General features: G+C 69.6%; 49 protein-coding genes (2 of these 49 only partly in view). 16 read left to right on the forward strand and 33 right to left on the reverse strand.

Translation table 11 applies throughout. The annotated features are described in order from the left end of the window. Window positions 1-2,362, reverse strand: partial view of a DNA polymerase I gene (gene polA / locus CEK68_RS15425; RefSeq protein WP_152239899.1) — the 5' portion only. Its footprint begins 410 nt before the window's first position; the window shows 2,362 of its 2,772 coding nt (coding positions 1-2,362); it begins with the start codon at window positions 2,360-2,362; its stop codon lies off the left edge, out of view. Between the two features lie 418 nt (window positions 2,363-2,780). Between polA and CEK68_RS15430 the strand changes: the two genes are divergently transcribed. After that, complete coding sequence (locus tag CEK68_RS15430) at window positions 2,781-3,074, forward strand: DUF2782 domain-containing protein (protein ID WP_017910345.1); 294 nt, start codon at window positions 2,781-2,783, stop codon at window positions 3,072-3,074. A gap of 239 nt (window positions 3,075-3,313) precedes the next feature. On the opposite strand, the gene CEK68_RS15435 is transcribed toward CEK68_RS15430, so the two are convergent. Further along, window positions 3,314-3,760: a universal stress protein gene (locus tag CEK68_RS15435; protein ID WP_152239900.1), complete on the reverse strand. Its 447-nt coding sequence runs from the start codon at window positions 3,758-3,760 to the stop codon at window positions 3,314-3,316. A gap of 85 nt (window positions 3,761-3,845) precedes the next feature. Beyond that, a complete protein-coding gene (locus CEK68_RS15440; RefSeq protein ID WP_152239901.1) occupies window positions 3,846-4,406 on the reverse strand; it encodes a sugar O-acetyltransferase in 561 nt (186 codons plus the stop codon). A 220-nt stretch (window positions 4,407-4,626) separates the two neighbouring features. Between CEK68_RS15440 and CEK68_RS15445 the strand changes: the two genes are divergently transcribed. The 5 genes from CEK68_RS15445 (at window position 4,627) to CEK68_RS15465 (ending at window position 10,178) form a co-directional block, all read left to right on the forward strand. After that, on the forward strand, window positions 4,627-4,923 hold the full coding sequence (locus tag CEK68_RS15445; protein ID WP_226977903.1) for a hypothetical protein: 297 nt from the start codon (window positions 4,627-4,629) through the stop codon (window positions 4,921-4,923). 293 nt (window positions 4,924-5,216) lie between these two features. Beyond that, the gene (locus CEK68_RS15450; protein ID WP_152239902.1) at window positions 5,217-7,154 is read left to right on the forward strand and encodes a M61 family metallopeptidase; all 1,938 of its coding nucleotides are present in this window, start codon (window positions 5,217-5,219) and stop codon (window positions 7,152-7,154) included. 119 nt (window positions 7,155-7,273) lie between these two features. Beyond that, the gene (locus tag CEK68_RS15455) at window positions 7,274-8,014 is read left to right on the forward strand and encodes an endonuclease/exonuclease/phosphatase family protein (RefSeq protein ID WP_152239903.1); all 741 of its coding nucleotides are present in this window, start codon (window positions 7,274-7,276) and stop codon (window positions 8,012-8,014) included. Further along, window positions 8,011-9,216 (forward strand): cardiolipin synthase ClsB, encoded by a 1,206-nt coding sequence (gene clsB, locus CEK68_RS15460; RefSeq protein WP_152239904.1) that lies wholly within the window; start codon window positions 8,011-8,013, stop codon window positions 9,214-9,216. Before CEK68_RS15455 ends, clsB begins: the two co-directional genes overlap by 4 nt. Next, window positions 9,213-10,178 carry a UPF0104 family protein gene (locus tag CEK68_RS15465; protein WP_226977905.1) on the forward strand — a complete coding sequence of 322 codons (966 nt, stop codon included), beginning with the start codon at window positions 9,213-9,215 and terminating at the stop codon, window positions 10,176-10,178. Before clsB ends, CEK68_RS15465 begins: the two co-directional genes overlap by 4 nt. 87 nt (window positions 10,179-10,265) lie before the next feature. Here the strand turns inward: CEK68_RS15465 and uvrD are convergent, their stop codons facing one another. Beyond that, window positions 10,266-12,467: a DNA helicase II gene (gene uvrD / locus CEK68_RS15470; protein WP_152239906.1), complete on the reverse strand. Its 2,202-nt coding sequence runs from the start codon at window positions 12,465-12,467 to the stop codon at window positions 10,266-10,268. Between the two features lie 70 nt (window positions 12,468-12,537). Then, window positions 12,538-13,419, reverse strand: a complete 882-nt coding sequence (locus CEK68_RS15475; protein WP_152239907.1) for a LysR substrate-binding domain-containing protein — start codon at window positions 13,417-13,419, stop codon at window positions 12,538-12,540. Window positions 13,420-13,534: 115 nt separating this feature from the next. On the opposite strand from CEK68_RS15475, the gene CEK68_RS15480 reads away from it, so the two are divergent. Beyond that, on the forward strand, window positions 13,535-15,052 hold the full coding sequence (locus tag CEK68_RS15480; protein ID WP_152239908.1) for an MFS transporter: 1,518 nt from the start codon (window positions 13,535-13,537) through the stop codon (window positions 15,050-15,052). Window positions 15,053-15,240: 188 nt separating this feature from the next. Here the strand turns inward: CEK68_RS15480 and CEK68_RS15485 are convergent, their stop codons facing one another. The 4 genes from CEK68_RS15485 to rpmB form a co-directional block, all read right to left on the reverse strand. Then, on the reverse strand, window positions 15,241-16,668 hold the full coding sequence (locus tag CEK68_RS15485; RefSeq protein WP_152239909.1) for an FAD/NAD(P)-binding protein: 1,428 nt from the start codon (window positions 16,666-16,668) through the stop codon (window positions 15,241-15,243). A gap of 111 nt (window positions 16,669-16,779) precedes the next feature. After that, window positions 16,780-18,198, reverse strand: coding sequence for a cardiolipin synthase (gene cls, locus CEK68_RS15490; protein WP_152239910.1), 1,419 nt, complete (start codon window positions 18,196-18,198; stop codon window positions 16,780-16,782). Between the two features lie 160 nt (window positions 18,199-18,358). Beyond that, window positions 18,359-18,526 (reverse strand): 50S ribosomal protein L33, encoded by a 168-nt coding sequence (rpmG, locus tag CEK68_RS15495; RefSeq protein ID WP_169411268.1) that lies wholly within the window; start codon window positions 18,524-18,526, stop codon window positions 18,359-18,361. A gap of 10 nt (window positions 18,527-18,536) precedes the next feature. Then, a complete protein-coding gene (gene rpmB, locus CEK68_RS15500) occupies window positions 18,537-18,773 on the reverse strand; it encodes a 50S ribosomal protein L28 (protein ID WP_010342733.1) in 237 nt (78 codons plus the stop codon). A gap of 300 nt (window positions 18,774-19,073) precedes the next feature. Between rpmB and CEK68_RS15505 the strand changes: the two genes are divergently transcribed. The 4 genes from CEK68_RS15505 to CEK68_RS15520 are packed head-to-tail and all read left to right on the forward strand — an operon-like array spanning window position 19,074 to window position 25,129. Further along, the gene (locus CEK68_RS15505; protein ID WP_152239911.1) at window positions 19,074-19,412 is read left to right on the forward strand and encodes a hypothetical protein; all 339 of its coding nucleotides are present in this window, start codon (window positions 19,074-19,076) and stop codon (window positions 19,410-19,412) included. A gap of 56 nt (window positions 19,413-19,468) precedes the next feature. Continuing rightward, window positions 19,469-20,722: a TolC family protein gene (locus CEK68_RS15510; RefSeq protein WP_152239912.1), complete on the forward strand. Its 1,254-nt coding sequence runs from the start codon at window positions 19,469-19,471 to the stop codon at window positions 20,720-20,722. Then, on the forward strand, window positions 20,719-21,909 hold the full coding sequence (locus CEK68_RS15515) for an efflux RND transporter periplasmic adaptor subunit (protein ID WP_152239913.1): 1,191 nt from the start codon (window positions 20,719-20,721) through the stop codon (window positions 21,907-21,909). The genes CEK68_RS15510 and CEK68_RS15515 overlap by 4 nt, the downstream gene beginning before the upstream one ends. A 10-nt stretch (window positions 21,910-21,919) precedes the next feature. Beyond that, a complete protein-coding gene (locus tag CEK68_RS15520; protein ID WP_152239914.1) occupies window positions 21,920-25,129 on the forward strand; it encodes a CusA/CzcA family heavy metal efflux RND transporter in 3,210 nt (1,069 codons plus the stop codon). Window positions 25,130-25,186: 57 nt separating this feature from the next. On the opposite strand, the gene CEK68_RS15525 is transcribed toward CEK68_RS15520, so the two are convergent. The 12 genes from CEK68_RS15525 to CEK68_RS15580 all read right to left on the reverse strand — a co-directional run bounded on the left by CEK68_RS15525 (window position 25,187) and on the right by CEK68_RS15580 (window position 36,143). After that, window positions 25,187-27,001 carry a DUF885 family protein gene (locus CEK68_RS15525; protein ID WP_193314222.1) on the reverse strand — a complete coding sequence of 605 codons (1,815 nt, stop codon included), beginning with the start codon at window positions 26,999-27,001 and terminating at the stop codon, window positions 25,187-25,189. Window positions 27,002-27,381: 380 nt separating this feature from the next. Then, the gene (locus CEK68_RS15530) at window positions 27,382-27,906 is read right to left on the reverse strand and encodes a transposase (RefSeq protein WP_226977907.1); all 525 of its coding nucleotides are present in this window, start codon (window positions 27,904-27,906) and stop codon (window positions 27,382-27,384) included. Between the two features lie 340 nt (window positions 27,907-28,246). After that, the gene (locus tag CEK68_RS15535; protein ID WP_152181456.1) at window positions 28,247-28,588 is read right to left on the reverse strand and encodes a lipid-A-disaccharide synthase N-terminal domain-containing protein; all 342 of its coding nucleotides are present in this window, start codon (window positions 28,586-28,588) and stop codon (window positions 28,247-28,249) included. A gap of 1 nt (window position 28,589) precedes the next feature. Beyond that, a complete protein-coding gene (locus CEK68_RS15540) occupies window positions 28,590-29,312 on the reverse strand; it encodes a glycosyltransferase family 2 protein (RefSeq protein WP_043093826.1) in 723 nt (240 codons plus the stop codon). Window positions 29,313-29,398: 86 nt separating this feature from the next. Beyond that, window positions 29,399-30,364: an NAD-dependent epimerase/dehydratase family protein gene (locus CEK68_RS15545; protein WP_017908745.1), complete on the reverse strand. Its 966-nt coding sequence runs from the start codon at window positions 30,362-30,364 to the stop codon at window positions 29,399-29,401. A gap of 58 nt (window positions 30,365-30,422) precedes the next feature. Beyond that, entirely contained in the window at window positions 30,423-31,148 is a 726-nt protein-coding gene (locus CEK68_RS15550; RefSeq protein WP_150410184.1) for a suppressor of fused domain protein, read from the reverse strand. 40 nt (window positions 31,149-31,188) lie between these two features. Continuing rightward, window positions 31,189-31,497 carry a helix-hairpin-helix domain-containing protein gene (locus CEK68_RS15555; protein ID WP_017908743.1) on the reverse strand — a complete coding sequence of 103 codons (309 nt, stop codon included), beginning with the start codon at window positions 31,495-31,497 and terminating at the stop codon, window positions 31,189-31,191. Window positions 31,498-31,533: 36 nt separating this feature from the next. After that, complete coding sequence (locus CEK68_RS15560; protein WP_010342746.1) at window positions 31,534-32,454, reverse strand: ParB/RepB/Spo0J family partition protein; 921 nt, start codon at window positions 32,452-32,454, stop codon at window positions 31,534-31,536. Further along, on the reverse strand, window positions 32,454-33,251 hold the full coding sequence (locus CEK68_RS15565) for an AAA family ATPase (RefSeq protein ID WP_017913880.1): 798 nt from the start codon (window positions 33,249-33,251) through the stop codon (window positions 32,454-32,456). Before CEK68_RS15565 ends, CEK68_RS15560 begins: the two co-directional genes overlap by 1 nt. An 89-nt stretch (window positions 33,252-33,340) precedes the next feature. Next, window positions 33,341-33,982, reverse strand: a complete 642-nt coding sequence (rsmG, locus tag CEK68_RS15570) for a 16S rRNA (guanine(527)-N(7))-methyltransferase RsmG (protein WP_043093832.1) — start codon at window positions 33,980-33,982, stop codon at window positions 33,341-33,343. Window positions 33,983-34,070: 88 nt separating this feature from the next. Then, the gene (locus tag CEK68_RS15575; protein WP_226977909.1) at window positions 34,071-35,336 is read right to left on the reverse strand and encodes a Fic family protein; all 1,266 of its coding nucleotides are present in this window, start codon (window positions 35,334-35,336) and stop codon (window positions 34,071-34,073) included. Between the two features lie 183 nt (window positions 35,337-35,519). Beyond that, entirely contained in the window at window positions 35,520-36,143 is a 624-nt protein-coding gene (locus CEK68_RS15580; protein WP_152239915.1) for a 4'-phosphopantetheinyl transferase superfamily protein, read from the reverse strand. 129 nt (window positions 36,144-36,272) lie between these two features. Between CEK68_RS15580 and CEK68_RS15585 the strand changes: the two genes are divergently transcribed. Continuing rightward, window positions 36,273-36,524, forward strand: coding sequence for a GlsB/YeaQ/YmgE family stress response membrane protein (locus CEK68_RS15585; protein ID WP_017908994.1), 252 nt, complete (start codon window positions 36,273-36,275; stop codon window positions 36,522-36,524). 64 nt (window positions 36,525-36,588) lie between these two features. Here the strand turns inward: CEK68_RS15585 and CEK68_RS15590 are convergent, their stop codons facing one another. Both CEK68_RS15590 and xth read right to left on the reverse strand, forming a co-directional pair. Beyond that, window positions 36,589-37,020, reverse strand: a complete 432-nt coding sequence (locus CEK68_RS15590) for a GFA family protein (protein ID WP_017911661.1) — start codon at window positions 37,018-37,020, stop codon at window positions 36,589-36,591. Beyond that, on the reverse strand, window positions 37,017-37,793 hold the full coding sequence (gene xth / locus CEK68_RS15595; protein ID WP_152239916.1) for an exodeoxyribonuclease III: 777 nt from the start codon (window positions 37,791-37,793) through the stop codon (window positions 37,017-37,019). Before xth ends, CEK68_RS15590 begins: the two co-directional genes overlap by 4 nt. Window positions 37,794-38,227: 434 nt before the next feature. Here xth and CEK68_RS15600 point away from each other — a divergent pair, with 434 nt between their 5' ends. Continuing rightward, window positions 38,228-39,436, forward strand: a complete 1,209-nt coding sequence (locus tag CEK68_RS15600; RefSeq protein ID WP_152239917.1) for an FkbM family methyltransferase — start codon at window positions 38,228-38,230, stop codon at window positions 39,434-39,436. 18 nt (window positions 39,437-39,454) lie between these two features. Here CEK68_RS15600 and CEK68_RS15605 read toward each other — a convergent pair whose 3' ends face one another. The 5 genes from CEK68_RS15605 to CEK68_RS15625 all read right to left on the reverse strand — a co-directional run bounded on the left by CEK68_RS15605 (window position 39,455) and on the right by CEK68_RS15625 (window position 45,493). Then, window positions 39,455-40,891: a coniferyl aldehyde dehydrogenase gene (locus tag CEK68_RS15605; RefSeq protein WP_152239918.1), complete on the reverse strand. Its 1,437-nt coding sequence runs from the start codon at window positions 40,889-40,891 to the stop codon at window positions 39,455-39,457. Between the two features lie 304 nt (window positions 40,892-41,195). Next, window positions 41,196-41,885: a pyrimidine 5'-nucleotidase gene (gene yjjG, locus CEK68_RS15610; RefSeq protein WP_152239919.1), complete on the reverse strand. Its 690-nt coding sequence runs from the start codon at window positions 41,883-41,885 to the stop codon at window positions 41,196-41,198. 118 nt (window positions 41,886-42,003) lie between these two features. Beyond that, complete coding sequence (locus tag CEK68_RS15615) at window positions 42,004-43,734, reverse strand: cation acetate symporter (RefSeq protein ID WP_152239920.1); 1,731 nt, start codon at window positions 43,732-43,734, stop codon at window positions 42,004-42,006. Then, window positions 43,731-44,048, reverse strand: coding sequence for a DUF485 domain-containing protein (locus tag CEK68_RS15620; RefSeq protein ID WP_017908353.1), 318 nt, complete (start codon window positions 44,046-44,048; stop codon window positions 43,731-43,733). Before CEK68_RS15620 ends, CEK68_RS15615 begins: the two co-directional genes overlap by 4 nt. Window positions 44,049-44,080: 32 nt before the next feature. Beyond that, complete coding sequence (locus CEK68_RS15625) at window positions 44,081-45,493, reverse strand: DcaP family trimeric outer membrane transporter (RefSeq protein WP_152239921.1); 1,413 nt, start codon at window positions 45,491-45,493, stop codon at window positions 44,081-44,083. Window positions 45,494-45,708: 215 nt separating this feature from the next. On the opposite strand from CEK68_RS15625, the gene acs reads away from it, so the two are divergent. From acs to mntP, 3 genes are all read left to right on the forward strand, one after another. Further along, window positions 45,709-47,652: an acetate--CoA ligase gene (gene acs, locus CEK68_RS15630; RefSeq protein ID WP_152239922.1), complete on the forward strand. Its 1,944-nt coding sequence runs from the start codon at window positions 45,709-45,711 to the stop codon at window positions 47,650-47,652. A gap of 158 nt (window positions 47,653-47,810) precedes the next feature. After that, window positions 47,811-48,476 carry a response regulator transcription factor gene (locus tag CEK68_RS15635; protein WP_010342764.1) on the forward strand — a complete coding sequence of 222 codons (666 nt, stop codon included), beginning with the start codon at window positions 47,811-47,813 and terminating at the stop codon, window positions 48,474-48,476. Between the two features lie 622 nt (window positions 48,477-49,098). Then, a complete protein-coding gene (mntP, locus tag CEK68_RS15640) occupies window positions 49,099-49,674 on the forward strand; it encodes a manganese efflux pump MntP (RefSeq protein WP_017908356.1) in 576 nt (191 codons plus the stop codon). Window positions 49,675-49,767: 93 nt separating this feature from the next. Here mntP and CEK68_RS21060 read toward each other — a convergent pair whose 3' ends face one another. The 5 genes from CEK68_RS21060 to CEK68_RS15660 all read right to left on the reverse strand — a co-directional run. Beyond that, window positions 49,768-49,908, reverse strand: a complete 141-nt coding sequence (locus CEK68_RS21060) for a hypothetical protein (RefSeq protein WP_193314223.1) — start codon at window positions 49,906-49,908, stop codon at window positions 49,768-49,770. Continuing rightward, complete coding sequence (locus CEK68_RS15645; protein ID WP_152239923.1) at window positions 49,908-50,387, reverse strand: hypothetical protein; 480 nt, start codon at window positions 50,385-50,387, stop codon at window positions 49,908-49,910. Before CEK68_RS15645 ends, CEK68_RS21060 begins: the two co-directional genes overlap by 1 nt. Window positions 50,388-50,530: 143 nt before the next feature. Then, window positions 50,531-53,242 carry a TonB-dependent receptor gene (locus tag CEK68_RS15650; RefSeq protein WP_152239924.1) on the reverse strand — a complete coding sequence of 904 codons (2,712 nt, stop codon included), beginning with the start codon at window positions 53,240-53,242 and terminating at the stop codon, window positions 50,531-50,533. 322 nt (window positions 53,243-53,564) lie between these two features. Beyond that, entirely contained in the window at window positions 53,565-55,421 is a 1,857-nt protein-coding gene (locus tag CEK68_RS15655) for a sulfotransferase (RefSeq protein ID WP_152239925.1), read from the reverse strand. Window positions 55,422-55,543: 122 nt separating this feature from the next. Continuing rightward, window positions 55,544-57,119, reverse strand: partial view of a PAS domain-containing hybrid sensor histidine kinase/response regulator gene (locus tag CEK68_RS15660; RefSeq protein ID WP_152239926.1) — the end only. It continues 1,856 nt past the right edge of the window; only the last 1,576 of its 3,432 coding nucleotides appear in the window; the start codon falls outside the window, past its right edge; it ends in the stop codon at window positions 55,544-55,546.

A 57,119-nucleotide genomic window follows, 5' to 3' on the forward strand; every position in this document is an offset into this window, starting at 1 on the left:
TGAAGTACAGCGCCACGTAGTCCTGCGCCTCGCCGCGGCCGATGCCCAGGTTGCGGGCCAGGCCGAACGCGCTCATGCCGTACATCAGGCCGAAGTTGATCGCCTTGGCGGCGCGGCGCTCGTTGCCGGTGACCTCTTCGAGCTTGCGCCCGAACACCTCGGCGGCGGTGGCGCGGTGCACGTCCACGCCGCTGCCGAAGGCGCGCAACAGGCCCGGATCCTCGGACAGGTGGGCCATGATCCGCAACTCGATCTGCGAGTAGTCGCAGGCGATCAGCTTGCGCCCGGGCGGGGCGACGAAGGCGCGGCGGATGCGGCGGCCGTCGTCGGTACGGATGGGGATGTTCTGCAGGTTGGGATCGGAGGAGGACAGCCGCCCGGTGGCGGCGCCGGCCTGGTGGTAGCTGGTGTGCACGCGACCGGTGTCGGGGTTGACCATCTCCGGCAGCTTGTCGGTGTAGGTGCTGCGCAGCTTGGCCAGGCCGCGGTACTCCAGGATCACCCGCGGCAGCTCGTGCTGGTCGGCGATCGCCTCCAGCGCTTCTTCGTTGGTGCTGGGCTGGCCCTTGGGGGTCTTCAGCACCGCCGGCAGCTTCAGCTCGTCGAACAGCACCGCCTGCAGTTGCTTGGGCGAGTCCATGTTGAAGCTGCGCCCAGCCAGCGCGGTGGCCTTCTGCTGCGCGGCCAGCATGCGCTGGCTCAGGTCCTGGCTCTGCTTGCGCAGCTCGGCGATGTCCACGCACACGCCGTTGGCCTCGACCCGCGCCAGCACCGGCACCAGCGGCATCTCGATCTCGCGGTAGACCCGCGCCAGCGCCGGCTCGGCGTCCAGTTGCGCCGACAGCGTGCGGTGCAGGCGCAGGGTGATGTCGGCGTCCTCGGCGGCGTAGCCGGTGGCGTCGTCGATGGCCACCTGCGAGAACGCGATCTGCTTGGCGCCCTTGCCGGCCACGTCCTCGTACTTGACCGTGTCATAGCCCAGGTAGCGCCGGGCCAGCGAGTCCATGTCGTGGCGGCTGGCGGTGGAATTGAGCACGAAGCTCTCCAGCATGGTGTCGTCGGCGTAGCCGCGCACCTCCACGCCGTGGCGGCGCAGCACGTGCAGGTCGTACTTGCCGTGCTGGCCGACCTTGGCCTTGGCCGGGTCCTCCAGCAGCGGCTTGAGCATCTCCAGCACCAGCGCGCGGTCCAGTTGCACCGGCGCGCCGGGGTAGTCGTGGCCCAGCGGCAGATAGTCGGCGCGGCCCGGCTCGGTGGCGAAGCTGAGCCCGACCAGGTTGGCGCGCATCGCGTCCAGCGCATCGGTCTCGGTGTCGAAGGCGAAGCCGTCGGCGGCGCGCAGGCGCACCAGCAGAGCTTCGAACGCCTCGGGTGTGGTCACCGCGGTGTAGTCGCCCTTGGCGGCCAGTGCCGGGTCCAGCGCCGTATCGGCGGCCGGCGCCGCGGCCCGTGCATAGCCGGCGGCGGTGCCGCGCAGGCTGGGCGTCGCCTCGCTGGCGGTCTCCGGTGCGGCCACGCCGCCGTCCAGGTCGCGCAGCGCCTGGGTGAAGCCGTAGCGCTGGTACAGGCCGCGCAACTGCTCCGGCTCCTGTTCGCGCAGGCCCAGGGTGCGCGGGCCGCCGGGCAGCGCCACGTCGGTCTTGATGGTGACCAGTTCGCGGTTCAGCGGCAGGCGCTGCAGCGCCGCGCGCAGGTTGTCGCCGATCTTGCCCTTGATGCTGTCGGCGTGGGCGATCACCCCGTCCAGCGAGCCGTACTCGGCCAGCCACTTGGCCGCGGTCTTGGGTCCGCATTTCTCCACGCCCGGCACGTTGTCGATGGCGTCGCCCATCAGCGCCAGCAGGTCGACGATCTGGTGCGGCCAGACCCCGAACTTCTCCATCACCGCCGCATCCGAATCCATGCGGCTGCCGCTCATGGTGTTGACCAGTTGCACGCCGGGGCGCACCAGCTGGGCGAAATCCTTGTCGCCGGTGGAGATGGTGACGTCCAGGCCGTCGCCGGCGCCCTGCAGGGCCAGGGTGCCGATCACGTCGTCGGCCTCGACCCCGTCCTCGCGCAGGATGGTGATGCCCAGCGCATGCACGATCTGGCACATCGGCTCGACCTGCGCGCGCAGCTCGTCGGGCATCGGCGGCCGGTTGGCCTTGTACAGCGGATACAGGTCGTCGCGGAAGGTCTTGCCCGGCGCATCGACCACGAAGGCCACGTACTCGGGGCGCTCCTTGAGGGTGGCGCGCAACATGTTGACCACGCCAAATAGCGCGCCGGTGGGCTCGCCGGCGGCATTGGTCAGCGGCGGAAGCGCGTGGAACGCGCGATACAGGTAACTGGACCCGTCGATCAGGACTAATCGGCTCATCGGCCAATTCTACGCTGCGGCGTGTGGCCCCTCTCCCGTCGGGAGAGGGGTTGGGGTGAGGGTGCGGCGCGAAGCGACCCGCTGACCTGGGTTCACGCCGCTGCGCACGTACCCTCATCCGCCCCCACGGGGCACCTTCTCCCGGGGGAGAAGGAAAGGCGCGAGCCCCTCTCCCCCTGGGAGAGGGGTTGGGGTGAGGGTCGGCGCGAAGCGACCCGCTGACCTGGGTTCACGAGGCTGCGCGCGTACACTCATCCGCCCCTACGGCGCACCTTCTCCCGGCGGGAGAAGGGAACAGCCAGGAGCCCCTCTCCCACCGGGAGAGGGGTTGAGGTGAGGGTACGGCGCGCCATTCCCACACCGCATGCAGACACTCGGCGCATACTCTGCGCATGTCCTGCCCGTGGAGAACACCGCAATGAAAGCCCTGATCCTGGTCCCGCTGTTGCTGCTGGCGGGCTGCGCCTCCACCGGCCTCGGCCCGGACGGCGCGCCGATGGACGTGCGCGGCGCGGAAACGACCCAGCGCAAGATGGACAACGGCGACACCGTCGACGAGTACCGCGTGGGCGGCCAGCTGCGCATGGTCAAAGTGACGCCGGCGCGCGGCCCGGCCTACTACCTGTACGACCGCAATGGCGACGGCCACATGGAAGTGGACGGCAGCAAGGACAATGTGTCGCCGGTGTACTGGAAGCTGTACAGCTGGTAATGGCGCGCCCGGCGCGCCACCCAACGGCGGCGGCGCGCGTGCGCGTCCCCGATCTGCCCAGACGGACGGATGCAGGCGTGTGCCGGATGCCAGCCCCTGTCGCGGCGTCGCCTCCCGGCGCAGCCGCGTGACAGGCCGAAGCGTATCGGCAAAGCGATAGGTCGCTGCGGCCAGCGGCCGGATGCCGGCCTCGAACGTGTTCCGCACCGCGCCGACCCCGGCGCGGGCCGGTCAGCGCCTCAGCGGATCACCAGCACCGGCACCTGGCTGTTGGCCAGCACTTCCGCGGTCTGGCTGCCGAGCAGGACCCGGCTCATGCCGCGGCGGCCGTGCGAGGTCATCACGATCAGATCGCTGTTGCAGGCCACGGCCATGTCGATGATGCCCTCGGCGGCGTAGCGGTCGAGCACGTGGCGACCGTGCGCGGTCACTCCGGTGGCCGCGGCGGCGGCCAGTGCTGGCGCCAGGATCTTCTGCGCGCCGGCTTCGCGGTCCTGGCGGTATTCGGGGCTGGCCTCGTAGCCCACGCTCCAGCCCATCGCGTCGTACATGCCCATCGCCCAGGGCTCGGACACGGTGACGATATCCACCTCCGCGCCGAGCTTGGCGGCCAGCGCCAACCCCTGCTGCAACCCCTTGGCGGACAACTCGGAACCATCGATGGCGATCAGGATGCGCTGGTACATGGCGGTGCTCCGGTAACGCCGCGCGTGGCGGCCAGGAAAGCATTGCACACCCATTGCGCGGCGCCTGCCTTGACCCGGATCAAATTCAGTCGCTGTGCGGCTTCAGCAGGCGTGCCGGATTGCCGGCCACGCGCGCGCCGGCCGGCACGTCGCGGGTGACCACGCTGCCGGCGCCGATCACCGCGTCGTCGCCGATGGTCACCCCCGGCAGCACGATCGCGCCGCCGCCGATCCAGACGTTGCGCCCGATCGTCACCGGCCGCCCCAGCTCCAGCCCTTCGGCGCGCTGCGCGGCATCGCGCGGATGATCGGCGGCGTACAGTTGCACCGCCGGCCCGATCTGGGTGCCGGCGCCGATGTGCACCGGTGCCACGTCCAGGATCACGCAGTTGAAGTTGAGGAACACGTCCTCGCCGAGGTGGATGTTGTAGCCGTAGTCGCAATGGAACGGTGGCCGCACCAACGCGCCGCGTCCGACCGAGCCCAATCCTTCGACCAGCAGCGCGTGCCGCCGCGCCGGTGGCTCGGCCAGCGCCGCGTTGTAGCGCTGCATCCAGGCACTGGCCGCGTCCTGCTCGGCCTGCAGCTGTGCGTCGTTGGGACGATACGGTTCGCCGGCCAGCATCTTCTCTTTTTCGCTTCGCATCCTTGCCCTCCCAGGCAGTGGTCGAACGGGAATGATCGCATCGCGCTGCGTCACGGCGCGTGTCCCTGGCGGTGACGCGCAAGCCGCAGCCACGGCGACGTCGTGACCAACAGACCACGTCGCATTCACCTTCCAGCAACGCCTACGCGTCCGATCATCGAACGCCCTTGCCGGCGCATTCCAGCCCGCGTGGGCTCTTCCCAGACAAAGGCGGTGCGCGATGTCCGAACATGTGGAAACAGGTCAGATGGTGTTCGTGGCCGATGGCGAGGTCGGTGTGGGGGCGGTGCGCGAGGTGCGCAACGGCGGCGCCACGTTCGTCGTCAATATCGAGAACGGAGGCGATTTTGTGGTGCCGGCGAGCGCGGTGCGCGACGTGCATTTCGGCAAGGTGATCCTGGCGGTCGAGCACCTGCCGGCGCCGCTGCGCGAGACGTTGCGGCATCCGCATGCTGCGGAGTTGCCGACGTCCACCTATGCCGCCAGCGATCCGAGCGACGGCGCATTGAAGGACTGAGGCGGCACATTTTCCGGCTGCAACGCCGCAGCTGCGATGCAGCCGGAGTCCAAGCGCTTGCGCGCCTGGCGGCCGTCCACAGCGGGCCAGCGCTGGACGACCGCCGCTGCCGCCAGGCGCCAGAGGGACACCGCTGTCGCGCGGCCGTCCCGGGATCACAGCCCGGGCCCCGTGGCCCCCGGATGAACGGCATTGCCTGGCACCTGCGTGACCGGGCCGGGCAAGTGCGACGGCGACGGCGGCAGGTGCTAACGTTCCGCGCTTCGCATCCCATCCCGCTCCCGGAGCCGCGCATGTCCGCCACCGCTTTTCCCGTCTCCCGTCGCGCCCGTCGGGCGCTGGTCCTCGGCATCGGCCTGGCGCTCGCCGGCGCCGCGCAGGCACAGGTGGTGCGCACACCGGACGTGCCGGTGCCGCAGGACACGCCCTACCCCGGCACCCTGACCCTGCAGGTGGACGCCGGCGATGTGCGCCAGGGTATCTACCGGGTGCACGAGACCATCCCGGTCAGCGCCGGGCGGCTGACCCTGCAGTACCCACAATGGATCCCCGGCGACCATTCGCCGAGCGGGCCGGTGGCGATGCTGGCCGGTCTCACCCTCACCGCCAACGGCAAGCCGCTGCCGTGGCGCCGCGACACCTTCGACGTGTACAGCTTCCACGTCGACGTGCCGCAGGGCGTGAGCGCGATCGACGCCAGCTTCCAGTACCTGTCGCCGCGCGACGACGGCTTCGAGATGACCGACAAGATGCTGCAGCTGGAGTGGAACAAGGTGGCGCTGTACCCGGCCGGCCACGACACCCGCGGCATCACCGTGGCGCCCAGCGTGACCCTGCCGGCCGGCTGGGAGTTCGGCACCGCGCTGGAGACCGCCAGCCGCAACGGCGCCACCACCACCTTCAAGCCGGTGGACTTCACCACCCTGGTCGACTCGCCGATCTACGCCGGGCGCTACTTCAAGCGCGTGGACCTGACCCCGGCCGGCGGCGCGCCGGTGCACCTGGACGTGGTCGCCGACGCGCCGCGGTTCCTGGACATCAGCGCCGAGCAGCTACAGGCGCACCGCAACCTGCCGGTGCAGGCGATCAAGCTGTTCGGCTCGCACCACTACGCGCATTACGACTTCCTGTTCTCGCTGTCGGACGTGCTGGGCGGCAACGGCCTGGAACACCACCAGTCCAGCGAGAACGGACTGGCTGCCGACTACTTCAGCGCCTGGGACGAGAACGCGCCGGACCGCGACCTGCTGGCGCACGAGTACACGCACTCCTGGAATGGCAAGTTCCGGCGCCCGGCCGACCTGTGGACGCCGACCTTCAACGTGCCGATGGGCGACTCGCTGCTGTGGGTCTACGAGGGCCAGACCCAGTACTGGGGCTATGTGTTGACCGCGCGCGCCGGGATGTGGACGCCGCAGCAGTTCCGCGACGCGCTGGCGATGACCGCCGCCAACTACGACCGCAACCGCGCCGGCTTCCGCTGGCGCTCGCTGGAGGACACCACCAACGACCCCACCGCCGCGCACCGGTCCCCGCTGCCCTACCGCAGCTGGCAGATGAGCGAGGACTACTACAGCGGCGGGCAGATGGTGTGGCTGGCGGTGGACGCCAAGCTGCGCGCGATGAGCGGCGGGCGCAAGTCGCTGGACGACGTGGCCAAGGCGTTCTTCGGCATCGACGACGGCAGTTTCGCGGTCAAGACCTACACCTTCGACGACGTCGTCGCCGCGCTCGACGGCGTGGTCCGCTACGACTGGGCCGACTACATCAACCGCCGCGTGTATCAGGTGGACCCGCCGCTGCTGGAAGGCCTGCAGGCCAGCGGCTGGAAGCTGGTGTATACCGACCAGCCCAGCGCATTCGAAAAGCAGTACGACGGCCGCCACCAGTCGGCGCGGCACCGCTACAACTTCGCCTGGTCGATCGGCCTGGTGATGAACGACGACGCCAGCATCAACGACGTGCTGTGGGACGGCCCGGCGTTCAAGGCCGGGGTCAGCAGCGGCGCCACGGTGCTGGCGGTCAACGGCCAGGACTACTCGCGCGACACGCTCAAGCAGGCCATCGCCGACGCCAAGGGCGGCAGCGCGCCGATCGTGCTGACGCTCAAATATCAGGGCGGCGTGCGCGACGTGCCGGTGAACTACCACGACGGCCTGCAGTATCCGCACCTGGTGCGGGTCGAGGGCACGCCGGACTACCTGAGCAAGATCATCACCGCACGGCGCTGAGCCGACGCCTGCCGCCGCTGCCGTCGACGCAGCGGCGGCACGTGCGCGACGCGGCACCGTCACGCGCCACACGCGGACGCGGACGACAATGGCAGGCGGAGTTTCCGTCCCGTCCCGGCATGCCTGCGATCGAGTTGCTGACCATCAATGCGCACATGGGCTTCAGCGTGCTGAAGCAGCGCTTCATGCTGCCGGAGTTGCGTGCGGCGATCCGCGCCCTGCCCGCGGACCTGGTGTTCCTGCAGGAAGTGCTGGGCGAACATCAGCTGCATGCCGGCCGCCACGCCGACTGGCCGGCGCAGAGCCAGTACGCATTCCTCGCCGATACGCTGTGGCCGCAGTTCGCCTATGGCCGCAATGCGGTGTATCCGTATGGGCATCACGGCAACGCGCTGCTGTCGCGCTTCCCGATCGCCTCCTTCGTCAACCGCGACGTCTCCATCGCCGGCCACGAGCACCGCGGGCTGTTGCATGCAGTACTGGAGATCCCCGGGCATGCCGAGGCGGTGCATGCGATCTGCGTGCATCTGGGCCTGCGCGAGGCGCACCGGCGCCGGCAGATCGGCCTACTCGGTGCGCTGATCGCCGAACTGCCGTCACAGGCGCCGCTGATCGTCGCCGGCGACTTCAACGACTGGCGCCAGCGCGGGCATCCGCTGCTGCAGCGGCATGGCCTGACCGAGGCCTTTGCGCACCTGCACGGACGCGTGGCGCGCAGCTTCCCGGCGCGCTGGCCGCTGTTGCCGCTGGACCGCATCTATGTGCGCAACGTGCGCATCGAGGCCGCACGGGTGTTGACCGGCCGGCCGTGGTCGCACCTGTCCGACCACGCCCCGCTGCACGCCAGGATCGTGCTGTGAACCGGACCGCGAACCGCGACACGCGCTGGCGCCAGGGCCACCGCCTGCAGTTGCTGGAGAACGGCGATGCGTACTTTCCGCGCGCCTTCGCCGCGATCGACGCGGCCCGGCACGCGGTGCTGCTGGAGACCTTCATCTGGTTCGAGGACAAGGTCGGCCTGGCGCTGAAGGACCACCTGGTCGCGGCCGCGCGCCGCGGCGTGCGCGTGCACCTGCTGGTGGATGCGTTCGGCTCGCCGGATCTCTCGCCCGGCTTCGTGCGCGAACTGACCGAGGCCGGCGCCGAGCTGCGCCTGTTCGACCAGCAGCCGACCCTGCTCGGCGTGCGCCTGAACGTGTTCCGGCGCATGCACCGCAAGCTGCTGGTGGTGGACGGGCGGATCGGCATGATCGGCGGCATCAACTGGTCGGCCGATCACCTGGCCGATTTCGGCCCGGAGGCGAAACAGGACTACGCGGTGGAGGTACAAGGCCCGGTGGTGGCGGACATGGTCGCGTTCGTGCGCCGGACCCTGGCCACCCACGGTACCGGTGTGGGTTGGGTGCCGCAGGAGAACGTCGATATGCCGCCCGCCGGCGCGGCCGAGGTGTGCTTCCTGCCACGCGACAACGCCGGCCGTTCACGCAGCATCGAGCGCGCCTACCGGCAGGCATTCCGCAACGCGCGGCACCAGATCGTGCTCGCCAACGCCTACTTCTTCCCCGGCTACGGCTTCCTGCGCGAGCTGTGCGCTGCCGCGCGACGCGGGGTGGCGGTGAAGCTGATTTTCCAGGGGCAACCGGACACGCCGGTGGCGCTGTTCGCCGCACGCGCGCTGTACCGGCATCTGGTCGATGCCGGCGTGCAGATCTTCGAGTACTGCGAGCGCCCGTTCCACGGCAAGGTCGCGGTGATCGATGGGCACTGGAGCACGGTAGGATCGAGCAACCTGGATCCGCTGAGCCTGGCGCTGAACCTGGAAGCCAACCTGGTGATCCGCGATGCCGCCTTCGCGCGCGACCTGCACGGGCGCCTGCAGCGACTGATGCAACGGCACTGCCGCGAAGTCGTGCCGGCGCAGGTGCCGCACGGATGCTTCTGGCAACCGCTGCTGCGGCCGCTGCTGTTCCATGTGCTGCGCAACGTGCCGCAGTGGGCCAGCCGCCTGCCCAAGCGCACGCCGCGCACTGCGGTACTGCGGCGCAAGCGGCACGCGCCATGAACCATCCGCGCACGCGTTGGCGCATGCTGCGCCGCTTCGCCTATCTGGCCTTCCTGGTACTGGTGGCGGTATTGCTGGTGCGCGCGGCGCGCACCGTGGACTGGGCGCAGGTCGGCACCACCCTGGCGGGCTACGGTGCCGGCACCCTGGCCGCCGCCGCAGGCCTGAGCCTGGCCAGCTACGTGCTGTATGCCGGCTACGACCTGGCCGCGCGACGTTACGCGGCGCACGCGGTGCCGACGCCGCGGGTCATGGCGATCGCGGACATCGCCTACGCTTTCAGCCTGAATGTCGGTGCGCTGATCGGCGGCACTACCCTGCGCTACCGCCTGTACGGACGCGCCGGGTTGGGCCTGGCGACGATCAGCCGCGTGGTCGGCTTCGCCATCGCCACCAACTGGATGGGCTATCTGCTGCTGACCGGCGTGCTGCTGGTCAGCGGCCGCCTGCGCACGCCGGCGCAGTGGCCGCTGAGCGGCGCGGTGCTGCCCTGGGTCGGCGCCGCCATGCTGGGCTTGGTGGTGGGCTACCTGATCGCCTGCAAGCGCGCGCATGGCCGCACGCTGCAGGTGCGCGGCCACGTCCTGCACCTGCCGCCGTTGCCGCTGGCGCTGCTGCAACTCGGCCTGGGTACCGGCAACTGGGCGCTGATGGGCGCCCTGCTGTACGTGCTGATGCCGGCCGGCGTGGCCTATACCGCGGCGCTCGGCGCACTGCTGGCGGCGGCCGTGGCCACCGCCATCGCCCACGTGCCGGCCGGCATCGGCGTGCTCGAAGCGGTGGTGCTGCCGCTGCTGGGATCGCATGCACCGCAAGCGGAACTGCTGGCGGCGCTGCTGGCCTATCGCGCCTTCTATTACCTCGGCCCGTTGCTGCTCGCCTGTGCGGGCTATGCCGTGCTGGAGGCGCGTAGTCGCCGCGGCGATCGAGGCGCCGCGCGCACCGACAGTCCACCGGGTTAGCTGCGCCGTCGCCCGATCATCGGCGCAAGCGAGCGGCCAGGCGGCTGCACGTACGCGGAGCTACCCGGCATGCCGCCAGCGCCGTGGCTACAACACCGTCAGATTGGCGTACGCCATCACCAGCCACTTGGCGCCGGCTTCGTCGAACTGCACCTGTACGCGGGCGTGGGCGCCGCTGCCTTCGTAGTCGATGACCACGCCGCCGCCGAACTTGGGGTGCTGCACGTTGGCGCCGAGCTTGATCGCCGGGGCCTCGATCACGCTGTGCCCGAGGCTGCGCGGCGCACCCAGCGAGACGCTGCGCGAGACCTGCACCTTCGGCCGCACTTCGTGCAGCAGTTCGCGCGGGATCTCGCGCAGGAAGCGCGAGGGCACGTTGTAGTTGTCCTGGCCGTGGATGCGCCGCGACTCGGCGTAGCTCAGCACCAGCTTGTGGCGGGCGCGGGTGATGCCGACGTAGGCCAGGCGCCGCTCTTCCTCCAGGCGCCCGCTCTCTTCCAGCGAACGCGCACTGGGGAACAGGCCGTCTTCCATGCCGGCCAGGAACACGATCGGGAATTCCAGGCCCTTGGCCGAGTGCAGGGTCATCAACTGCACGCCTTCCTCGCCGGCCTGGGCCTGGCCTTCGCCGGCCTCCAGCGAGGCGTAGGCCAGGAACGCGACCAGCTCGGTCATCGCCTGGCGGCCTTCGTCGGCGTCCTCGTCGCCGTCGGCGCGCACGAAGCGCGAGGCCACCGACACCAGTTCGTCGAGGTTGTCGGTGCGCGATTCCGAATCCAGCCCGCCGCGGCTCTCCTTGCCCCAGTGCTCGCGCAGGGTGGAGCGCGCCAGCACCTGGTCGATCTGTTCGGGCAGCGGCAGCCCGGCCACGTCCAGGGCCAGTTGCTCGATCAGGCCGAGGAACAGGCCCAGCGCGTTGCGCGCACGCGCGGCCAGCTCACCGCCCTGCTGCGCGGCCTGTCGCGCCGCCGCCCACAGCGACAGCGACTGCGCGCGCGCCAGCCGTCGCACTTCGTCGAGGGTGCGGTCGCCGATGCCGCGCGGCGGGGTGTTGACCGCACGCTCGAACGCCGCATCGTCGGCACGGTTGGCGACCAGGCGCAGGTAGGCCAGGGTGTCCTTGATTTCGGCGCGCTCGAAGAAGCGCATGCCGCCGTAGACCCGGTACGGCACCTGTTCGGCGATCAGCGCCTCTTCGAACGCACGCGACTGCGCGTTGCTGCGGTAGAGCACCGCCGCCTCGCTGTAGCTGCCGCCGTCGCGCACCCATTGGCGCACGCGCTCGACCACATAGCGCGCCTCGTCCACCTCGTTGTAGGCGGCGTACAGGTCGATCGGCTCGCCGTCGCCCGAATCGGTCCACAACTGCTTGCCGATGCGGTCGGGGTTGTGCGCGATCACCGCGTTGGCGGCGTTGAGGATGTTGGCGCTGGAACGGTAGTTCTGCTCCAGGCGAATGGTCTGCGCGCTGGGGAAATCGGTGAGGAAGCGCTGCACGTTCTCGACCTTGGCGCCGCGCCAGCCGTAGATCGCCTGGTCGTCGTCGCCGACCACGAACACGTGGCCGCTGTCGCCGGCGAGCACGCGCACGAAGGCGTACTGGATGGCGTTGGTGTCCTGGAATTCGTCGACCAGGATCTCGCCGAAGCGGGCGCGGTAGTGCGCCAGCAGCGCCGGGGTGTCGCGCAACAATTCGTGTGCGCGCAGCAGCAGTTCGGCGAAGTCGACCAGGCCGGCGCGGTCGCAGCGCTCCTGGTACAGCGCGTAGGCGTTGCGCAGGGTGGTGACCCACTCATCGCGCGGTTCCGGCTGGATGTGCTGGGCGCGGCGGCCCTCGTCCTTCTGCTGGTTGATCCACCACACGATCTGCTTGGGCGGGTACTTGCCCTCGTCAAGTTCCAGCTGCTGCACCACGCGCTTGACCAGCCGCAGCTGGTCGTCGGCGTCGAGCACCTGGAAGCTCTCGGGCAGCTTCGCGTCCTGCCAGTGCAGGCGCAGCAGGCGGTGCGCCAGGCCGTGGAAGGTGCCGATCCACATGCCGCGGCTGCCGTTGCGCAACTGCAGGTCGGCGCGGTGGCGCATCTCGCCCGCGGCCTTGTTGGTGAAAGTGACCGCCAGGATCCCGTGCACCGGCACGCCATGCACCTGGTGCAACCAGGCGATGCGATGGGTGAGCACGCGCGTCTTGCCGGAGCCGGCGCCGGCCAGGACCAGATAATGGCCGGGCGCGGCGGAAACGGCCTCGCGCTGGGCGGGGTTCAGATCGTCGAGCAAATGAGAGACATCCACCCGCGCATTTTAGCCGGTGCGGCGGCGCAGCGGCTGCGACAGCGCGCGTCGCCCGGCACACGACGTGGCGTCAATCGGTGCGGAACAGCCGTTCGGCGAGGAAATCCACGAACACGCGCAGCTTCGGCGACAGTTGCCGACGCGACGGCCACACCACGAAGAACGCGCCGCCGTCGGTCAGGTGCGCGTCCAGCACCGACTGCAGGCGGCCAGCGGCCAACGCGTCCTGCGCCAGGAACGCCGGCATGCAGGCGATGCCCAGGCCGGCGATCGCCGCGGCGCGCACCGCTTCCATGTTGTTGCAGGTGAGCACCGCCGGCGGCAGCGGCGCCGGTTCCGCCAGCGGCCAGTCCTGCGGCTTGCCGGTATCGGGAACGCGGAACAGCACGCCATCGTGCGCGGCCAGCTCCGCCGGGGTCTGCGGCACGCCGCGGCGGCGCAGGTAGTCCGGCGCCGCGCACAGGCAGAAGCGGAACGGCCCCAGGCGCCGCGCCAGCAGCCGCGAGTCGGCCTGCACGCCGCTGCGGATCACCGCGTCCAGGCCGTGCTCGAGCAGGTCGACCACGCGGTCGTCGAACTCCAGGTCCAGCTCCACGTCCGGATAGCGCTGGCGGAACTCCGGCAGCAGCGGCACCAGGAAGCGGTAGCCGATGGTCGGCAGGCCGACCCGCAGGCGCCCGCGCGGCGCCTGCCGGGTCTGCGCCAGCGCCTCCTCGGCTTCGCGCAGATCGGCCAGCACGCGCTGGCAATGCTCCACGAACAGCGCGCCTTCGGCGGTCAACGCGATGCGCCGGGTGGTCCGCTGCAGCAGGCGCACGCCGAACTCGCGCTCCAGCGCGGCCACGCTCTTGCCCACCGCCGAGGCCGAGATGCCGAGCACGCGGCCGGCGCCGACGAAGCTGCGCTGTTCGGCGGCCCGGACGAAGGCGACGATGCCGGTGAGGCGGTCCATGCCGCGATATTAGAGCGTTCCATTCCGCAAAGCGCGGAGGATCGCGGCCTTTTTCGCGAATTGCCGCCTCGGTATCTCTAGTGGCTTTCCGACATCCGCCGCCAGAGCCGCTCCGATGACCTCCGCTTCGCCTCCCGATTCCACTGTCCTGCCGCGCCGCGGCGCCGCCCTGGCCGCAGTGTGCCTGGCCGCCCTGGCGCTGCCGCTGAACTTCTCCGGCGGTGCCGTCGCCACCCCGGCGATCGGCGCGGCCCTGGGCGGCAGCGCGCTGGCTTTGGCCTGGATCACCAACGCCTTCATGCTCAGCTTCGGCAGCCTGCTGCTGGCCGCCGGCGCGCTCGCCGATCGGCATGGGCGGCGCCGGGTGTTCCTCGGCGGTCTGGCCCTGTTCGCCAGCGCCAGCCTGGGCGTGGCCGTGGCCGGCTCGGTCGCGGCGATCGACCTGTGGCGGGCGCTGCAGGGCGTCGGTGCCGCCGCCGCGCTCGCCGCCGGCACCGCGGCGCTGGCCCAGCTGTACACCGGCGCGGCGCGCACGCGCGCGTTCAGCCTGCTCGGCACCACCTTCGGCACCGGCCTGGCGTTCGGCCCGCTGGCCGCCGGCGCCCTGAGCGAACGGCTGGGCTGGCGCGCGATCTTCTTCGGCGTGGCCGCGTTCGCCGCGCTGGCGTGGGCGTTGGCCGCGCGCTGGCTGCCGGCCTCGCGCGATCCGGCCGCCGGTCCACCCGACCGTGCCGGCGCGCTGTGTTTCAGCGCGGCGCTGGCGCTGTTCACCGCCGGCCTGATCCAGGGCCCGCACAGCGGCTGGGGCAGCGCCGCGACGCTGGTCCTGCTCGGTGCCGCCGCACTGCTGCTGCTCGGCTTCGTGTGGATCGAACGGCGCCGCCGCCATCCACTGCTGGACCTGCGCCTGTTCCGCTACCGGCGCTTCGTCGGCGTGCAGCTGCTGCCGGTCGCCACCTGCACCAGCTACGTGGTGCTGCTGGTGCTGCTGCCGCTGCGCATGATCGGCGTGGATGGCACGCCGGCGGCCAGTGCCGGCCTGACGCTGCTGGTGTTGTCGGCGCCGATGCTGCTGGTGCCGAGCCTGGCCGCGGTGCTGGCGCAGCGCATCGCCCCGGCCTGGCTGTCGGCAGCCGGGTTGGCGGCGGCCGCGGCCGGCCTGTGCTGGCTCGGCGCGCGGCCCCCGGCGCAGGCGCTGCCGGCATTGTTGTTGATCGGTGCCGGTACCGCCCTGCCCTGGGGCCTGATGGATGCGCTATCGGTGAGCGTGGTGCCGATCGAACGCGCCGGCATGGCCGCCGGCCTGTTCGGCACGCTGCGCGTGGCCGGCGAAGGCATCGCCCTGGCCAGCGTGGCGGCCCTGCTGGCGGCGCTGCTGCAGGTGCGGCTGGCCGCGGTCGCGCCGCTGCTGCCGCACGCGACCCTGGCGGACACCGCGCAGCGGCTGGTCGCCGGCGATCTGTCCGCCTCCATGGCCGAGGGCGCGCTGTCCGCGACGCAACTGCGGCTGGCCTACGCGGCGGCCTTCGGCACGCTCACCCGGGTGCTGGCGGCGATCACCGCGCTGGCAGCGATCGCGATCTGCCTGTTGCTCGGGCGCACACCGCAACACGCGGTGGATGAAAGCCGCTGATGCCTGCGGGGAAGTCTCGTGCAGGAGCGGCTTCAGCCGCGATGGGCGTGACCGGCGAAGGCCTGTCGCGGCTGAAGCCGCTTCTACGCGGTCACACCTCGGTCCGCTGTGGCAATGAGCGCGATGGGAGGCCTTCGGATGTCACCAACGCGCCGACATACATCGTAGCGAGGCCTGTTCCGCGGTGTTCATTGCGCAGCGACGCGGGCCGACACGTCCAGCGCCAGCAGCGCCTGCGCGGTCTGCTGCGCCTGCACCCGCAGCTCGGGGATCGCCAGGCTTTCCCACAGGCTGCCGATGCGCAGACTGCCGAGCACGCGGATGCGCGGCGTGGCGCGGCCGTCGGCGTCGAGCAGCGCGCCATCGGCGGCGCTGCCCACGCCGATGCCGTGCGGCCCCGGCTGCGCATGGCCGCAGCCGAGTAATTGGTGCAGCAGCGGATTGCGCATGGTCTGGGCGCGCAGTTCGACGCCGGTGGCGTTGATCACGCAGTGCGCGTCGAGCTGCAGCGGCGCACCGTCGGCGCCCATGCCGTTGACCTGCACGCAGGCGCCGACCGGGAACACCGTGTCCAGCCGCGCGCGGTGCAGGCGCAACTGACCGACCCGGCGCATCGCCTGCAGTTGCACGAAGACCGGCGCGGCGATGCGATGCCGGTGCACGTCCCAGTAGCGCACCACGTGGCGCAGGAAGCGGCGCTGCTCGGTCACCGACAGCGACTGCCACAGCGCCTGGCTCAGCGGGCGTATCCGGTCCATCACGCTCTGCCAGGGCCGGCCCTGCGCCTGTGCCGCGGCGGCGTGGCGACGCAGCGCGCGCACGCGCTGGCGCAACGGCATCGCCAGCAACGCCTGCGCATCGAAATCGGCCGGCGCGCCATGCGCGGCGTGCGGCAGCGGCAGCAAGGCGTGCCGCGAGACCACGTGCACCGGGCCGCGGTGCGCATTGGCCAGCAGGGTCAGCACGCTGTCGGCCATGCTCAGCCCTGAGCCGACGATGCACACCGTGGCCTCGCGCGGAACCGCCTGCAGCTGCGCATAATCCCAGGCCTCGATCCGCGACGGCGCGTCGAGACTGGGGGCGCCGCGCGCCGGCAGCGGACGCAGGCTGTTGCCCAGCGCCAGCACGGTGGCGCCGGCGTGCAGCTGTCCACCGTCGTCTAATTGCAGAATCTGACCGCCCGTCGGCTGCGGATGCAGCGCCAGCACCCGCGCCTGGCGCCATTGCAGGCGCGCCGGCCCGGCGGTCTGCGCCTGCCACAGGCGTGCGCGCAGATAGGCGGCGTAATGGCGACGCTGCACATAGGCCTCGGCCAGCGCGGCGCGCGACAGCTGCGGATACAACACCTGCTGCTGCAGCCAGTCGAGGAAGTCGTCGGGCGCCTCGGCGAAGGCGCTCATGCGCCCGGCCGTCACGTTCAACAGGTGTTCGGCGCAGGGCGTCGCATAGGCCACGCCCTGCGCCAGCGCCGGCTGCGATTCGATCAATTGCACGCGCAGCGCGGTACCGGCCTGGCGCAGCAACTGCAGCGCGACCAGCACGCCGGCCGCGCCGCCGCCGACGATGGCGATGTCGCAGTCGTCGTCGGCCGGTTCGCTGGGCACAAGCTCATTCATGCCGCGATTGTAAGGGAAGCCCCCACCGGCCCGGCCCGCGGCTGAGAACCGTGGTGCATGTGCCGGCACCGATCGCGCATGAGCGCGTCATGCGCCTGTCATCGGCATGCGTCACATCAGCGCATCGGCCAGGCGCGCGATGCCTTCGCGGCTGCGCCGCCAGGCCGGCCGCTTGCGCCAGTCCTGCAGCGTCAGCATCCGCGCGTCGGCCAGGTAGTCGGCCTCCACCGCACGCAGCCGCTGCACCACCGCGGCGCTGTAGCACAGCATGCCGACCTCGGCGTTCAATGCGAACGAGCGGATGTCCAGGTTGATCGAGCCGACCAGGGCGATGCCCTCGTCCACGCTCAGGTGCTTGGCGTGCAGGAAGCACGGCCGGTACAGCGCGATCTTGACCCCGCTGCGCAGCAGTTCGTCGTAATAGGCCTCCTGCGCCCAGGCGGTGAGCCGCTGGTTGTTGCTCTCGGACAGGATCAGTTGAACGTCCACCCCGGACAGCGCGGCGATGCGCAGCGCGCTGAGCGTGGCCTCGTCCGGCACGAAGTACGGCGTGACCATGACGATGCGCCGCCGCGCCAGATGGATCAGCGCGTTGACCGTGTCGCGGGCGTTCTCGAACGGGTACGCCGGCCCGCTGGGCAACAGCTGCGCGGCGACGCCGCCGCCGTGGATGGAGGCGGGCGCGACCACGCTCAGGCGCTGCCCGGTCTCGATGAACCAGTCGCTGGCGAACACCGCTTCCAGGTGCGCCACCACCGGCCCTTGCACCCGCGCCACCAGCTCGCGGTTGGGATGGCCGGGGACGAACTGCGGTTCGGCCAGGTTCTGCGAGCCGATGTAGCCGACGCGGTTGTCGATCACCGCGATCTTGCGGTGGTTGCGCAGGTCCATGCGGCCGCTGCGGCGCCAGCGTAGCCCGCCCGGCAGCAACGCCTGCACCTCGACCCCGGCCGCATGCAGGCGCTTGCGGTAGCGGCGCAGGCCGCGGCGGCCACCGCGCGCATCCAGCAACAGCCGGCACTGCACGCCGCGCGCGGCGGCGCGCAGCAGCGCCGCGCTCACCGCGTCGCCGACCGCGTCGTCGAACATCAGGTAATACAGCAGGTGCACACGCTCGACCGCCGCGTCGATGTCGTCGATCAGCGCCTGCAGCGAGGGCGCGTAGCGGTCGAGCAGCTCGACGCTGTTGCCGTGGGTCGGCATGAAGTCGCCCTGGCGCTCGACCAGCGGCACCACTTCGGCGACCACGGTATCGGCCGGCGGCGCCCAGCGCAGCGCGGTCAGCGGCACCTGCTGCTCGCGGATCACCTGCGAGGCCAGCGCCTGGCGGCGGACGCGCTCGCGCGACAGCCACGGGTGGCCGAGCAACAGGTACAGCGGCAGCCCCAGCAACGGCACGAAGCCCACCAGCAACAGCCAGCTGCGCGCCGCGCCCGGCGTGGTGCGGGTGGGGATCCACAACAGCGCCACCAGCCGGATCAGCCAGTCCAGCGCCAGCAGCCACGTGCCTTCCAACCAGACCGGCAGCATCGCGATCCTCGCAACCCAGGTCGCCCGATTCTGCGGACTGCGCCGGCAAACGCAACCATGGCCGCAGCGGCGGTGCGCTTTTTCCTTGTTCCAGACGCACGAAACCCGCCTTGCGGCGGGTTCCGTGTGCAACGTGAGCAGCGATCCGAGGATCAGCCGATCACTTGATCTTGCCTTCCTTGTACAGGACGTGCTTGCGCACGACCGGATCGTACTTGAGGAATTCCATCTTCCCCGGGGTGTTCTTCTTGTTCTTGTCCGTGGTGTAGAAGTGGCCGGTACCGGCCGAGGAAATCATACGGACCTTATCGCGCTTGCCTGCCATGATGCTCTACTCCTCAGACCTTTTCGCCGCGCGCACGCAGCTCAGCCAGAACGGTGTCGATGCCGTTCTTGTCGATGGTGCGCAGCGCGTGCGCGGAAACCTTCAGCTTGACCCAGCGGTTCTCGCTGGCGACCCAGAAGCGACGCTCGTGCAGGTTGGGCAGGAAACGACGGCGGGTCTTGTTGTTGGCGTGGGAGACGTTGTTACCCGTCTGCACACGCTTGCCGGACACTTGGCATACGCGGGACATTGCGCACCTCGATAGTAGTTTGGTCGCCCATAGCCTGGGAGACGGCGGCCCCGGCAGCCCTGCGGCCACCACGCGACGTGGGAAATCAAACGGTTACGCTGGGAGAGGCCGGCCGGAGATCGCGCATCCGGCCGCCGGCCCCGACCTCGTCGGGCACAGCGAGCCGCGCATTATGCAGGCGATCAAGGGCTTGTGCAAGTTGTCCACAGGACCAGGCGCCGCGCGCGGGTCCGGGCGGATGGACCAGGCGGGCGTTGCTATTGTATCCGGCGCAAGCCGCTTGCTAGCCTCGCCCGGACCATGCGCCGCCTGTTCCGTCCACTGCGTACCTCCCTGCTGATGCTGCTGCTGGCGGCGTTCGTGGTCGTGCCGGTGGCCGATGCGCTGGCCTGCGCGCTGGAGCCGGAATCGGCCGACGCCGTGCACGCGCCCGCCGCGGCGCATGCCGATGGCGAGGACAGCGACGGCAAGCATGCCGGCGCCTGCAGCCACAACCATTGCCACCACTCGAATCTGAGCCTGCCGGCGAGCACCCTCGCCGTGTTCGGCGCGCCGCGACCGGCGCGCTGGATGCAGGCCGTCGACGCTCCACCTGCAGGCGTCGTCCAGGACGGATTGAAGCGCCCACCCAGAGCGTGAGTTGAGCGTGTCCCGCGATCGCGGGTTTCCGTTTCCCTCACCTCTGGAATTTCCTCATGTCGACTCCGACACGTCGGCCGCCGCGCGCGGCCGGGCGGGTCGTCGCCGTGCTGCTGGGCCTGGCCCCGGCCGCGCTGGCGATGGCGCAGACCGCCCCTTCGTACGACACCTTGCTGCAACGTCTCGATCAACTGCCCGGCAGCCGCGTCGGCGCGGCGCTGACCGAGGCCGCCGATGCGCGCGCCGAACAGGCGCGGGCGCTGCCCAACCCGTCGCTGTCCTGGTCCACCGAAAACGCCTGGGGCAGCGGCACTTATGCGGGCACCGACCGGGCCGAAACCTCGCTGACCCTGTCGCAACCGCTGGAACTGTGGGGCCAACGCGGCGCGCGCCTCCGCGCGGCCCGCGCCGACGCCGACGCTGCGGCCCTGCGCGGCACGCAGAGCCGCAGCGAGGCCGCCGGCGAGGTGGCCTCGGCCTACGCGCTGGCCGAAAGCGCGCTGCGCCGCTACGCGCTGGCCGAGGAGGCGCTGGGCCTGATCCGCGACGACGCGGCCGCCGTCGAGGCGATGGTCGCGCAGGGCCGCGAGCCGCGACTGCGCGCGGTGCAGGCGCGCAGCGAAGTGGCCGATGCCGCTGCGGCGCTGGACGAAGCGCAGGCGTTCCGCGACACGGCGCTGGCGCGCCTGGCGGCGATCGCCCTGCTGGAGATGCCGGTGCAGTCCCTCGATGGCAGCCTGCTCGACCGCACGCCGCCATCGCCGCGCGCAACCGAGGCGGCAGCGCTGCCGGTGCGCATCGCCGCTGCGGAAGCCGAGGCCGCTGATCGCCTGGTCGAAGTGGAGCGCAAGCGTGCCCTACCCGAGCTGAGCCTGACCGCCGCGCAGACGCGGTTCCGCGAAGACCGCGCCCACGCCTACACGCTCGGCGTCAGCCTCAGCCTGCCGCTGTTCGATCGCAACCACGGCGGCATCCGTGCCGCCAGCGCCGAACGGCGCGCGGCGGAGGCACGGCTGGAGCGACAACGTCGCACCAGCGCCGCCGACCGCGTCTCCGCGCTGGCCACGCTGAAGGCCGCCGGCAGCCGCACACGCGCCGCCGACGACGGTGTGGCGGCGGCGCAGGAGGCCTACCGCCTGGCCCGCATCGGCGTCGACGCCGGTCGCATCACGCAACTGGAACTGCGCAGCACCCGTGCTGCGCTCATCGCCGCGCGCGGCATCGCCGTGGACGCGCGCCTGGCGCGCGTCGCGGCGGAAATCGAGCTGGCCCGCCTGGAAGGGCGCGCGCCGTTCATGGAGGCCCAATGAACCTGTCCCGTCCGATCTCCCTTGCCGGCAGCGTGCTGCTGGCGCTCTTGCTGGCCGCCTGCGCCGGCGACAGGCAGGCCGCCCCGGCGGTCGACGCCGCGCACCATGACTCAGCGCCCGATCCCGCGCCCAAGACCGAGGCCGGTGCCGATGCCGATGCCGATGCCGATGCCGATGCCGTCGACGTGGTGCGGCTGACGCCGCAACAGATCGCCGCCTCCGGCCTGGATGTGGTCGCGGTCGGCCGCGGCGGCGGCGCCTCGGTGCGCCTGGCCGGGCGGGTCGAACCGGCGGTGGGCGCGCGCGCCTCGGTCGCCTCGACGGTGACCGGCCGGGTCGAGCGCGTGCTGGTCGCGCCAGGCGACGTGGTGCAGGCGCAGCAGCCGCTGGCCATCGTGGTCAGCGGCGAGGCCGCGGTGTTCCGCGCCAATGCGCTGGCGGCCGCGGCCGAGGCCAAGGCGGCCGGCCTGGCGCATGCCCGCGACCGCGCCCTGGTCGAACAGGGCGTGGTCGCCCGCCAGGAGCTGGAAACCTCGCATGCGCGGGCGCTGGCGGCGCGGGCCCAGGCCGCCGCCGCGCAGGCGCAGGCCGCGGCCAGCGGGGCCCCCGATGCCAGCGGCCGCGTGCGCATCGTCAGCCCGGTGGCCGGCACCGTCGGCAGCGTGCAGGTCACGCCCGGCAGCGTGGTCGCGGCCGGCAGCGTGGTGGCCGAGGTCGCCGATCCGGCGATGAACGAGCTGGTGTTCAGCGCGCCGCCGGCGCTGGCGGCGCAGGTCGCGCCCGGCATGGCGCTGGAGGTGCGCGGGACGGGTGGCAGCTTCGCCGCCCGGGTCACGGCGGCGGCGGCCGACCTGCGCCAGCCGGGCGGCGCCGCGGTGATCCGCGCGATGCCGGTCGCTGCGCCCTTGCCGCCGGCCGGGTCGCCGGTCTCGGCGGTGCTGGTCGCCGACGGCCAGGACAGCGCGCTCAGCGTCCCCGCCGATGCGGTGCAGACCGTCGAGGGCCGCAACGCGGTGTTCGTGGCGGTCGCGGGCGGCTTCAAGGCGCAGCCGGTGCTGGTCGGGCGGCGCGCCGGCGACCGCATCGAGATCCTCGGCGGACTGCGCGGCGACGAACGCATCGTCGGCGCCAACGCCTTCCTGCTCAAGGCCGAACTGGCCAAGGGCGACGCCGACCACGGCCACTGAGGAGGCGACCATGTTCAAGCTGATCATCGACACCGCCGTGCGCCACCGCTGGCTGGTGGTGGCGCTGGCGGCGCTGCTCGCCGCCGTGGGCCTGTTCCAGTTGGGCAGGCTGCCGATCGACGCGGTACCGGACATCACCAACCGCCAGGTGCAGCTCAACACGGTGGCGCCGGCCCTGACCCCGGAGCAGATCGAGCGGCAGGTGACCTACCCGCTGGAAACCGCGCTGGCCGGCATCCCCGGCCTGACCGCGACCCGCTCGCTGTCGCGCAACGGCTTTTCGCAGGTCACCGCGATCTTCACCGATGCGACCGACCTCTACTTCGCGCGCCAGCAGGTGGCCGAACGCATGCGCGAGGCGGCCGAGGCGTTGCCCGACGGCGTGACGCCACGGCTGTCGCCGGTGACCACCGGCCTGGGCGAGGTACTGATGTGGACGGTGGACTTCACCGCGTTCAATCCGTCCCGGCTGGCCCGGCCGGGCGCGGCGGGCTGGCAGGCCGGGGAGGTCTACCGCACGCCGGACGGCGAACTGCTGCGCACGCCGCAGGAGCGCGCCACCTATCTGCGCACCGTGCAGGACTGGATCATCGCGCCGCAGATGCGCGCCAGCCCGGGACTGGCCGGCGTCGATACGGTCGGCGGCTACGTCAAGGAATACGGGGTGCATCCGGACACTGCCAGGCTGGCCGCGCACGGCCTGGGCCTGGCCGACCTGGTCACCGCCCTGCAGCGCGCCAACGTGCAGGCCGGCGCCGGCTTCGTGCAGCGCGCCGGCGAAGGCCTGGTGGTGCGCGCCGACGGCCTGGCGCTGAGCGCCGACGATCTCGCGCAGGCGCCGGTGGCCACCCGCAACGGCATGGTGGTGCGCGTGGCCGACGTGGCCGCGGTCGCCTCCGGTCGCGCCCCGCGCCTGGGCGCGGCCAGCCGCAACGGCCACGAGGCGGTGCTGGGGACCGCGCTGATGCTCGCCGGCGGCAACAGCCGCACTGTGGCGCAGGCCGCGGCCGCGCGGCTGGCGCAGGTGAACGCGTCGCTGCCGCCTGACATCGTGGCGGCGCCGGTGCTGGACCGCAGCGTGCTGGTCAACGCGACCATCAGGACCGTGGCCAGGAACCTCACCGAGGGCGCGCTGCTGGTGGTGGTGATCCTGTTCCTGCTGCTGGGCAACCTGCGTGCGGCCGCGATCACCGCGCTGGTGATTCCCTTGTCGTTCCTGTTCGCGGTGATCGGCATGCACCGCTTCGGCATCAGCGGCAACCTGATGAGCCTGGGTGCGCTGGACTTCGGCATCCTGGTGGACGGGGCGGTGATCGTGATCGAAGCGACCCTGCTGTTGCTGGGCCAGCGCCGCGCCGCGCTGGGCCGTGCGTTGAGCGCGACCGAGCGCCTGGGCGTGGCCGCCGAGGCGGCGCGCAAGATGGCGCGGCCGGCGGCCTTCGGCCAGTTGATCATCCTGCTGGTGTTCGCGCCGATCCTCACCCTGGAAGGCGTGGAGGGCAAGACGTTCCAGCCGATGGCGGCCACCTTCATGCTGGCCCTGGTCGGTGCGTTCCTGTTTTCCTTCACCTTCGTGCCGGCGATGGCCGCGCTGTTGGTGCGCGAGCCGACGCTGCAGGACGAGGCGGCGCATGCAACCGACGACGCGCACGAAACGCGGCTGCTCCGCGCACTGCGCACGCGCATCGCGCCGGTGATCCGCGCGGCCGTCGCGCATCCGCGCACGGTCGCCGGCGGTGCGGTGGCGATGCTGCTGGCGGGCGTCGGCGCGTTCGCGCTGCTGGGCCGCGAATTCATGCCGACGCTGGACGAAGGCAATGTGGCGATGCAGGCGCTGCGCGTGCCGTCCACCTCGCTGGAACAGTCGCTGGCGATGCAGCTGGCGCTGGAAAAGGCCATCGCCGCGCAGCCGGAAGTGGCGACGGTGTTCTCGCGGACAGGCACCGCCGAGGCGGCGATCGACCCGATGCCGACCAACATCTCCGACAGCGTGATCGTGCTCAAGCCGCGCAAGGACTGGCCCGATCCGGCGCTGGACAAGGAGCGACTGGTGGCCCGCCTGGAGGCGCTGGCGGGGCAGCAGCTCGGCAACAGCTTCGAGTTCAGCCAACCGATCGAATTGCGCTTCAACGAACTGATCTCCGGCGTGCGCACCGACCTGGCGGTGATGATCTTCGGCGACGACTTCGGCCAGTTGCAGAAGGTGGCCGAGCAGATCGCATCGACGCTGCGCGCGGTGGAGGGCGCGGCCGACGTGCGGGTCGAGCAGATTTCCGGGCTGCCCACGCTGGATGTGACCATCGACCACACGGCGGCGGCACAGGTCGGGCTGAGCGCGGCCGACGTGAGCGACGCGCTGGCCACCGGCATCGGCGGCCGCGCCGCCGGCAAGATCTTCGAGGGCGACCGTCGCTTCGACGTGGTGGTGCGGATGGACGACGCCGCGCGCAACGACCCGGATCAGTTGGCCGCGCTGCCGATCGCCACGCCGACCGGACAGGTGATCCCGCTGTCGTCGGTGGCGCGCATCGCCGTCAGCGAAGGGCCGAACCAGATCAGCCGCGACAACGGCAGCCGCCGCGTGGTGGTGCAGGCCAACGTGCGCGGCCGCGACCTGGGCGGCTTCGTCGGCGCGGCGCAGGCTGCGGTGGCCGACGTGCCGTTGCCGCCCGGTGCCTACCTGGCCTGGGGCGGCCAGTTCGAGAACCTGCAGCGTGCCGAGCGGCGGCTGGCGACCGTGGTGCCGGTGGTGTTCCTGCTGATCGGCGGCCTGCTGTTCATGGCTCTGCGCAGCGTCAAGGAAGCGGTGCTGGTGTTCAGTTGCGTGCCGCTGGCGCTGGTCGGCGGCCTGCTCGCCCTGCTGCTGCGCGGCATGCCGTTCTCGGTGTCGGCCGCGGTGGGCTTCATCGCCGTCTCCGGCGTGGCCACCTTGAACGGCCTGGTGCTGATGCAGGCGATCCGCGAGCGCCTGGAGGCCGGCGACCTGCCGCTGCAGGCGGCGATCGACGGCGCGGGCAGCCGCATCCGCGCGGTGTTGACCACCGCGCTGGTCGCGATCGTCGGTTTCATTCCGATGGCGATCGCCAGCGGCTCCGGTGCGGAGGTGCAGAAACCGCTGGCGACGGTGGTGATCGGCGGGCTGATCACCGCCACCGCGCTGACCTTGCTGGTGTTGCCGACGTTTGCCGCACGCGTGGCCGGGCCGCGCGTGGCGGGCTGATCCAGCACAGGCCGGCGCGCTTCTCGCGGGAAGCGGCGCCGGCCTGCGCGGCGGCGGTCAGGCCTTCTTCTTGCGCGCGGCGATGTAGGCGCGGATCTGCTGCTGCAGCACCGGCAGCGGCACCGAGCCCTGCTGCAGCACCGCGTCATGGAAGGACTTGATGTCGAAGTCAGCGCCGAGTTCGCGCTCGGCCTCGGCGCGCAGATCGAGGATGGTCAGCTCGCCGAGCTTGTAGCTCAACGCCTGGCCCGGCCAGGAAATGTAGCGGTCGACCTCGGTGGTGACCTCGTGCTCGCTGAGCGCGGTGCGCTCGCGCAGGTAGGCCTGCGCCTGCGCGCGGGTCCAGCCCTTGTGGTGCACGCCGGTATCGATCACCAGGCGGCAGGCGCGCCACATCTCGTAGCTGAGCCGGCCGAAGTCCTCGTAGGGCGTGGCGTAGATGCCCATCTCCTTGCCCAGCTTCTCGGTGTACAGCGCCCAGCCCTCGCCGTAGGCCGAAATGTAGTTCTCGCGGCGGAACGCCGGCTGCGCGCCCTGCTCCTCGGCCAGCGCACCCTGCAGCGAATGGCCCGGCGAGGATTCGTGCAGGGTCAGCGCCGGCAGGTTGTACAGCGGCCGCGACGGCAGGTCGTAGGTGTTGAGCCAGTAGGTGCCGACGCCGCCGCGGCCGGCGGTCCAGAACGGGGCGATGTCCGCCGGCACCGGCACGATGGTGAAGCGCCCGCGCGGCAGCGTACCGATGAACTTGCCGACCTCGCCGTCCACGCGCTTGGCGATCCATGCGGCGCGATCGAGCAGTTCCTGCGGGGTCTTCACGTAGAACTGCGGATCGGTGCGCAGGAACTGCAGGAACGCCGGGAAGGTCTTCTGCCCGGCCGGCGCGTGAAAGCCGACCTGCTGGATGATCGCGTCCATCTCCTTCTGGATCCGCGCCACTTCGCGCAGGCCGAGCTGGTGGATCTGCTCGGGGTCCATGTCCAGCGTGGTGTACTCGCGGATCTGCTGCCGGTAGTAGGCCTTGCCGTCGGGCAGGGCTTCGGCCGCCAGCGTGGTGCGCGCCTGCGGCATGTACTCCTGGCGATAGAAGGTCAGCAGTTGCGCGTAGGCCGGGATCACCTTGTCGCGCAGCGCCGCCTGCGCCTGCGCGCGCAGCTGCGCCTGCTCGGCGGCGGGAATCTGCGCCGGCATCTGCTTGAACGGCGTGTACAGCACCGCCGCGGTCGGATCCTTCAGTTCGGCCACGGTGGCGATGGCGCCATCGCGGCCGTCGAGCACCGCGCGCGGCACGCTGAAGCCGCGCTTGAGCCCGGCGCGCATGTTGTCGGTCTGCTGCGCGAAGTAGCGCGGCACGTCCTCCAGCCGCGCGATGTAGGCGCGGTACTCGTCGGGCGTGCGCAGCGTGCGCCGGGCCATGAACGCCAGGTCCGACCAGAACGCGCTGTCGGAATTGAACGGCATTTCGTAGGCGCGCAGGCGCACCGACGCGGCCAGGTTCTCCACCTGCGGCCGGTACACCGCCAGGTTGACCTGGTTCTCGGGCGAAAGCTGGGTCGCATCGAGCGTGTCCAGCTGCCGCAGCACGTCCTCCCACACCTTCAGGCGCGCCGCCTGCGCCGCCGCGCCGACGTCGGGCAGATGGGTGTTGTCGCCACTACTGTCGCTGTCCTCGTCGGCCTGGCCGAGCTGCGCCTGGCGCCAGGCCCACTCCTTCTCGTAGATGGCCTGGAAGCGCGCATCGGCGGCGCTGGCGTTGGCCGTGGCCGGCGCTGCGCTGGACGACGCCGACGACGGCGGTGCGGCCAGTGCGGGTGCGGCCACGGCAAAAGCGAGCAGCAGGGAAACGGCCAGCGGGGTCTTGGCGAGCATGGGCATGGGCGGCACACGGCGGGAACGGATCGTCGATGATCGCATCACCGCCCGGCCTGGCGGGTGGGCCGGAAGTCCTGTGTGGGGCGATGCAGGGAACGGAGACGCGCCTCGCAGCGGTGTACCGGGCTGCAACTCAGGAACTGCATCGCTGGCCTAGCTATAGCTGTAGCTGTAGCTCTGGCTGGATGCGGCTGCGGCTGCGGCTGCTGCCGCTGCCGCTGCGCAGGATGGCTTCCCATTGTGGGAGGGACTTCAGTCCCGACGCGCGGTCGCTCCGCCTGCGACAGCATCCAGCAGCAACTGCAGCCATTGCAGCGGTCGCAGGCCTGCTGGTGCCGACATCGACCATGCGACCGCAAGCCTCACCGTCGGTCTGCACGGCATCACGCCGTCGCACTTGCACCCGAGCATGATGCCGCGCACGGCGCGGTAACGGCTGGACACAGCCACACCGCATCCCAGTACGGGTAGTCGCCGACGCGGCGAACCAGCCCTGCGCGCAACGGGTTGGCGACGATGTGGCGCGCGGCCGGCAGCAACTGCCGCGTATCGCGCAGTGCGCGATCGTGGAACCCCTCCATCCACACCGCGCCGCCACGGCCGCGCGCGTGATTGGCTGACCTCGCGGCGCGGCCCTTGGCCTCGCGCATGACGGTTGGCAGAGCAGCACCGCGCTCGAGGATGACCAGCCCATGCCAGTGATCGGGCATCAGCACCCAGCACAGAAGCTGCGCGCCGGCCCAGGTATCGGCATGGCCCAGGCAGGACGCGGCTGCCCATGCGCAGCGCCAGTCCTCGAACAGGCGCTGGCGCTGCCAGGTCACTGTGGTGACCAGATAGATGCGTCCGGTCTCGCTCCAGCGTCCTGCACGAAGCGCGCGGTAATCTCGGGGAATTCTGCTGTGCATGACGCCAGGGTTGCAGGGCGGATCATGCGGGACCATCGGGGATCGATCGGTACAGGCGTGGGGAAACTCACAGGCGTGGCGTCAGAAAGCCGGTGCTCGCTGCTGTGTGAAGCAGTGGGCGGCACTACCGAGACCTGGAAGATTCACGCGTCGGGACTGAAGTCCCTCCCACATGTGGAGCCTTGGCGTCATCGGCGGCAATGACGGTAGAACCACTGAGGTGTGGAAGATGCCCGCGTCGGGACTGAAGTCCCTCCCACAGTGGCGGGTCGCGATCGGGGAGTGTTACGCGCCGCCTGCGATCATGCGCCGCCTGCAATCGCGCGCAGCGGCACCGCGCTCAATGCGAGGCGCGGTCGCGGTGCCAGCCGCGGTGCTTGATGTCCAGGTACAGGCTGTAGAAGGCGGTGAAGGCGGGGAACAGGTTCTGCAGCACGCCCACCGAGTCCTGCTTGGCCGAGAACATGAAGTAGCTCAGCGTCATCAGGCTGCCGACCACGCTCATGTACCAGAACAGGCGCGGGATCACCGGCTTGCCAGCGCGCTTGGAGGCGACGAACTGCACCAGCCAGCGGCCGCCGAACATCAGCGCGCCGACGTAGCCGATCAGCTTCCAGCCGGTGACGTGCAGCCCGGTCCAGTACAGCGCCTGGATCGGTTCGTTGAGGAAATGCGCGTCCATCTCAGCGCTCCTGCACCGCGGTGCGGCGGCTGCGCGCGATCAGCCAGGCCACGCCGCGCAGGTCGCGGATGCCGACCAGGGCGCGGTTGAGGTTGTTGTACTTGGAGACGCCGGAGGTGCGGTGACGGTGATTGACCGGCACGCTCAGGGTCTGCCAGCCGGCGCGCTGCATCAGCGCCGGCAGGTAGCGGTGCATGTGGTCGAAGTACGGCAGGTCCAGGAATGCCTCGCGCTCGAACAGCTTGATGCCGCAGCCGGTGTCCGGGGTGTCGTCGCGCAGCATGCGCGCGCGGATCGCGTTGGCCCACTTGGACGCCCAGCGCTTGCTGCCCGAATCCTGCCGCGACACCCGCCAGCCGGCGAACAGCTTGACCAGCGGCTCGGCTGCCTGGCGCGCGGCCAGCAGCTTGGGGATGTCGGCCGGATCGTTCTGGCCGTCGCCGTCCAGGGTGGCGATCCACAGCCCGCGCGCGGCCTTGACGCCGTTGCGCACCGCGGTGCTCTGCCCGCTCTGGCTGACATGGTGCAGCACGCGCAGCTCCGGCGTGGACGCCTTCAGCCCTTCGAGCACCGCCAGGGTGTCGTCGCGCGAATGGTCGTCGACGTAGACGATCTCGAAATCGATCGCGCCGCGCAGCGCGGCGACGATCTCGGCGACCAGCGGCGGCACGTTGTCGCGCTCGTTGAACACCGGGACGACGACGGAGAGGGAAAGCTGGCTCATGGATTCGGCAAGGCTGGGCGCGGGGCGCGCGTGGGGGAAAAAGCGGCAGGCATTGTGCCGCGGACCGATGATCCGCGGATGAAGCGTCAGGCGGCGGCGCCGAAATACTCCCGGCACCAGGCCACCACCTGCGGCAGGCCGACCTCGATCGGGGTGCTCGGATCGAAGCCGAACGCGGCGTGGGCCCGCGCAGTATCGGCCATCGTCTCGATCATGTCGCCCGGCTGCATCGGCCGATACTGTTTCTCGGCGCTGCGCCCGGCGGCGTCCTCGATCACCGCGATGAAGCGCTCCAGTTCCACCGGAGTGTGATTGCCGAGGTTGAACACGCGGTGCGGCACCGGCTCGCTGGAGGGGTGATCGAGCGCGCCGAGCACGCCGGCGACGATGTCGGCAACGAAGGTGAAGTCGCGGCGCATGCGGCCGTGGTTGAACACCTCGATCGGGCGCCCGGCCAGCACCGCGCGGCTGAACAGCAGCGGCGCCATGTCCGGACGGCCCCAGGGGCCGTACACGGTGAAGAAGCGCAGCCCGGTGGCGCGCAGGCCGTACAGCTGCGCATAGGTGTGCGCCATCAGCTCGTTGGCGGCCTTGGTCGCCGCGTACAGCGAGCGCGGCTGGTCGATGCGCTGGTCCTCGGAGAACGGCGGCGTCGCCGAATCGCCGTACACCGAGCTGCTGGAGGCATAGACCAGATGCTCCACGCCGCGGTGCCGGCACAGCTCCAGCATGTTGACGAAACCGACCAGGTTGCTGTCGACGTAGGCGTAGGGGTTCTGCAGCGAATAGCGCACCCCGGCCTGCGCGGCCAGGTGCACCACGCGGGTCGGCTGCACCTCGTCGAACAGCGCGGCCAGGCCGTCGCGGTCGGTCAGGTCCAGGGTGCGGATGTCCGCGTTCGCGCACAGCGCGGCGACGCGGTCGCGCTTGAGCTGCGGGTCGTAGTAGTCGTTGTAGTTGTCCAGGCCCACCACCAGTTGCCCGGCGGCGCGCAGCGCACGGACGGTGTGGGCACCGATGAAGCCGGCGGCGCCGGTGACGAGGATGGGCATGGCGAAAGTCCTGGAAAGCGTGGAACGGCGTGCGCGGTGTGTGGATCGGAACGGCAGGTCAGAACAGCCCGAAGCGCTTGCGGGCGACATTGGGCCGGGCGGGATCGATCACGTCCTGCAGGCCCTTGGCGTCGAAGCGGTCCATCAGCGCCTCGGCGCCCTTCTTCAGCTTGAGCGCCATTTCTTCCGGATACAGCGGCACCAGGGTCATGAACACGATGGTCTTGTCGGCATCGACGACCAGTTCCCCAAACGCCTCGGGCGTGCTCACCGGCGGCAGCACGATCGCCCCGTCGAAGCCGACGCCGGGCGCGTACGGTTCGGCCGGGTGACCATTGGGCACGGTGTGGCCGAAGCCCAGCCAGGTGTCGTACTTGTGCGGCAGCCGCGCCAGGGTCTTGAGCAGGCGCAGCGGCCAGTAATGGCGCTCATCCTGGAAATCGTCCTGGGTGATCGGCCAGTCGGGCGGCAGGGTCAGCATCAGCTCCATGAAGCGCGGTGCCCCCACGCCCTCGGGCACGGCCATCGGCAGGTCGCTCATTCCCGAGGTGACCAGCCGCAGATACGGCACCTCGTCGGTGGCGGGCACCACGTGCACATCCAGGTGCACGGTGTCGGAGATGATCTCGTGCAGCACGCCGGCGACCGACCCCAGGTGGCGTTCGATGTGCGCGCCGATCTGCTCCAGGCAGGACTCGCCGCTCGCCAGCGCGAACGGTTTTTCCTCGCGGTGGTGCAGGATCGGGCTGCCGCCCGGGCTGATCTGCGTGTCCTCGTTGCTCATGCAATGCTCCGGTTGCTGGCCAGCGCCGCGGCGCGCGGCCTCAGCGCAGGGTCAGCGGCGCGTCCTTGGCCAGCGCCGCCTTGCGCTCCTTGCTGAATTCCCACCACGGACGCGGCGTCTCGCCCTGCATGAAGCGCACGATCGACAGGAACACGTCGATCACGCAGTGGTCGTGCACCACGCCCGTGCGCAAGCACAGCTGCGCGTACATGTCGTAGGGATCGCGGCCCTGCAGATGCGCCGGCACGCGGATGCCGATCAGGCGCAGGTCCTTCTCGCAGGCCGGCCCGACGTTGGGCAGGTCGGTCAGGCGCAGCAGGTGGTGACGGTCGACCTTGCTGGGATGCATGGCGGGGACGGTCCTGGCGGACGCGGGCGGCGGCGCTCAGGCCTGCCGCGGGCGCAGTTTCTCGAGCACGCCGTCCAGCGTGTCCAGGTCGGTGTAGTGGATCACCAGCTTGCCCTTGCCGCCGCGGCCATGGGCGATGGACACCTTGGTCCCCAGCGACTCGGACAGCTCGGTTTCCAGCGAGGCGATGTCGGCCTGCGGCGCGGTGCGCGCCGGCTTGGCCTTGCGGTTGCTCGGCACCTTGCCGGCGGCGAACTGCTGGGCGCGGTGCTCGACCTCGCGCACCGACCAGCCCTGGTCGGCGGCGTCGGAGGCCAGGCGGCTGGCCAGCTCCGGCGACAGCGTCAGCAGCGCGCGCGCATGGCCCATCTCCAGGCGCCGCGCTTCCAGCAGCGCGCGGATCGCCGGCGGCAGTTCCAGCAGGCGCAGCAGGTTGGACACCGACGCGCGCGAGCGGCCCACCGCCTCGGCGGCCTCGGCGTGGGTCAGCGAGAACTCGTCGATCAGCCGCTGCAGCGCCTGCGCCTCTTCCAGCGGGTTGAGGTCCTCGCGCTGGATGTTCTCGATCAGCGCCATGGCGATGACGGTGCGATCGTCCAGCTCGCGCACCACCACCGGCACCTCGCTGAGGCCGGCCAGCTGCGAGGCGCGCCAGCGGCGTTCGCCGGCGACGATCTCGAAACTGCCCGGCGCCAATTCGCGGGCGACGATCGGCTGGATCACGCCCTGCGCCTTGATCGACTCGGCCAGCTCCTGCAGCTTGGCCTCGTCCATCTCCTGCCGCGGCTGGTACTTGCCCGGCTGCAGCTGCCCGACCGGCAGGCGGCGCAGGCTTTCGCCAGGCTGCACTTCGGCGGTGGGCACCGGCGCGGCCGCGCCCTTCGGCCCCAGCAGCGCTTCCAGGCCACGGCCGAGGCCGCGCTTCTTCGCTCCGAGGGCGGGGGGCTTGGCGCTCATCAGATGGTCTCCATGGCCGGCATCGGCCGATTGCGTTCGTTGCGGCGGCGCACGATCTCGCCGGCCAGTCCCAGGTAGGCGACGCCGCCGCGCGAGGTGCGGTCGTAGCCGACGATGCTCTGGCCATGGCTGGGCGCCTCGGCCAGGCGCACGTTGCGCGGCACGATGGTGCGGAACACCTTGTCGCCGAAGTGGTTGGTCAGCTCCGCCGATACCGCGTTGGCCAGGTTGTTGCGCACGTCGAACATGGTGCGCAGCACGCCTTCGATCTCCAGCGCCGGGTTCAGCTCGGCGCGCAGCGCCTCGATGGTCTCCAGCAGCGCGGTCAGCCCTTCCAGCGCGTAGTACTCGCACTGCATCGGCACGATCACCGAGTCGGCGGCGGTCAACGCGTTCAGGGTCAGCAGCGACAGCGCAGGCGGGCAGTCGATCAGGATGAAGTCGTAGGCCTCGCGCAGCGGCGCCAATGCGGTCTTCAGCCGCTGCTCGCGCGCCGGCTGGTCCATCAGCTGGATCTCGGCGGCGGTGAGATCGATATTGCCCGGCAGCAGGTCGAAGCCTTCCGGCGCGGTCACCCGGATCTGTTCGGCGCTGCTCTCGCCGAGCAGCACGTCGCAGGTGGAGGCGGCCAGCTCGCGCTTGTCGATGCCGCTGCCCATCGTCGCATTACCCTGCGAGTCCAGGTCCACCAGCAGCACGCGCTGCGACTGCCGCGCCAGCGACGCGGCCAGGTTGACCGCGGTGGTGGTCTTGCCGACGCCGCCCTTCTGGTTGGCGATGGCGATGATGCGGGCCATGCGGGAGCCTCGTCGGCGATGGGGTGGGACCGGGCATTATGCGGTCACAGCCCCCCCTGGCGGAAATCGGGGCCGGCCGCGGCCGCCGCTCAACCGCGCTCGACCACTACCAGGTGGCGGTCGGCGCCCAGGCCGGGGACCTGCAGCGGGTGCACCGTCGGCGCCACCCAGCCCGGCGGCAGCGCGGCGATCTCCTCGTCCGGGCGTACGCCCTTCATCGCCAGCAGGCGCCCGCCCGGGCGCAGCAGGTGGCCGCCGACGGCGACGATGCCGGCCAGGGTGTCCAGCGCGCGTGCGGTCAGCAGGTCGTAGGCGCCGGCCTCGTCCAGCGCCTCGGCGCGCGACTCGGCCACGCGCGCGTTGTCCAGGCGCAGCTGGCGTACCGCCTCGCGCAGGAACCGCGCCTTCTTGCCGTTGCTTTCGACCAGGGTCACCCGCAGCTGCGGCCGCGCGATCGCCAGCGGAATGCCGGGCAGTCCCGGGCCGGTGCCCAGGTCGGCCAGCGCGCCCTCCTGGGCGAACGGCTGCATCGCCAGCGAATCCAGCAGATGGCGGGTCACCATCTCGTGCGGGTCGCGGATCGCGGTCAGGTTGTAGGTGCGGTTCCAGCGCGTCAGCAGCGCCAGATAGGCCAGCAGCGGCGGCGCCAGCGCGGCCGCGTCCAGGCCTTGCGCGTGCAGGCCCTGTTCGAGCGCGACGCGGACGGAATCGGGAAGAGAGGCATCGGTCATCGGCGGATTATCGCAGGTGCTGCCGCTGCCGCACTCTGGCCGAGGCATTTCCCGGAACGTATAGAGGCTCAGCACCCGCCTGGGACGGTCAGGCTCCCAACATCCGTGCGAGGCCAGGTACCGGGTAGTATTCGAACGCCTTGCCGACCCGTTGCTTGTAGAGCAGGCCCGCGGCGACCAGGGAGTTCAGGTCGCCCAGCGCTGTTGGATAGGTGATCGTGTGCGCCGACCGATGCCCGGCCACGGTGTATGGCCGATCAGGATCCTTCAGTGCATTGGCCAGCAAGGCGCGCTGCCTGTGATTCAGCACAGCGTCGCCCACATGCGCCTTGCGCAGCACGTGACGCGCAAGCCGATCTTCCTGCTGCTTCTTCGCGATATACGTGTGCAACGCCTGGATGGACTGCTCGATCGCTTCCAACTGCTGCGAGACGAAATAGCTCAGATCGGCGCCATCGCTCTCGGTGTAGAGATAAGCCCGCATGTATTTCCCGGGCGACTTCTTCAACACGCTCGAAATCGACAGATATTCGGTCAACCAGTAACCGGAGTTCATCATGTTCCAGTAGAAGAGCGCCCTGGCCGTTCGTCCGTTCCCATCAACGAATGGATGGTCGTAGCCGATCTGGAAGTGAATTGCGATGGCGCGCACGACAGGATGGATGAAGGTTTCGCTCGCCGTGTCGTTCGCGAACGCGCAAAGCCGTCTCATCCTGTCCGCCACTTGGATTGCAGGCGGCGGGACATGCAGCAGCGTCGGCGGGGAACCTCGGTCGTAGATGACGACATTGTCTCCCACCGAACGATATCGACCAGAATATTCCGCGCTTTCCAGCGTCCCGTCCGTCAGGATGCTATGCAGCTCCAGCACCTCCTCGGGCGTGATTGGCCGCTTCCCCCTGTCGCGAATCATGTTCATCGCGAGGTAGTTGTTGTAGATCATTCGCTCCGACTGATCGCGCGGCAGTCTGCCAGTCGATAGCATCTCTTTTGCAACCGCGCGGGTGGTAGTGGCTCCCTCAAGCTGGGACGACGTCATGGCCTCCTCGATCAGCGAACGGATCAGAAATCTATTCTGTCCACCGCTGCTCTCCATTCCTTTGATCGCCCCAGCCGCCTCGCGATCAATGTAGTGAAGTCTGCGCTGCATCGAATCGGTAATGGAAACGACGAAGTTCTCGTCGTCTTTGTCCACCAGATCAAGTTCGCGCGCCAGCGCTTGACGGCTCCACTTGATGCCAGCCCACCATTCTTCTGTGGTGAGGCCGTCTGGCGCGACTCTATGCCTGAGTTTGTCCCAGTGTTCGTAGCTTCCAGCCACCTCGGGACCGATCTTCGACCTGAATACCTTCATCATGCGTTCAGGTTCATCAGCAAGAAGACGCCAGCTGTCTGGGGGCGGCACAGGGAGCCTCATCGCGTTTTCCTATAAAAACGTATATCTTTTTACATCAAATTACACCAAAGCACGACCTGCCCAGCCAACGAGGTCGACATCGGAATCACAGGGCTGCAACACGATCCAGAGGCATGGAACCTACGGCAGCCCTGGCCACCAGGCCAGCGCCGCCCGGTAGCCGGGCGCGGCCTCCCATTCGTGCAGGTGCCAGGCCTCGGCCGTGCCCAGGCCCGGGTCGCACCAGACCAGGCGCAGCGCGCCGCCGGCGTCCTCGGCGAAGCGCAGCCGGTGCAGGCCGAAGGCGATGCCGTGGCCATGCGCCTTGAGCAGCGCTTCCTTGGCGCACCACAGGCGGAAGAACAGCGCCTCGCGCGCCGGCGCCGCCAGCGCGGCCAGCAGCGCGACCTCGTCCGGGTGGAAGAAGCGCTGCGCCAGTTCCAGCAGGCGCGGCCGTGGCCGCTGGCGCTCGATGTCCACCCCCAGCCGCGCGTGCGCGGCCACCGCCACCAGCAGGTAGTCGCCGCTGTGGCTCCAACCGGTGTCCACGTGCGCCAGCGGTGCATGCAGGCCGGGCCGGCCGCGGGCGTCGCGGCGCAGCGGCAATTGCGCCGCCGGCACCGCCAGTTCGCCGGCCAGCAGGCGCCGCGCCTGCGCCTCGCCGGAGGTCCGCGGCGGATGCGGGCGCAGCCACAGCGCCACCGGGCCGAGGCGCCAGTCCGGCGGCTCGGCGCCGTCGGCCACGGGCGGCGTCGGCGCGCTCACGCCGCGCCCACAAAGCGCAATGGCCGCTGCGCGGCGGGGCCGGCGCTATACGGCCGCTTCACGGCGGCGCTCCTTAAATGACGCGCACCCCACCGCTCCTGGTGCGGGCCGAACCGAGGAGTCTGACGCATGGGCATCATCATCTGGTTGATCGTCGGCGGCATCGTGGGCTGGCTGGCCAGCATCATCATGCGCCGTGACGCACAGCAGGGCATCATTCTGAACATCGTGGTCGGCATCGTCGGCGCGCTGATCGCCGGCTGGCTGTTCGGCGGCGGCATCAACCAGGCGATCACCCTGTGGACGTTCCTGTACTCGTTGATCGGCGCCATCATCCTGCTGGCGATCGTCAACCTGTTCACCCGCGGCCGCGCGCGCTGACACAGCGCCCTCGCCGCTTGCGCAAACGCCCGGTTCGCCGGGCGTTTTGCGTTTGCGGCCCCGCTCACGGCGCAGCGCGGTCGGCCGGATGGCGCACGCCGTCCTCGACCGGCACCGCGATGGCCAGCGCATACGGGTCCACGCCCTCCAGGCAGCCGACGTTGTAGCCGTACAGGCTGGGATCGGAGCGGCGCCGATGATGCGTGTAGATCCCGCAGGTGCCGCAGAAATAATGCTGCGCGGTATGCGTGTGGAACTGGTACAGGCGCAGCGCCTGCTCGCCCTGGCGGACATGCAGGGCCGCCAGCGGCACCGAGGCGACGATGGCGCCGCGGCGCCGGCACAGCGAGCAGTTGCAGCGGCGCGGGTCGACGATGCCCTGCGGCAGCTCCAGGTCGATCTGCACCGCACCGCAGTGGCAGCTGAGCCGGTGCAGCGGCGCGATCGCGGTGTCGCCGACCTTGTCGATGCAGCGGCGCACGTGGCGCTCGCTCATGCCGCCGGCTCCAGCTCGACCCAGGCCGGCGCGTGATCGCTGGGGCGGTCCCAGCTGCGCGGTTCGCGGTCGATGCCGGCACCGCGGGTGCGCGCCTTCAGCGCCTCGGACACCAGGGTCAGGTCGATGCGCAGCCCCAGGTCGCGGCGGAAGCCGGCCTGGCGGTAGTCCCACCAGCTGAAGATGCCGCCGTCGGCATGGTGCAGGCGGAAGCCGTCGTGCAGGCCCAGGCCGAGCAGCTTGTGCAGGGCGCCGCGCTCGGCGGTGGAAGTGAGGATGTGGTTGTCGCTCCACACCAGCGGGTCGTGCACGTCGCGCGCGTCCGGGGCGATGTTGAAGTCGCCGAGCACCACCAGCCGCGGATGCCGCTGCAGCTCGTCGGCCAGCCAGGCGTGCACCGCCTCCAACCAGCGCAGCTTGTAGGCGTACTTGTCGGTGCCCACGTCCTGGCCGTTGACCACGTACAGATTGACGATGCGCAGGTCGCCGATGGTGGCGGCGATGGCGCGCTTCTGCTCGTCCTCCAGGCCCGGCACACCGATCTGCACGTCGCTGATCGGCAGGCGCGACAGGATCGCCACGCCGTTGTAGGTCTTCTGCCCGGCGAACACGCTGCGGTAGCCGGCCTCGGCCAACGCAGTGTCGGGAAACTTGTGGTCTTCCAGCTTGGTCTCCTGGATCCCGACCACGTCCGGCGCGAACGCGGCCAGCCACTGTTGCAGGTGCGGCAGGCGCACGTTGAGCGAGTTGACGTTCCAGCTGGCGATTTTCAAGGGTGGTCCCGCTCCTCGGTCTTCATCACAATTATTTCAGGCCACGGCGCTTGGCGGCACTAGCGCATCTAGGACCTCGCAAACGCTAGCTGGCTCATAGTGGATTCTGGCATACCGCGCCCGATGGGTCCCCATTTGCGCTGAGAGCATCCTACAGATTCGACTACGCCGAGAAGTCTCTCCCCCCCGTTGCAATCTGCACAATCCGACGTCAATCTAGTAAACAATGTCCATGCGACAGCCCCGAGGCGGCTCGCAATGCGGCGGCCGGGGGGGCGCCGCGAATACTTCAGAACTGATGAAGCCGCCTAACGGCCGAGGCTGCATGTTCCGTGCTCTACCTCCGGCCCTCGGCATGCGACAACACCTGCCGATCTTGCCAATCCTGTTTGCTCACCCTCTGGACACCGAACCCAAAGCTGTTGAAGGAACGCATGCTTAAGACAATCAAGATTGACCAAGAAATCTATAAGGTTTCGTCAGACGACGACTATCTGACCAACATGGGCGATGAATTCGAACCGCATATGGTGCAACTGTTTCGCACCTTGGTTGAAGCGGATGATGTGGTTGCTGACATCGGCGCCAACATCGGCCTGACGGCGCTGTTGTTCTCAGGCCTGGCCAGGAAGACCTACGCGTTCGAACCCACCCCGTCCACCTATCGCATCCTAAGGGAGAACCTGGCTCGTAATCAGTGCGGAAACATTGAAGCGTTCAATTTCGGCCTCGGAATGAAGCAGGAGACGCTCGCGATCACCTTTGCCGCGACGAACCGCTCGGGTGGTTATGTCAGCGACAAGATCCGCCCCAAGGACGGACACGTCACTGAAGAGATCCGTATCGATCAACTGGATCACTTTTTCGCCACCAAGGACCCCTCGCCAAACTTTCTGAAGATCGACGTGGAGGGCTTCGAAATGAACGTCATTCGAGGTGGCTTGTCGTTTCTGGCGACGCGGCGACCGACAGTAGTGATGGAAATGAACCACTTCTGCCTCGACGTCCTGCAGAGAATCACCGTTCCCGACTTTCTTGATTTTATGCGTAACGTATTCCCGCATCTATATGCCGTGGATGCGGACAACCGCGAGATCGTCGATCTTCACTCGCCAGAGGACGCATATCGAGTGATGCACGAACACGTGGTCAAGCAGCGCTTCCCCAATATCGTCGGCGCCTTCGACCCGAGCGTCGGCGTCAAGCTGGAAGTTCTGGCGACAGAGGCCAAACGAACAGCCGAGCTTGTCAGCCGCAGGCGCGCTGCCCCCATCACCCAACCGACGGGCAGCATTGCACTCGTCGGCTCTATGCCGCAAATCGTCGCCTCCACAACCGTCGAGATCAAAGTGCAGGTTGTTAACGACGGTCCCGAGACTTGGTATAGCGAAGGCGATAACCCGGTGTTCCTTTGTTACCACTGGTGTACGGCGGAGAACGAAATGGTCGTTTATGACGGCATCCGCAGTCGGCTCGCCGATTCTTGCATTGTGCCAGGACGAATCTCCGAACACCTGATGCACATCGCTCCACCCAATGAAGAAGGTACTTATCGCCTTGTGCTCACCTTTGTGCAGGAAGGGGTGTGCTGGTTCGAGGAACGAGGCTTCACCCCGGCCAAGTTCGATGTGGAGGTGACGTGACGCGCTCGCACTGGCCGGTCAGCGCATCAGCAAATCCAGCAGCCAGGCGATCCGCGCATACGGCGGCTTGAGCAGGTCGCTGCCGGCGCGGCGGGCCTGCCACAGGATCGGCAGGGCCTTGCTGAAGGCATCGAAGCCGGCGCGACCATGGTAGGCGCCCATGCCGCTGGGGCCGATGCCGCCGAATGGCAGCGCGTTGGCGGCGAAGTGCAGCAGGCTGTCGTTGACGGTGACGCCGCCGGCGACGGTCGCATGCAGGATAGCCTCGATCCGCGCGCGGTCGTGGCTGAAGGGATACAGCGCCAGCGGCCGGTCGCGGCTGTTGATCTCGGCGATGGCCGCATCCAGCGAGCGGTAGCTGCGCACCGGCAAAATCGGGCCGAAGATCTCCTCCTGCATCAACAGCGCGTCATCGCCCGGCTGCAGCACCACCGTGGGCACGATCAGCCGCTCGCGCTCGGCGCGTTCGCGCTCCACCGTGGCCAGTTCGATGACCTCCAGGCCACGCGCCCGCGCATCGTCCAGGTAGCCGCGCAGGCGTCGGTACTGGCCGTCGTTGACGATGCGGGTGTAGTCCTCGGCGCTGGCGAAATCGCCGTAGCGCGCCAGCACCTGCGCACGCAGCGCCTGCACCAGCGCCGCCTCGCGGCCGGCATCGATCAGCACGTAGTCCGGGGCGATGCAGGTCTGCCCGGCGTTGAACCACTTGCCGGTGGCCAGGCGCGCGGCGGCCTGTTCCAGCGGGTAGTCGGCGCAGACGATGGCCGGCGACTTGCCGCCCAGTTCCAGGGTCAGCGGGGTCAGGTTGGGGGCGGCGGCGGCCATCACCTTGCGCCCGACCGCGGTGGAGCCGGTGAACACCAGGTGGTCCAGCGGCAACGCCGCGAACGCCGACGCCACCTCGGCCCCGCCCAGCGCCACCGCCACCCGCTGCGGCGGGAACACCTCGGCCAGCAGCGACTGCAGGAACTGCGCGCTGCGCGGGGTGTGCTCGGAGGGTTTCAGGTAGACGTGGTTGCCGGCGGCGATGGCGGTGGCCAGCGGGATCAGCGCCAGGTTGACCGGGTAGTTCCACGGCGCGATCACCCCGACCACGCCGACCGGCACCGGCCGCACTTCCGCACGCGCCGGCCACAGCCGCCAGCCGGCGCCGACCCGCTGCGGGCGCATCCAGCGCTTCAGATGGCGCAGCAGGTGATCGATCTCGCCGAGCGCGGTCATGCCGTCGGCGATCAGCGATTCGTGGCGCGAGCGGTGGCCGAAATCGGCGGCGATGGCATCGGCCATCTCCGGCAAACGCCGCTTCAACGCCGCGCGCAGCCGCAGCAAGTCCTCGCGGCGCTGCGCCCGCTCCGGCTTGGCCGCCTGCCAGGCCGCGCGCAGGCGCTGCAGGGTGACTGGCAAGGCGGCCAGTGGCGTGTCGGCGGAAGCGGCGTCGGCGTCGGAGATCGGCATGGGCGCACTATACGATGGCGGTCGCGGCTGCCGTGCGCCACGTCGGGGGTCGGCAGCATGCGACCGAGACCCCGGGTCTGACGGTGGCTCGCGTCGGGACTGAAGTCCCTCCCACAAGAGAGCAGCAGCGACCGGGCGAGATGATGCGGCATCCCGTCTCGGGACCGGCAACCCCTACCCTTCCGGGGTCGGGACTGAAGTCCCTCCCACAAGGGGCGCGCCGGCATCGCCGCGAACTGAAGTTTCCACCTGTGGGAGGGACTTCAGTCCCGACCCGATGGCGCCAGGCACGCAAGTAGATGCGCTACAGCGCTGCCGGCTCTTCCAGCAACCACGCCTGCAATTGCGCCAGCGAGGCGACCTGGTGGTGCGGCACGACGCCCTCCGGCGCGGCGGCGCCGTGCGCATTGAACCAACAGGTGTGCAGGCCCGCGGCCAGGCCGCCGGCGATGTCCGCCTGCGGGTTGTCGCCGACCATCAGCACCTGCGCCGGCGGTGGGTCGCCGAGCTGCGCCAGCGCGTGCGCGAAGATCCCCGGGTGCGGCTTGGCCACGCCCACCACCTCGGAAATGGCGATGACTTCGAAGCGGTCGTGCAGCCCGGTACGCTGCAGGCGCGCGTTCTGCAGCGCGCCGAAGCCGTTGGTGACCAGGCCCAGGCGCGCGCGCCCACGCAAGGCGTCGAGCAGATCCACCGCTCCGTCCAGCGGCGCACACAGCTCGGCCATCGCCGCCAGGAACGCCGTGTTCAAGGTCTCCGGCGCGGTCTGCAGGCGCTGCGCCCAGTCGGCGAAACGGCGCTGCTGCAATTGCAAGGCGGTGATCGCGCCGTTCTGGTACTGCACCCACAGCGGCCGGTTGCAGGCGGTGTATTCGGCGTAATCCGCCTCGCCGAACTGCACGCCGTAGCCGGCGAACATGCGCTGCAGGCCGGCGAAGGCGTCGAAATGGAACAATGTGTCGTCGGCATCGAACAGGATCCAGCGATAGCGCATGCAGGCGACCGGTGCGGCAAAGGCCCGCCATGGTAGCCGCTGCCCGCAGACACGACGACGCCGGCACAAGGGCCGGCGTCGCGTGCGGCGTTGGCCGCGTCCTGTTAGGCGCGCGCGCTCAGTGGCCCGACCCGCGCGAGGCGCCCAGCCCGGTCTCGGCGCGGATCTGCTGCGCCTTGAACGCGGCGCGTTCCTTGCCGGCCTGGGCGCTGCGGTCCAGCACCGAGAATAGCCAGATGCCGACGAAGCCGATGGTGACCGAGAACAGCGCCGGCGAGGTGTACGGGAACGGCGCCGAACCGGCCGGGTTGCCCAGCGTGTCCACCCACACCGACGGCGACAGCACCGTCAGCACCAGCGAGGAGATCAGGCCCAGGAAACCGCCGATCACCGCACCGCGGGTGGTGCAGTTCTTCCACAGCAACGACAGGATCAGCACCGGGAAGTTGGCCGAGGCGGCAATGGCGAAGGCCAGCGACACCATGAAGGCCACGTTCTGCTTCTCGAACACGATGCCCAGCAGCACCGCGATCACGCCCAGTGCGATGGTGGTGACGCGCGACACCTTCAGCTCCGAGCCCGGGGCCGGATTGCCCTTCTTGATCACCGTGGCGTACAGGTCGTGGGACACCGCCGAGGCGCCAGACAGGGTCAGGCCGGCGACCACCGCCAGGATGGTGGCGAAGGCCACCGCGGAGATGAAGCCCATGAACACGTTGCCACCCACGGCGTTGCCGACCAGCACCGCCGCCATGTTGGCCGCGCCCTTGCCGCCGTGGATGGTGCCGGTGGCGACGTCGGCGAACTGCGGGTTGGTCAACACCAGGGCGATGGCGCCGAAGCCGATGATGAAGATCAGGATGTAGAAGTAGCCGATCCAGGTGGTGGCCCACAGCACCGACTTGCGCGCCTGCTTGGCGTCGGGGACGGTGAAGAAGCGCATCAGGATGTGCGGCAGACCGGCGGTGCCGAACATCAGCGCCATGCCGAAGGAGATCGCCGAGATCGGATCCTTGACGAAGCCGCCCGGGCCCATGATCGACAGGCCGGCAGTGGCTGCCTCTTCCGGCGAGGCGCCGCCGTTGGCCGCCACCGCGGTCTTCACCCGCACGCCCTCGGCGAACAGCGCCTCGAAGCTGAAGTTGAAGTGCCACATGATCGCCACGGCCATGAAGGTCACGCCGGTCAGCAGCAACACCGCCTTGATGATCTGCACCCAGGTGGTGGCGGTCATGCCGCCGAACAGCACGTAGACCATCATCAGCACGCCGACCAGGCTCACCGCCACCCAGTAGTCCAGGCCGAACAGCAGCTTGATCAGCGCGCCGGCGCCGACCATCTGCGCGATCAGGTAGAACAGCACCACCACCAGCGTGCCGGAGGCGGCGAAGCTGCGGATCGCGGTCGGCGCGAAGCGGTAGCCGGCCACGTCGGCGAAGGTGTACTTGCCGAGGTTGCGCAGGCGCTCGGCCATCAGGAAGGTCAGGATCGGCCAGCCGACCAGGAAGCCGATGGCGTAGATCAGGCCGTCGTAGCCGTTGGTCATCACCGCCGCGGTGATGCCCAGGAACGAGGCCGCCGACATGTAGTCGCCGGCGATCGCCAGGCCGTTCTGGAAGCCGGTGATGCCGCCGCCAGCGGTGTAGAAGTCCGACGCCGAGCGGGTCTTCTTCGCCGCCCACTTGGTGATCCACAGCGTGCCGGCGACGAAGAAGGCGAACATGCCGATCGCCACCCAGTTGGTCGGCTGCTTGTCGGTCTGGCCGACATCGCCGCCGGCGGCCAGGGCCACGCCGGCCGGCAGCAGCGCGGCCAGCAGCAGCAGAAGGAAGCGCAGGTGCTTGCTCATTGGCGGGCGTCCTCGAGGATGTCGGCGGTCAGCTGGTCGTACACGGTGTTGGCGCGACGCACGTAGATCGCGGTGATGGCGATGGTGAAGACCATCACTCCGATCGCGATCGGGATGCCGATGGTGGTGACGCCGCTGCCCATCGGCTGGGCCAGGAAGGCCTTGTCGAAGGCGATCAGGCCGATGAAGCCGAAGTAGGCCAGCAACATCAGGATGGTCAGCGTCCAGCCCAGCGCGTTGCGCTGGCGCTTGAGCGCGTGGTACTTCGGATTGGCGTCGATCTTGGCGATCAGCGCGTCGTTGGAGAGGCTCATGAGATGGCTCCGGTAAGTGGCCGCGGCGCGGATCAGAAGCTGTACTTGGTGGTGAACTGCAGGCGGGTGATGTCGCCCGTGGCGCCGCTTTCGATCTCGCGCTTGCCGTACATCAGCTCGGCGCCGATATCGACCTTGGGCAACGGCGAGTAGAAGACGTTGCCGCGGATGCTCTGCACACTCTTGGTCACGGCCAGGCCGGTACGCGCGGTGTCGTTGTCGTAGTCGCTGCGCGCGTAGATCAGGTTGGTGCGCAGCTTGGGCGAGAACGCGTGGCGCCAGCCGACGTAGCCGGCGACCACCCCGACCGTGTCCAGGTCGCGGTCGGCGGCGTCGTACACCGCGTTCTGGGCGATGCCCAGGCCGATGTAGCGGCCGATGCCTTCGCCGCCGGTGAGCTGGTAGAACAGGCTGTCGCTGTCGCTGGCCACCCACTTGCCGCCCAGGGTCAGGCCGCCGGAGGCCTTGCTGGCATCGGCACCGGTGGCGCGGTTGTCGACCTTCTGCTGGCCGACCACGCCGGCCACGCCGAAGCTGCCCCAGTCGCCCTTCCAGCCGTAGCGCACGGTCAGATCCGGCAGCGCGCCGCGGTCGGAGCTGGCAGTGCTGACCACGCCGGCCACGCTGCGCGTGTACAGGGTGGTTTCCGGATTCTCCAGGGCGATGCTGAAGCCGCCGTTGGTGTAGCGCAGCTGCGCCTGGCGCACGAACACCACGCCGTCGGTGGGGCCGATGAAGTCGGCCGCTTCCGGCAGCGCCGCCGGATCCATGAAGTTGGACCAGGTCTGGCCGGCCAGCCAGTGGTTCCAATACATGTAGGCGTGGCGCAGGGTGGCGCCGTAGGTGTTGGTGGCGGTCTGGGTGCCCAATGCATTGCCGAAGAAATCCAGTTCCACCAGCGCGCCGGCCTTGTTGCCGCCTTCGGTCACGCTGTCCACGCCGAAGTTGATCCGCGAGAACTTGGCATGCGCGTTGTAGTCGGTGCCGGACTTGGCCCCGCCCACCGGGGTCTGCCCGGGCAGGTACAGCGCGCGGCCGGTGGCGTCGTCGGCGAGCTGGCCGTCGCCGGTGCGGGTGGCCAGGAAGTCGGCCTTGATGAAGCCGCCGACCTTGAAGGTGGTGCCGGGCGTGGCCCCCGGGGTGATGGTGGTGACCTGGATCGGCGCCTTGCCGGCCGGCGGTGCCGGGGGTGGCGGCGGCGGCGCGGCCTGGGTCGAGCGGACCGCGGCGACCTCGGTCTGGGTCTGCGCGATCTGCCCCTGCTGCTGTTGCTGCGCGGACAGCAGTTGCTGCACCTGCCGTTCCAGCTCGGCCACGCGGGTCTCCAGCGCCTGTTCGCGCGCCGAGGGTTTGCCTTGGGCGAAGGCCGCGCCGGGCGCGACCAGGGCCACCAACAGCGCCGCCGCCAACGGGCGACGCGCCAGGGATGCGATGCGGTTGCTCATTACTCCCTCCCGAATAATGGATGGCCGCACGCATGCGCACGGCCGTAGCCCAGCGTGCGCGACCGCACCGGCCGCGCCTATTGGCCATTAGTCGAACGTCGGCTGAGTTACGACCATCGTCTAAGACCCGGCGCGTGTGCGCTTGACGCCGGATGCGGCACACTGCGCGTTGACGCGCCGCCGCATGCGGCGCCCCGTTCATTGCAGAGGGAACCATGGCCGATCTCTATCCCGTCGATCCGCAGTTCGCCGCCCGTGCGCGGGTCGACAAGACCCAGTACCAGACCCAGTACAAGGAATCGGTGGAACAGCCGGAGGCGTTCTGGGGCAAGGTGGCCGAGCGCCTGGACTGGTTCAAGAAGCCGACCCGGATCAAGGACGTCAGCTTCGCCCTGGACGACTTCCATATCCGCTGGTTCGACGACGGCGAACTCAACGCCAGCGTCAACTGCCTGGACCGGCAGCTGGCCACCCGCGGCGACAAGACCGCGCTGCTGTTCGAGCCGGACAGTCCGGACGCGCCGTCCTACCACGTCACCTATCGCGAGCTGTACGAGCGCGTGTGCCGGCTCGGTAACGCCCTGCGCGCGCTGGGCGTGCAGAAAGGCGACCGCGTCACCATCTACCTGCCGATGATCCCAGACGCGGCGGTGGCGATGCTGGCCTGCGCGCGCATCGGCGCGATCCACTCGGTGGTGTTCGGCGGCTTCGCGCCCAACTCGATCGCCGATCGGGTGATCGACTGCGGCAGCAAGCTGATCATCACCGCCGACGAAGGCCTGCGCGGCGGCAAGAAGATCCCGCTCAAGGCCAACGTGGACGCGGCGCTGAAGCTGCCGGGCACCACCAGCGTGGAAACCGTGCTGGTGGTGCGCCACACCGGCGGCGCGGTGGACATGCAGGCCCCGCGCGACCGCTGGTTCCACGACGTGGTCGACAGCCAGCCGGCCGAATGCGAACCCGAGCGCATGAACGCCGAGGACCCGCTGTTCATCCTCTACACCTCCGGCTCCACCGGCAAACCCAAGGGCGTACTGCACACCACCGCCGGCTACCTGCTGTACGCGGCCTACACCCACGAGACCGTGTTCGACCTGCGCGAGGACGACATCTACTGGTGCACCGCCGACGTCGGCTGGGTCACCGGCCACAGCTACATCGTCTACGGGCCGCTGGCCAACGGCGCCACCGCGCTGATGTTCGAAGGCGTGCCCAACTACCCGAGCGTGTCGCGCTTCTGGGAGGTCATCGACAAGCACCAGGTGACGATCTTCTACACCGCCCCGACCGCGATCCGCGCGCTGATGCGCGAGGGCGAGGCGCCGGTGAAGAAGACCTCGCGCAAGAGCCTGCGCCTGCTCGGCAGCGTCGGCGAGCCGATCAATCCCGAAGCCTGGCGCTGGTACTACGACGTGGTCGGCGACGGCCGCTGCCCGATCGTGGACACCTGGTGGCAGACCGAGACCGGCGGCATCCTGATCACCCCGCTGGCCGGCGCCATCGACCTCAAGCCCGGCTCGGCGACGCTGCCGTTCTTCGGCGTGCAGCCGGCCCTGGTCAGCGCCGACGGCGAGATTCTGGAAGGCGCCACCGAGGGCAACCTGGTGCTGCGCGATTCCTGGCCGGGGCAGATGCGCACCGTCTATGGCGACCACCAGCGCTTCATCGACACCTATTTCCGCACCTACCCGGGCAGCTATTTCACCGGCGACGGCTGCCGCCGCGATGCCGACGGCTACTACTGGATCACCGGCCGCGTCGACGACGTCATCAACGTCTCCGGCCACCGCATCGGCACCGCCGAAGTGGAGAGCGCGCTGGTTTCCCACCCCAAGGTCGCCGAAGCGGCGGTGGTCGGCTTCCCGCACGACATCAAGGGCCAGGGCATCTACGCCTACGTGACCCTGGTCGCCGAGGAGCAACCGAGCGAGGCCCTGCACAAGGAACTGGTGGCCTGGGTACGCAAGGAGATCGGCCCGATCGCCGCTCCGGACCACCTGCAGTGGGCGCCCGGCCTGCCCAAGACCCGCTCGGGCAAGATCATGCGCCGCATCCTGCGCAAGATCGCCGAGAACGCCCCCGACCAGCTCGGCGACACCTCGACCCTGGCCGATCCGTCGGTGGTGGATTCGTTGGTGAACGAACGGCTGGCGCGCTGACGCGCTACGCGCTACGCGCGTCGGGAATGGGGAATCGAGAATGGGGAATGGGGAGAGCCATTCCCCGGTCGCTTCGAGATCTTAGGCACCCGATGCGCTGCTCTTGCCGTTCCCATTCCCCATTCCCCATTCCCGTTTCCCCATTCCCGGCCTCACCCATGCCCACCCTGCTGATCGCCGACGACCATCCCCTGTTCCGCGAGGCGCTGCGTGGGGCGGTGCAGCGGGTGATGCCCGGGGTGCAGTTGTACGAGGCCGACAGCGTCGAGGCGTTGTACGCGCTGGCCGATCGCCATGCCGATGCCGATCTGCTGCTGATGGATCTCAACATGCCCGGCGCGCAAGGCTTCAGCGCGCTGGTGCACATGCGCGCGCTGCATCCGCAGTTGCCGGTGGTGGTGGTGTCCGCGCGCGAGGAGCCGACGGTGATGCGGCGCGCGCTGGACCACGGCGCGTTCGGCTTCATTCCCAAGTCGGCCGACTCGGACACCATCGGCCTGGCGCTGGGCACGGTGCTGGACGGCGAGCACTGGGCGCCGCCGGAAGCGCACAACGTGCCGCCCACCGACCGCGCCGAACGCGAGGTCGGGCAGCGCCTACGCGAACTGACGCCGCAGCAGTTCCGGGTGCTGCAGATGCTCGGCGCCGGCAGCCTCAACAAGCAGATCGCCTACGACCTGGGCGTGTCCGAAGCCACCATCAAGGCGCACGTCACCGCGATCCTGCGCAAGCTCGGCGTCACCAACCGCACCCAGGCGGTGCTGCTGGCCGGCAAGCTGGCCATCGACAGCGACGCCATCGTGCTGCCGCCGGAAGAGGACTGAGCCGCGGCGACGCCTGGCGAAGGCGCAAGCGGTGCGGATGCGGCGCGTGCGCGCACGTTGGCCTTGCGCACGCGGCACGCTGGGCGCCTCCTTGTGGGAGGGACTTCAGTCCCGACGCACTGACCATTGACCGCCAGTCGCTCCCTTCGGCGCGGCGCAGGCTGCCCCACACAGCGGCGATGCATAGGTTGCTGCATGCGGGAACTGAGGACACGTCCGTGGCGCTGCCCTGAAGTGGCGCACACATTCGCACCTCGCGCTCTATGGCTGAGTGCCACAGCGAAAGCCACATGCACAGGGAGTGGGCATCCTCGACCTATCACGCACACACGCGTGCCATACCGCCGCAGAGCCACCGCCGATATAGCCGCAGCTATCAAGATAAGCTGCAGGTTCGCGTGCGTTCCAGGGATGTTCGCCGCAGTTGGGCGCTGTTAGACTGCGCGTCCCCTTGGGGAGTAGCCTGCTGTCCGCCCTGCGCGGACAGCGCCCGTATCAACAGACTCGGCCGATGCGCCGTGGTACGGGCAGCCAGTTCGGTTGGCGAGACCAGCGGCGAGTGCGCAAGGCGAAGGCCGGGCGCGCGCGCTCGTCGTTGTCGCCTGTCCCGGTACGGTCCCCCATGTCGTTTCTTTCGATTCTCCTGCTCGGCATCGCGATGTCGACCGACGCCTTCGCCGCCGCGGTCGGCAAGGGCGCGGCGATGCAACGCCCGCGCTGGGCCGACGCGCTGCGTGCCGGCCTGATCTTCGGCTGCATCGAGGCACTGACCCCGGCACTGGGCTGGGTGCTCGGCCAGGCCGCGTCCAAGTACGTGGTCGCCTTCGACCACTGGATCGCCTTCGGCCTGCTCGGCGCACTGGGCGTGCACATGATCGTCGCCGGCCTCAAGCCGGAGTCCGACACGCCCGAGGAGGCTGCGCCCAAGCGCCACGGCTTCTGGAATCTGGCAGCCACCGGCTTCGCCACCAGCATCGACGCGATGGCGGTGGGCGTCGGCCTGGCCTTCCTCGACGTGAACATCGTCGAGGTCGCGGCGATCATCGGCCTGTGCACGCTGACCATGGTCACCCTGGGCATCATGCTCGGCCGCGCGCTCGGCGCGCTCGCCGGCAAGCGGGCGGAGATCGTCGGCGGCGCCCTGCTGATCGCGATCGGCAGCACCATCCTGTTCGAGCATCTGCATGGCGCAGGTTGATCGACGTGGTGCCGGTGCAGCCGGGATTGGGGATTCGGGATTGGGGATGTGCGGCGACGGTGCGTGTCCGTCCCGCACTGCCGGCGCCTTGGGTCAGGCCGGCTTGGCGGTGAATTCGAAATAGGTGGACAGGATGTGCTTGTCGCCGCTGCGCGGCGACAGCCGACCGCCAGTGCAATGGCATTGCGCCGCGCCCCCCATGGAATTGGGTGGCGCGGCGCAATCAACATTCATCAGTTCTGCGGGAAGAATCCATAAATCGTCGTTACGCCACCAGAATCCGAGAAGCTTTCGACGAAGCTGGCAACATCGCCTTTCATTGACGCTTCCGCCTGCGCCCTCGCAGGAACGGCTCTTACATCTGAATCCCGCTCGACACCCCCATCGATCAAGTCATTGAAAGAGGTGACCGGAAGATTCTTGATCGTGTAGTAGTGGTCGACAAGGAGATAGCCACCAGGTGTCTGCGTGTACTTCTCGATCTGGACTTGATTGCCGACCTTGACCGGCCCCCAACCGTTACTGCTTGCTGCGGATGCGTAGGCACTAAGCGCGATCTTCACGTAGCCCAGCACGGCGTCCGTATTTTTCGCCACAGCGCAGTCGGCGCATTGAATGAAGATTTCATCGACCCTGTCGGTGACGACGGTGGCGCTTGCGCCGAACGATGCGGCGGACAGAACTACTCCCAACAGACCATATGCAAATTTCATGAGCTAAATCCTTGCCGTTGAAATTAAAGAAAGTACCTAGGAAATCTCCACAAGCAAAAAGCAGACAACAAAACACCACACCTGGAATCGGCGCCCCATGAAGGGGCGCCAACGCCATTTCCCTTACAACAAACCCTTACGCATTAGAACTTGTACGTAGCACGCATCCAGTAGTAGCGGCCGAGCGTGTCGTAGGTGCTCACGTCGGTGTTCGCGTTCAACACGTTGTTCTGGTACATCATCGGCGGCTGCTTGTTGGTCAGGTTGTCCACGCCCAGATCCAGGCGCAGGTTGGCCCCGGCCATGTCGTAGCCCACCTGCAGCGCGTGGTACATGTAGCTGCCGTAGTTCAGCACCACACCCTTGTCATGCCCGTCGGCGGACATGTTCTGGCTCAGGTCGCCGCTGCCGACCTGCATCTTGCCGACCCAGCGGGTGGTCCAGCTCGCATCCCAGTTGCCCAGCTTCCAGCCGAACAGCGCATGCGCGCGCCAATGCGCGTAGTTGCCATAGGACGAGTTGTAGCGCCCGGCCATGTGCACCACCGTGTCTCCGGTGTCGATGTCGTAGCGGTGCAGGTAGGTGCTGTCCACGGTCACGGTGAACTTGCCGTAGTCGGTAGCGGGCAGCGCGTAGCTCGCGCCGAGGTCGATGCCCTGGGTGTTGAGCTTGCCGATGTTGACCACCGGCGTCTGGATGTGGTCGATGTTGCCGGCGCTTGGGGTGCCGGCGGCGTAGCGGTGGAGGTAGCTGCAGTACGGGCTGTTGTCATCGTTGTAGCAGAGGTCGGCTACGGTCTGCGCGGAGATCGGCTGGATCAGGTCGTCGAGCTTGACCTTCCACCAGTCGAGGTTGAGCGACAGGCCCGGTACGTACTCGGGGCTGTACACCAGGCCGTAGTCGAACGAGGTGCCCTTCTCCGGCTTGAGCTGGTAGCCCACGTAGGTGGCGCCGGACTTGATCGCGTTGGTCTGCGACAGGCCTGTGCCGCTCCAGCCGGCCGGCACACCGGCGCAGGCAGTGGCGTGGCCGCTGCCGCTGTAGCCGACGCAGGGGTCGATGAAGTTCGGCGCGTCGGCGGTCGGGCCCTGGTAGATGTCGGTGATGGTCGGCGCGCGGAACACCTGCGCCGCCGTGCCGCGCACCAGCAGGTCGTGGATCGGCCGCCACTCCACCTGGAACGAGGCGCTGTTATTGCCCGAGCGCACGCTGCTGTAGTCGGAGTAGCGGTCGCTCAGGGTCAGGTTGAGCGCGCCGATCGGCGAGGACTGCTCCAGCACCGGCATGAACAACTGCGCGTAAGCCTCCTTGACGTTGAAGCTGCCGCTCAGCGGCGAGGAACAGGCTTCGGAAGAGACCGCACAGGTGTTGTCGCTGTTGATCAGCGCATTCGCCGACACCGTGGAGTTCAGGCTCTCCTTGCGGTACAGCGCGCCCACTGCCAGCTGCGCGGCACCGGCCGGCATCTCCCACAGGCTGCCGTTGGCGCTGGCTTCCCACTGCCGCATGATGGTGGTGGTTTCCTGGCGCGGAATCGATTCGTTGCTGTTCAGCCAGGCGACCGTGGCCGGGCTGCCCTGATCCAGGATGTTGACCTGCCCACTGTTGATCGCGTTCTGCAACGCGGCGTAATCGACGTAGCCGTGGCTCCAGTTGCGCTGGCGGTAGTGGCCGTAGTTGAAGTTGGCGTCCCACACCCAGCTACTGTCGCCGATGCCGCCCTTCAGGCCGATCACATCCTGATCGGTGGCCGTGTCGTAGAAGCCTTCGCGCTGGCCGAGCGAGGTGAAGCGCGTCTGATACTCGTAGCCGTTGGGGCCGAACTCCACGCCGAACGGGTTGTACGGATTGTTGGCGGCGACGGTGATGCCGTCGTTCTGCGCGTCGAGCGGCAGCGGCGCGATCGCGAAGTTGGACATGGTGTGGTTGTGGTAGGCGTTGACGTACGCCTGCATCGAGTCGGTGATGTTGAAGCTGCCGAGCACGAAGCCACCGACGCGCTGTTGCGGCGTCAGCAGCAGGTTCTGCGCCTCGTAGTTGTACGAATCGGCCGAGGAGCTGTAGCACTTGTAGCCGCCGTTGCCGTTGCCGGTCAGCGCGCCGTCGGGCTTGCAACCGTTGGCCGCCAGGGTCGCCGCCGGCAGCTTGTAGTAGCCGGTCGGGGTCCGTGCCGAACCGCCCTTGTAGACGCTGCCGCTGGACAGGTACATCGCGTACTTGGAGAACGCGCGGTTGGCGGTGGAGACGTCCTTCTGCTTGTTGTAGTCCAGGCCGACCACGACGTTGCCGCGGTCCCAGGTCTTGCCGAAGGTGAAGCTGCCGCCCTGGCGCGCGCCGTCGCCGCGGCTGGTCTGGCCGTAGTTGGCCGAGACTTCACCGCCTTCGAAGTTCTTGCGCAGGATGAAGTTGACCACGCCGCCGATGGCGTCGGAGCCGTACATCGCCGAGGCGCCGACCTTCAGCACTTCGACGTGGTCGATCATGTTGGCCGGGATCGAGTTGACGTCGTTGTTCTGGATGCGGTGGCCGTCGATCAGGATCAGCGTGCGCTCGTCGCCGAGGCCGCGCAGCGAGATGGTCGAGGCGCCGTCGCCGCCGCCGTTGTTGACCTGCGGGTTGGTCGCGGCGCCGGCGATTCCGGGCAGCGCCTGCAGCAGATCGCCCAGGGTCTGCTTGCCGCTCTGCTGAATCTGCTGGCGATCGACCACGGCGACCGGGCTGGCGGTCTCCACATCCACGCGGCGCACCAGCGAACCGGTGACGGTGAGCTTGTCCAGGGTCACCGGCGCGTCGCCGGACGCGGACGCCGCCGGCGTGGCGCTCTGCGCATAGAGCGTGGCGGGAAGCGTCGCCATGGCCAGGCAAACGGCGTGAGCGAGTCTGTTCTTTGCTACGGACATCGGGAAGACCTCATGTGATGTGCGACAAGCGCCGGCTGCACGCAGGCGCGAACCATCCCGGGCGCGGAAACGCGCGGCGGGTGAAATGGATGCCTCGGGCCAGCGGTCCATTACAGGACCGTCAGGCACTTGTTAGTTTTTTATAAGAAGGGTGTTGTTTCGGTGTGCCAACGTGCGCCAGCCCCTGACAAAAACACCGCTTCAAGCGCGGTACAGCGCACGCTGCGTTGTTGCCGTTCAACCAGCAGACGGGAACGGTTCAGACAACACGCAACGCTCAGTCGACGCGGTAGTCCCAGCGTCGCAGGAACGGCTGCAGCACCGGCAGCACCGGCGCGAACGCATCGCGATAGGCGTGCCAGCGGTCCAGGGCCTTGCGGTTGATGCCCTCCACCACCTGCGCGTAGCTGGGCGTGCTGATGAAGCCCTTGGCCCGCGCGTGGCGCTGGAAGTCGAGCAGCCGCTCCGGCTGCTGCAGCTGCAGGAACTGCCCCAGACGCGCCACCTGCGCCTGCGGATCGGCCACCAGGTCCTCGTAACGCAACTCCAGCGTGCGTGGCTGCAGCAGGGCGGCGTGGTAGAGCCAGAACTCCATCGCGTCGGCATAGCCGCGCGCCAGCCGCGGCAGGCTGGCACACAGCAGGGCGAATGCCGGCGAGCGGAACGCCTGCATGTAGCAGCTCAGCAGCACGTCGCAGGGATGGCGCAGCGCCAGGATCACCGGCGCCTCCGGGAACAGGCGCCGGATCAGCGGCAGGCGCAGCAGGTTCAACGGGTTCTTGTCGACCAGGCGCTGGCCCGGCTGCAGCTGCACCACCCCGCGCACCGCCTGCCAGTACTCGGCACGCAGCGCGTCACAGGCGGCATCGTCGAGCTCGCCCAGGCCATCCGGCCAGGCCACGCCGCGCGCCTCCAGGCGGTCGGCCAGTCCCTGCAGGAACGGCCGCTCGTCCATCGCCACCAACTGCGGGTGGGCGTCGAGCATCTGTTCCAGCAAGGTGGTGCCCGAGCGCGGGAAGCCGACCACGAAGATCGGCGAGTCGGCCATGGCCGGCGCGGTCACCGGCCGCGCCGCGGCATGGCGTGCCGGATCCCAGCGGGCCTGCGCGACCGGCAACGGCGGTGCGTCCGCCGCCGCCAGCTCCGGTACCAGCGCGGCCAGGCCCTCGACCTGGCCGGCATGGCCCTGCGCGCAGGCATGCAGCGCTTCGTCGTGAAGGCCGAGGCGGTCGCAGACCCGCGCCAGGGCGAAGAACAGGTTGCTCTGTTTGCGCCGGTCGACCGCACTGCCATCGGCCAACAGCCCGCGCAGCAGCGCATGCGCCTGCTGCCAGTGGCCCTCGCGCATGGCCAGCACCGCCAGCGCATTGCTGGCGTCCTGGCGCACGTCCGGGTCGTCGATGCGTTCCGGCGGCGGCAGCTGCGCGGCGGCCTCGCGCGCCTGCGGCAGGCGGTTGGCGCGCTCGAGCACCAGCACCAGCCGCGACCAGGCGCGCGCTGGTTGCGCCATCGGCCCCTCGGCGCAGGCGCGCAGCAGGCCGCAGGCGGTGTCGGTCTCGCCGCCCTGCGACAGCAGCCAGGCCAGTTCCACAGTGGTGTCCGGATCCAGCGGCGGCCACTGCCGCCAGTCGGCGATCAGCGCCTGCACGCGCTGGAAGTCGCCGCACTCATGGCAGGCCATCGCCGCGTGCACGCACAGCGGCGGCGCCTGCGGCGCCAGCGCGTGGGCATCGAGCAGGTGTTCGCGGGCCGCGGCGTAATCGCCGGCGTCCATCGCCAGCAGGCCGAGGTTGTGGTGCGGCAGCGGATCGTCCGGCGCCAGCGCGCGGGCGCGCAGATAGGCCTCGGCGGCCGGGCCGGGTTCGCCGGCTTCGCGCAGCGCCGTGCCCAGGTTGTTCCAGTGCGCCACCTCGTGCGGCTCGCGCTCGGCCAGCGTGCGGTACACGGCGGCGGCCGGCGCCGGCTGGCCCTGCATCTGCAGGCTCATCGCCAGCAGACTGCTGGCCAGGACATCGTCGGGGCGCTGCCGCAGGTAGGCGCGGGCACCGCGTTCGAGGGTCTGCGCCTGGCCGGCCTCCAGCGCCGCCAGCAGGTCCGGGAGCGGGGGGATCGCGGTGTCGTCCAGGGAGGTCATGCGCAGGCGGGTCGTGGGCGGCCCTCCACCTTAGCCGCCCGCCCGCGCCGTGCGCCACGCCGGTCGCGCCGACGGCTGCCACACAACCCATACATTGCTGTTACGAAGGCGCGCGACCGCTCCTAGATCGGATCGTGGTAGGCGGTGAGGAAGGCGCGCAGCGAGGCCGGCTTGACCGGCTTGGTCAGCAGCCGGTAGCCGCGCTCGCGGGCCTGCAGCTTCAGTTCGTCGCGGCCGTCGGCGGTGAGCAGCGCGCCGGCCACCGGTCCGGGCATCGCCGCGCGCAGCGCATCCAGGGTCTCCAGGCCGTCGAGCCGGTCGTGCAGGTGGTAATCGACCAGCATCACCTGCGGTGCGCACGCGGCCTGCGCCAGCGCCTCGTCGACGGTGCTGGCGCAGATCACCTCCACCTGCCAACGGCCGAGCAGCGCGCGCATGCCGTCGAGGATTTCCTGATCGTTGTCCACGCACAGCACGCGCAGCCCGGCCAGCGAATCGGCCGCGGCCGCTGCGCGTGGCGCGCGTTGCAGCGCCTGCGGCGGTGGCGCCGCCCGCGGCACGGTGATGGAGAACATGCTGCCGTGGCCGACGCGGCTGCGCGCATCCAGGTCGTGGCCGAGCAGGCGCGAGATGCGCTGGCAGATCGACAGGCCCAGGCCCAGCCCCTGCTCGCCCCAGTCGAACGGCTGCTGGTAGCGCTGGAACTCGTCGAAGATCTGCTGCATGTGGTGCGGCGGAATGCCGGGGCCGGTGTCCCAGACCTGCAGTTCCAGCGCCGCGCCGCGGCGGCGCATGCCCAGCACGATGCGGCCCTGGCGGGTGTAGCGCAGCGCGTTGGCGAGGAAGTTCTGCAGCACCCGGCGCAGCAGCCGGCGATCGCTGCGCACCCACAGCGGCCGCGCGTACACGTGCAGGCGCAGGCCGCGGCCGGCGGCGATCGGGCTGTACTGCGCGGCCAATTCGCGCAGCAGCAGGCCGGCATCGACGTCCTCGATGGTCGGGCGCAGGCCGCCGGCATCCAGCCGCGACACGTCGAGCAGGCCGTCGAGTAGTTCCTCGGCCGCGCGCAGCGAGGCGTCCACGCGCTCGGCCAGATGCCGCTGCTCCTCGTTCTGGTGCGCATCGCGCAGGGCCGAGGCGAACAGGCGTGCGGCGTTGAGCGGCTGCAGCACGTCGTGGCTGATCGCGGCCAGGAAGCGGGTCTTGGACTGCTGCGCCAGTTCGGCCTCGCGCGAGCGCTCGGCCACGCGCTGCTCCAGAGTCTCGTTGGCTTCGAGCAGCGCCTGCTCGGCGCGCTTGTAGTCGGTGATGTCGTTGTAGCTGGTGACGTAGCCGCCGCCGGGCAGCGGCTGGCCGCGCATCTCGATCACCTTGCCGTCGCTGCGGGTGCGTTCGAACACGTGCGGGGTGCCGGCGCGCATGTGCGCGATGCGGCGGGCGATCTGGTCCTCCACCTGGCCGCCGCCGAGTTCGCCGCGCTCGGCGTTGTAGCGGATCAGGTCGGCGACCGGGCGGCCGACGTAGAGCATGCCGTCGGGATAGCCGAACATCTGCTGGTAGCGGCGATTCCACGCGGTCAGGCGCATCGCCGGGTCGACCACGCTGACCCCGGCGCTGATGTTCTCCAGCGTGGTGGAGAGGATCTCGCGGTTGAAGCGCAGTTCCTGCCCGGCCTCGTCGAGCACCGCCACCACCTCG

The sequence above is a fragment of the Xanthomonas sp. LMG 12461 genome (assembly GCF_009192935.1).
Taxonomy (GTDB): domain Bacteria; phylum Pseudomonadota; class Gammaproteobacteria; order Xanthomonadales; family Xanthomonadaceae; genus Xanthomonas_A; species Xanthomonas_A sontii.

Coding starts and splice junctions, on each gene's coding strand:
- CEK68_RS15635 (WP_010342764.1), top strand. CDS start 47,811: ATGCCCACCCTGCTGATCGCCGACGACCATCCCCTGTTCCGCGAGGCG.
- CEK68_RS15465 (WP_226977905.1), top strand. CDS start 9,213: ATGAACCATCCGCGCACGCGTTGGCGCATGCTGCGCCGCTTCGCCTAT.
- CEK68_RS15430 (WP_017910345.1), top strand. CDS start 2,781: ATGAAAGCCCTGATCCTGGTCCCGCTGTTGCTGCTGGCGGGCTGCGCC.
- CEK68_RS15645 (WP_152239923.1), bottom strand. CDS start 50,387: ATGAAATTTGCATATGGTCTGTTGGGAGTAGTTCTGTCCGCCGCATCG.
- CEK68_RS15530 (WP_226977907.1), bottom strand. CDS start 27,906: ATGCACAGCAGAATTCCCCGAGATTACCGCGCGCTTCGTGCAGGACGC.
- CEK68_RS15440 (WP_152239901.1), bottom strand. CDS start 4,406: ATGCGAAGCGAAAAAGAGAAGATGCTGGCCGGCGAACCGTATCGTCCC.
- CEK68_RS15585 (WP_017908994.1), top strand. CDS start 36,273: ATGGGCATCATCATCTGGTTGATCGTCGGCGGCATCGTGGGCTGGCTG.
- CEK68_RS15590 (WP_017911661.1), bottom strand. CDS start 37,020: ATGAGCGAGCGCCACGTGCGCCGCTGCATCGACAAGGTCGGCGACACC.
- CEK68_RS15655 (WP_152239925.1), bottom strand. CDS start 55,421: ATGACCTCCCTGGACGACACCGCGATCCCCCCGCTCCCGGACCTGCTG.
- CEK68_RS15505 (WP_152239911.1), top strand. CDS start 19,074: ATGCGCCGCCTGTTCCGTCCACTGCGTACCTCCCTGCTGATGCTGCTG.
- CEK68_RS15535 (WP_152181456.1), bottom strand. CDS start 28,588: ATGGACGCGCATTTCCTCAACGAACCGATCCAGGCGCTGTACTGGACC.
- CEK68_RS15650 (WP_152239924.1), bottom strand. CDS start 53,242: ATGGCGACGCTTCCCGCCACGCTCTATGCGCAGAGCGCCACGCCGGCG.
- CEK68_RS15510 (WP_152239912.1), top strand. CDS start 19,469: ATGTCGACTCCGACACGTCGGCCGCCGCGCGCGGCCGGGCGGGTCGTC.
- acs (WP_152239922.1), top strand. CDS start 45,709: ATGGCCGATCTCTATCCCGTCGATCCGCAGTTCGCCGCCCGTGCGCGG.
- CEK68_RS15560 (WP_010342746.1), bottom strand. CDS start 32,454: ATGAGCGCCAAGCCCCCCGCCCTCGGAGCGAAGAAGCGCGGCCTCGGC.
- CEK68_RS15615 (WP_152239920.1), bottom strand. CDS start 43,734: ATGAGCAAGCACCTGCGCTTCCTTCTGCTGCTGCTGGCCGCGCTGCTG.
- CEK68_RS15435 (WP_152239900.1), bottom strand. CDS start 3,760: ATGTACCAGCGCATCCTGATCGCCATCGATGGTTCCGAGTTGTCCGCC.
- CEK68_RS15600 (WP_152239917.1), top strand. CDS start 38,228: ATGCTTAAGACAATCAAGATTGACCAAGAAATCTATAAGGTTTCGTCA.
- CEK68_RS15480 (WP_152239908.1), top strand. CDS start 13,535: ATGACCTCCGCTTCGCCTCCCGATTCCACTGTCCTGCCGCGCCGCGGC.
- CEK68_RS15445 (WP_226977903.1), top strand. CDS start 4,627: ATGTCCGAACATGTGGAAACAGGTCAGATGGTGTTCGTGGCCGATGGC.
- CEK68_RS15520 (WP_152239914.1), top strand. CDS start 21,920: ATGTTCAAGCTGATCATCGACACCGCCGTGCGCCACCGCTGGCTGGTG.
- CEK68_RS15540 (WP_043093826.1), bottom strand. CDS start 29,312: ATGAGCCAGCTTTCCCTCTCCGTCGTCGTCCCGGTGTTCAACGAGCGC.
- rsmG (WP_043093832.1), bottom strand. CDS start 33,982: ATGACCGATGCCTCTCTTCCCGATTCCGTCCGCGTCGCGCTCGAACAG.
- CEK68_RS15550 (WP_150410184.1), bottom strand. CDS start 31,148: ATGAGCAACGAGGACACGCAGATCAGCCCGGGCGGCAGCCCGATCCTG.
- yjjG (WP_152239919.1), bottom strand. CDS start 41,885: ATGCGCTATCGCTGGATCCTGTTCGATGCCGACGACACATTGTTCCAT.
- CEK68_RS15525 (WP_193314222.1), bottom strand. CDS start 27,001: ATGCCCATGCTCGCCAAGACCCCGCTGGCCGTTTCCCTGCTGCTCGCT.
- CEK68_RS15450 (WP_152239902.1), top strand. CDS start 5,217: ATGTCCGCCACCGCTTTTCCCGTCTCCCGTCGCGCCCGTCGGGCGCTG.
- CEK68_RS15475 (WP_152239907.1), bottom strand. CDS start 13,419: ATGGACCGCCTCACCGGCATCGTCGCCTTCGTCCGGGCCGCCGAACAG.
- CEK68_RS15485 (WP_152239909.1), bottom strand. CDS start 16,668: ATGAATGAGCTTGTGCCCAGCGAACCGGCCGACGACGACTGCGACATC.
- CEK68_RS15575 (WP_226977909.1), bottom strand. CDS start 35,336: ATGAAGGTATTCAGGTCGAAGATCGGTCCCGAGGTGGCTGGAAGCTAC.
- CEK68_RS15625 (WP_152239921.1), bottom strand. CDS start 45,493: ATGAGCAACCGCATCGCATCCCTGGCGCGTCGCCCGTTGGCGGCGGCG.
- CEK68_RS21060 (WP_193314223.1), bottom strand. CDS start 49,908: ATGAATGTTGATTGCGCCGCGCCACCCAATTCCATGGGGGGCGCGGCG.
- rpmB (WP_010342733.1), bottom strand. CDS start 18,773: ATGTCCCGCGTATGCCAAGTGTCCGGCAAGCGTGTGCAGACGGGTAAC.
- CEK68_RS15515 (WP_152239913.1), top strand. CDS start 20,719: ATGAACCTGTCCCGTCCGATCTCCCTTGCCGGCAGCGTGCTGCTGGCG.
- CEK68_RS15605 (WP_152239918.1), bottom strand. CDS start 40,891: ATGCCGATCTCCGACGCCGACGCCGCTTCCGCCGACACGCCACTGGCC.
- CEK68_RS15620 (WP_017908353.1), bottom strand. CDS start 44,048: ATGAGCCTCTCCAACGACGCGCTGATCGCCAAGATCGACGCCAATCCG.
- cls (WP_152239910.1), bottom strand. CDS start 18,198: ATGCTGCCGGTCTGGTTGGAAGGCACGTGGCTGCTGGCGCTGGACTGG.
- CEK68_RS15555 (WP_017908743.1), bottom strand. CDS start 31,497: ATGCATCCCAGCAAGGTCGACCGTCACCACCTGCTGCGCCTGACCGAC.
- mntP (WP_017908356.1), top strand. CDS start 49,099: ATGTCGTTTCTTTCGATTCTCCTGCTCGGCATCGCGATGTCGACCGAC.
- CEK68_RS15545 (WP_017908745.1), bottom strand. CDS start 30,364: ATGCCCATCCTCGTCACCGGCGCCGCCGGCTTCATCGGTGCCCACACC.
- CEK68_RS15455 (WP_152239903.1), top strand. CDS start 7,274: ATGCCTGCGATCGAGTTGCTGACCATCAATGCGCACATGGGCTTCAGC.
- CEK68_RS15565 (WP_017913880.1), bottom strand. CDS start 33,251: ATGGCCCGCATCATCGCCATCGCCAACCAGAAGGGCGGCGTCGGCAAG.